54 protein-coding genes (1 of these 54 cut by a window edge) are annotated in these 57196 nt (G+C 64.8%); 31 read left to right on the forward strand and 23 right to left on the reverse strand.

Annotation, left to right across the window (positions count from 1 at the left end; translation table 11 throughout):
• The first annotated feature begins 143 nt into the window (after positions 1–143).
• The 10 genes from ku to SMA01S_RS16815 all read left to right on the forward strand — a co-directional run bounded on the left by ku (position 144) and on the right by SMA01S_RS16815 (position 12016).
• Positions 144–1037, forward strand: a complete 894-nt coding sequence (gene ku, locus SMA01S_RS16770; protein ID WP_066824982.1) for a non-homologous end joining protein Ku — start codon at positions 144–146, stop codon at positions 1035–1037.
• 104 nt (positions 1038–1141) lie between these two features.
• On the forward strand, positions 1142–3685 hold the full coding sequence (gene ligD / locus SMA01S_RS16775; protein WP_066824984.1) for a DNA ligase D: 2544 nt from the start codon (positions 1142–1144) through the stop codon (positions 3683–3685).
• Between the two features lie 200 nt (positions 3686–3885).
• A complete protein-coding gene (locus tag SMA01S_RS16780; protein ID WP_066824987.1) occupies positions 3886–6372 on the forward strand; it encodes a circularly permuted type 2 ATP-grasp protein in 2487 nt (828 codons plus the stop codon).
• The gene (locus SMA01S_RS16785; RefSeq protein ID WP_066824989.1) at positions 6369–7247 is read left to right on the forward strand and encodes a transglutaminase family protein; all 879 of its coding nucleotides are present in this window, start codon (positions 6369–6371) and stop codon (positions 7245–7247) included. The genes SMA01S_RS16780 and SMA01S_RS16785 overlap by 4 nt, the downstream gene beginning before the upstream one ends.
• Positions 7248–7317: 70 nt before the next feature.
• The gene (locus SMA01S_RS16790; RefSeq protein ID WP_066824991.1) at positions 7318–8247 is read left to right on the forward strand and encodes a DnaJ C-terminal domain-containing protein; all 930 of its coding nucleotides are present in this window, start codon (positions 7318–7320) and stop codon (positions 8245–8247) included.
• An 18-nt stretch (positions 8248–8265) separates the two neighbouring features.
• Positions 8266–9210 carry a YihY/virulence factor BrkB family protein gene (locus tag SMA01S_RS16795; protein WP_066824993.1) on the forward strand — a complete coding sequence of 315 codons (945 nt, stop codon included), beginning with the start codon at positions 8266–8268 and terminating at the stop codon, positions 9208–9210.
• Complete coding sequence (gene fabI / locus SMA01S_RS16800; protein WP_066824995.1) at positions 9207–10010, forward strand: enoyl-ACP reductase FabI; 804 nt, start codon at positions 9207–9209, stop codon at positions 10008–10010. Before SMA01S_RS16795 ends, fabI begins: the two co-directional genes overlap by 4 nt.
• Positions 10011–10081: 71 nt before the next feature.
• Positions 10082–10495: an endonuclease domain-containing protein gene (locus SMA01S_RS16805; RefSeq protein WP_066824998.1), complete on the forward strand. Its 414-nt coding sequence runs from the start codon at positions 10082–10084 to the stop codon at positions 10493–10495.
• Entirely contained in the window at positions 10492–11568 is a 1077-nt protein-coding gene (aroC, locus tag SMA01S_RS16810; RefSeq protein ID WP_066825000.1) for a chorismate synthase, read from the forward strand. The genes SMA01S_RS16805 and aroC overlap by 4 nt, the downstream gene beginning before the upstream one ends.
• 139 nt (positions 11569–11707) lie before the next feature.
• Positions 11708–12016 (forward strand): hypothetical protein, encoded by a 309-nt coding sequence (locus tag SMA01S_RS16815; RefSeq protein ID WP_066825002.1) that lies wholly within the window; start codon positions 11708–11710, stop codon positions 12014–12016.
• Positions 12017–12173: 157 nt separating this feature from the next.
• On the opposite strand, the gene SMA01S_RS16820 is transcribed toward SMA01S_RS16815, so the two are convergent.
• The 5 genes from SMA01S_RS16820 to SMA01S_RS16840 all read right to left on the reverse strand — a co-directional run bounded on the left by SMA01S_RS16820 (position 12174) and on the right by SMA01S_RS16840 (position 17993).
• A complete protein-coding gene (locus SMA01S_RS16820) occupies positions 12174–13475 on the reverse strand; it encodes an adenylosuccinate synthase (RefSeq protein ID WP_066825003.1) in 1302 nt (433 codons plus the stop codon).
• Between the two features lie 116 nt (positions 13476–13591).
• Positions 13592–14704 (reverse strand): ATP phosphoribosyltransferase regulatory subunit, encoded by a 1113-nt coding sequence (locus tag SMA01S_RS16825; protein ID WP_066825004.1) that lies wholly within the window; start codon positions 14702–14704, stop codon positions 13592–13594.
• Complete coding sequence (locus tag SMA01S_RS16830; protein ID WP_084250383.1) at positions 14701–15096, reverse strand: endonuclease domain-containing protein; 396 nt, start codon at positions 15094–15096, stop codon at positions 14701–14703. Before SMA01S_RS16830 ends, SMA01S_RS16825 begins: the two co-directional genes overlap by 4 nt.
• 49 nt (positions 15097–15145) lie before the next feature.
• Positions 15146–16723 carry a phosphoglycerate dehydrogenase gene (gene serA / locus SMA01S_RS16835; protein ID WP_066825006.1) on the reverse strand — a complete coding sequence of 526 codons (1578 nt, stop codon included), beginning with the start codon at positions 16721–16723 and terminating at the stop codon, positions 15146–15148.
• 106 nt (positions 16724–16829) lie between these two features.
• A complete protein-coding gene (locus tag SMA01S_RS16840; RefSeq protein WP_066825007.1) occupies positions 16830–17993 on the reverse strand; it encodes a phosphoserine transaminase in 1164 nt (387 codons plus the stop codon).
• A 149-nt stretch (positions 17994–18142) separates the two neighbouring features.
• On the opposite strand from SMA01S_RS16840, the gene SMA01S_RS16845 reads away from it, so the two are divergent.
• From SMA01S_RS16845 to SMA01S_RS16855, 3 genes are all read left to right on the forward strand, one after another.
• The gene (locus tag SMA01S_RS16845) at positions 18143–18784 is read left to right on the forward strand and encodes a DUF4328 domain-containing protein (protein ID WP_084250384.1); all 642 of its coding nucleotides are present in this window, start codon (positions 18143–18145) and stop codon (positions 18782–18784) included.
• 57 nt (positions 18785–18841) lie between these two features.
• Entirely contained in the window at positions 18842–19510 is a 669-nt protein-coding gene (locus tag SMA01S_RS16850) for an extensin family protein (RefSeq protein WP_066825009.1), read from the forward strand.
• A gap of 87 nt (positions 19511–19597) precedes the next feature.
• The gene (locus SMA01S_RS16855) at positions 19598–20533 is read left to right on the forward strand and encodes an LOG family protein (protein WP_066825012.1); all 936 of its coding nucleotides are present in this window, start codon (positions 19598–19600) and stop codon (positions 20531–20533) included.
• Between the two features lie 145 nt (positions 20534–20678).
• On the opposite strand, the gene SMA01S_RS16860 is transcribed toward SMA01S_RS16855, so the two are convergent.
• Positions 20679–21350, reverse strand: coding sequence for a c-type cytochrome (locus SMA01S_RS16860; RefSeq protein WP_066825014.1), 672 nt, complete (start codon positions 21348–21350; stop codon positions 20679–20681).
• Positions 21351–21598: 248 nt separating this feature from the next.
• On the opposite strand from SMA01S_RS16860, the gene SMA01S_RS16865 reads away from it, so the two are divergent.
• The 7 genes from SMA01S_RS16865 to SMA01S_RS16895 all read left to right on the forward strand — a co-directional run bounded on the left by SMA01S_RS16865 (position 21599) and on the right by SMA01S_RS16895 (position 28442).
• The gene (locus SMA01S_RS16865; protein ID WP_066825016.1) at positions 21599–22489 is read left to right on the forward strand and encodes a prephenate dehydratase; all 891 of its coding nucleotides are present in this window, start codon (positions 21599–21601) and stop codon (positions 22487–22489) included.
• Positions 22490–22586: 97 nt separating this feature from the next.
• Positions 22587–23744 (forward strand): bifunctional hydroxymethylpyrimidine kinase/phosphomethylpyrimidine kinase, encoded by a 1158-nt coding sequence (gene thiD, locus SMA01S_RS16870; RefSeq protein ID WP_066825018.1) that lies wholly within the window; start codon positions 22587–22589, stop codon positions 23742–23744.
• Positions 23744–24361: a ribonuclease HII gene (rnhB, locus tag SMA01S_RS16875; RefSeq protein WP_066825020.1), complete on the forward strand. Its 618-nt coding sequence runs from the start codon at positions 23744–23746 to the stop codon at positions 24359–24361. Before thiD ends, rnhB begins: the two co-directional genes overlap by 1 nt.
• 185 nt (positions 24362–24546) lie before the next feature.
• Positions 24547–25677, forward strand: coding sequence for a site-specific DNA-methyltransferase (locus SMA01S_RS16880; RefSeq protein WP_066825022.1), 1131 nt, complete (start codon positions 24547–24549; stop codon positions 25675–25677).
• Positions 25678–25802: 125 nt separating this feature from the next.
• Positions 25803–26858 (forward strand): dihydropteroate synthase, encoded by a 1056-nt coding sequence (gene folP, locus SMA01S_RS16885; RefSeq protein ID WP_066825025.1) that lies wholly within the window; start codon positions 25803–25805, stop codon positions 26856–26858.
• 67 nt (positions 26859–26925) lie between these two features.
• The gene (locus SMA01S_RS16890; protein WP_066825027.1) at positions 26926–27324 is read left to right on the forward strand and encodes a (R)-mandelonitrile lyase; all 399 of its coding nucleotides are present in this window, start codon (positions 26926–26928) and stop codon (positions 27322–27324) included.
• Between the two features lie 98 nt (positions 27325–27422).
• Positions 27423–28442, forward strand: a complete 1020-nt coding sequence (locus SMA01S_RS16895; RefSeq protein ID WP_066825029.1) for a C13 family peptidase — start codon at positions 27423–27425, stop codon at positions 28440–28442.
• On the opposite strand, the gene SMA01S_RS16900 is transcribed toward SMA01S_RS16895, so the two are convergent.
• The 4 genes from SMA01S_RS16900 to SMA01S_RS16915 form a co-directional block, all read right to left on the reverse strand.
• Positions 28423–30144 (reverse strand): long-chain-fatty-acid--CoA ligase, encoded by a 1722-nt coding sequence (locus SMA01S_RS16900; RefSeq protein ID WP_066825084.1) that lies wholly within the window; start codon positions 30142–30144, stop codon positions 28423–28425. The two genes, SMA01S_RS16895 and SMA01S_RS16900, sit on opposite strands and share 20 nt — an antisense overlap.
• 57 nt (positions 30145–30201) lie before the next feature.
• Complete coding sequence (locus SMA01S_RS16905; RefSeq protein ID WP_066825030.1) at positions 30202–30405, reverse strand: hypothetical protein; 204 nt, start codon at positions 30403–30405, stop codon at positions 30202–30204.
• Positions 30406–30502: 97 nt separating this feature from the next.
• Positions 30503–32215 (reverse strand): sensor domain-containing diguanylate cyclase, encoded by a 1713-nt coding sequence (locus SMA01S_RS16910; protein ID WP_245649312.1) that lies wholly within the window; start codon positions 32213–32215, stop codon positions 30503–30505.
• Positions 32216–32268: 53 nt separating this feature from the next.
• The gene (locus SMA01S_RS16915) at positions 32269–33477 is read right to left on the reverse strand and encodes a hypothetical protein (protein ID WP_245649313.1); all 1209 of its coding nucleotides are present in this window, start codon (positions 33475–33477) and stop codon (positions 32269–32271) included.
• A gap of 147 nt (positions 33478–33624) precedes the next feature.
• On the opposite strand from SMA01S_RS16915, the gene SMA01S_RS16920 reads away from it, so the two are divergent.
• Positions 33625–34176: a UrcA family protein gene (locus tag SMA01S_RS16920; RefSeq protein WP_066825033.1), complete on the forward strand. Its 552-nt coding sequence runs from the start codon at positions 33625–33627 to the stop codon at positions 34174–34176.
• Positions 34177–34468: 292 nt separating this feature from the next.
• Here the strand turns inward: SMA01S_RS16920 and arsA are convergent, their stop codons facing one another.
• From arsA to SMA01S_RS16955, 7 genes are all read right to left on the reverse strand, one after another.
• Entirely contained in the window at positions 34469–36301 is a 1833-nt protein-coding gene (arsA, locus tag SMA01S_RS16925) for an arsenical pump-driving ATPase (protein WP_066825034.1), read from the reverse strand.
• 302 nt (positions 36302–36603) lie between these two features.
• The gene (locus SMA01S_RS16930) at positions 36604–37725 is read right to left on the reverse strand and encodes a cytochrome-c peroxidase (protein ID WP_218016916.1); all 1122 of its coding nucleotides are present in this window, start codon (positions 37723–37725) and stop codon (positions 36604–36606) included.
• A gap of 203 nt (positions 37726–37928) precedes the next feature.
• Positions 37929–38711 carry a sulfite exporter TauE/SafE family protein gene (locus SMA01S_RS16935; protein ID WP_066825036.1) on the reverse strand — a complete coding sequence of 261 codons (783 nt, stop codon included), beginning with the start codon at positions 38709–38711 and terminating at the stop codon, positions 37929–37931.
• 1 nt (position 38712) lies between these two features.
• Positions 38713–39147 carry a protein tyrosine phosphatase family protein gene (locus SMA01S_RS16940; RefSeq protein WP_066825038.1) on the reverse strand — a complete coding sequence of 145 codons (435 nt, stop codon included), beginning with the start codon at positions 39145–39147 and terminating at the stop codon, positions 38713–38715.
• 27 nt (positions 39148–39174) lie between these two features.
• On the reverse strand, positions 39175–40146 hold the full coding sequence (locus SMA01S_RS16945; RefSeq protein WP_084250385.1) for an MBL fold metallo-hydrolase: 972 nt from the start codon (positions 40144–40146) through the stop codon (positions 39175–39177).
• A 207-nt stretch (positions 40147–40353) separates the two neighbouring features.
• Positions 40354–40794, reverse strand: coding sequence for a pyridoxamine 5'-phosphate oxidase family protein (locus SMA01S_RS16950; RefSeq protein WP_218016917.1), 441 nt, complete (start codon positions 40792–40794; stop codon positions 40354–40356).
• 263 nt (positions 40795–41057) lie between these two features.
• On the reverse strand, positions 41058–42053 hold the full coding sequence (locus tag SMA01S_RS16955; RefSeq protein WP_066825093.1) for a zinc-dependent alcohol dehydrogenase family protein: 996 nt from the start codon (positions 42051–42053) through the stop codon (positions 41058–41060).
• A gap of 86 nt (positions 42054–42139) precedes the next feature.
• Between SMA01S_RS16955 and SMA01S_RS16960 the strand changes: the two genes are divergently transcribed.
• Positions 42140–42991, forward strand: coding sequence for a LysR family transcriptional regulator (locus tag SMA01S_RS16960; protein WP_066825043.1), 852 nt, complete (start codon positions 42140–42142; stop codon positions 42989–42991).
• Positions 42992–43351: 360 nt separating this feature from the next.
• On the opposite strand, the gene SMA01S_RS16965 is transcribed toward SMA01S_RS16960, so the two are convergent.
• On the reverse strand, positions 43352–44122 hold the full coding sequence (locus SMA01S_RS16965) for an alpha/beta fold hydrolase (protein WP_066825045.1): 771 nt from the start codon (positions 44120–44122) through the stop codon (positions 43352–43354).
• Between the two features lie 135 nt (positions 44123–44257).
• Here SMA01S_RS16965 and SMA01S_RS16970 point away from each other — a divergent pair, with 135 nt between their 5' ends.
• Positions 44258–45193, forward strand: a complete 936-nt coding sequence (locus tag SMA01S_RS16970) for an AraC family transcriptional regulator (protein WP_066825047.1) — start codon at positions 44258–44260, stop codon at positions 45191–45193.
• A gap of 40 nt (positions 45194–45233) precedes the next feature.
• Here the strand turns inward: SMA01S_RS16970 and SMA01S_RS16975 are convergent, their stop codons facing one another.
• The 4 genes from SMA01S_RS16975 to SMA01S_RS16990 form a co-directional block, all read right to left on the reverse strand.
• The gene (locus SMA01S_RS16975) at positions 45234–45728 is read right to left on the reverse strand and encodes a DUF302 domain-containing protein (protein WP_066825055.1); all 495 of its coding nucleotides are present in this window, start codon (positions 45726–45728) and stop codon (positions 45234–45236) included.
• A gap of 265 nt (positions 45729–45993) precedes the next feature.
• The gene (locus SMA01S_RS16980; RefSeq protein ID WP_218016919.1) at positions 45994–47121 is read right to left on the reverse strand and encodes an alpha/beta fold hydrolase; all 1128 of its coding nucleotides are present in this window, start codon (positions 47119–47121) and stop codon (positions 45994–45996) included.
• Positions 47122–47223: 102 nt separating this feature from the next.
• A complete protein-coding gene (gene clpA, locus SMA01S_RS16985; protein ID WP_066825057.1) occupies positions 47224–49539 on the reverse strand; it encodes an ATP-dependent Clp protease ATP-binding subunit ClpA in 2316 nt (771 codons plus the stop codon).
• A gap of 153 nt (positions 49540–49692) precedes the next feature.
• Positions 49693–49887: a DUF1192 domain-containing protein gene (locus SMA01S_RS16990; protein WP_066825058.1), complete on the reverse strand. Its 195-nt coding sequence runs from the start codon at positions 49885–49887 to the stop codon at positions 49693–49695.
• A 69-nt stretch (positions 49888–49956) separates the two neighbouring features.
• Between SMA01S_RS16990 and SMA01S_RS16995 the strand changes: the two genes are divergently transcribed.
• From SMA01S_RS16995 to SMA01S_RS17015, 5 genes are all read left to right on the forward strand, one after another.
• Complete coding sequence (locus SMA01S_RS16995; protein WP_174543162.1) at positions 49957–50958, forward strand: NAD(P)H-quinone oxidoreductase; 1002 nt, start codon at positions 49957–49959, stop codon at positions 50956–50958.
• Between the two features lie 104 nt (positions 50959–51062).
• Positions 51063–51680 (forward strand): glutathione S-transferase family protein, encoded by a 618-nt coding sequence (locus tag SMA01S_RS17000; protein ID WP_066825059.1) that lies wholly within the window; start codon positions 51063–51065, stop codon positions 51678–51680.
• Between the two features lie 90 nt (positions 51681–51770).
• On the forward strand, positions 51771–52652 hold the full coding sequence (locus SMA01S_RS17005) for a UDP-2,3-diacylglucosamine diphosphatase (RefSeq protein ID WP_066825061.1): 882 nt from the start codon (positions 51771–51773) through the stop codon (positions 52650–52652).
• 5 nt (positions 52653–52657) lie between these two features.
• Positions 52658–53692 (forward strand): glycosyltransferase family 4 protein, encoded by a 1035-nt coding sequence (locus tag SMA01S_RS17010; RefSeq protein ID WP_066825064.1) that lies wholly within the window; start codon positions 52658–52660, stop codon positions 53690–53692.
• A 92-nt stretch (positions 53693–53784) separates the two neighbouring features.
• Positions 53785–54471, forward strand: coding sequence for a DUF1013 domain-containing protein (locus tag SMA01S_RS17015; protein WP_066825066.1), 687 nt, complete (start codon positions 53785–53787; stop codon positions 54469–54471).
• A gap of 79 nt (positions 54472–54550) precedes the next feature.
• Here the strand turns inward: SMA01S_RS17015 and SMA01S_RS17020 are convergent, their stop codons facing one another.
• On the reverse strand, positions 54551–54880 hold the full coding sequence (locus SMA01S_RS17020) for an SMR family transporter (RefSeq protein ID WP_066825068.1): 330 nt from the start codon (positions 54878–54880) through the stop codon (positions 54551–54553).
• A 191-nt stretch (positions 54881–55071) separates the two neighbouring features.
• On the opposite strand from SMA01S_RS17020, the gene SMA01S_RS17025 reads away from it, so the two are divergent.
• The 3 genes from SMA01S_RS17025 to SMA01S_RS17035 form a co-directional block, all read left to right on the forward strand.
• Positions 55072–56178 carry an MBL fold metallo-hydrolase gene (locus tag SMA01S_RS17025; RefSeq protein WP_066825070.1) on the forward strand — a complete coding sequence of 369 codons (1107 nt, stop codon included), beginning with the start codon at positions 55072–55074 and terminating at the stop codon, positions 56176–56178.
• 76 nt (positions 56179–56254) lie between these two features.
• The gene (locus SMA01S_RS17030) at positions 56255–57127 is read left to right on the forward strand and encodes a dienelactone hydrolase family protein (protein ID WP_066825072.1); all 873 of its coding nucleotides are present in this window, start codon (positions 56255–56257) and stop codon (positions 57125–57127) included.
• 36 nt (positions 57128–57163) lie between these two features.
• A protein-coding gene (locus SMA01S_RS17035) for a glutathione S-transferase family protein (RefSeq protein WP_066825075.1) crosses the window boundary here: on the forward strand, positions 57164–57196 show its 5' portion. Its footprint extends 594 nt past the window's final position; 33 of the gene's 627 nt are visible here — the first part of the coding sequence; the start codon lies at positions 57164–57166; its stop codon lies beyond the right edge, outside the window.

The raw sequence follows: 57196 nt of genomic DNA on the forward strand, positions 1-57196 counted from the left end.
GGGCCGTGAATGATGATATATATGGCCCGCCCCCTCCACCACCGGCTGCGCCGGCGGTTCCCCTCCCCGCAAGCGGGGAGGATTTGATGGCGGAACGACTCTTCTCCCCAGGAATTGAATCGGTTTCGCAACGGAGGTGACTCATGGCCGCACGGGCCTATTGGCAGGGACAGATCAGGCTGGCGCTCGTCTCGATCCCGGTCGAGATCTACACCGCGACCAAATCGGGCGCCCAGGTCGCGTTCCATCAGATCCACGAACCCTCGGGCAAAAGGATCAAATATGAGAAGACCGTCCCCGGCATCGGCGAGGTCGACCCCGATGAGATCGTCAAGGGATTCGAGTTCGAGAAGGGCGAATATGTCCTGCTCGACCAGGACGAGATCGACGCGGTGAAGCTCGAATCGAAAAAGACGCTCGAGCTCACCCAGTTCGTCGACATGGATGAGATCGACGTCCTCTATTACGAACGGCCCTATTTCGTCGTGCCGGCCGATGACCTGGCCGAAGAGGCGTTCATCGTCCTGCGCGAGGCGTTGCGGCGATCGAAGAAGGTCGGGATTGGCCAACTCGCGATGCGGGGGCGCGAATATGTCGTCAGCCTGAAACCATGCGGGCGCGGCATGGTGCTCGAAACGTTGCGCTACGCCGCCGAGGTCAACCGAGCCCAGGGCTATTTCCGCGACATCCCGGATGACGAGCCCGATGAGGATCTGCTCGACCTGGCGACCACGCTGATCGACAAGAAATCCGCCAAGTTCGATCCGGCCAAGTTCCACGACCATTATGTCGATGCGTTGAAGGATCTGATCGCACGCAAGGCCAAGCAGAAATCGCGCCGCAAGATCATCGAGGACAAGGATGACGAGGGCACCGGCCGCTCAGGCTCCAACGTCATCGACCTGATGGCCGCGCTCAAGAAATCGATCGAGAAACCGACCGCGAAACCCGCGCAGAAGGAGAGCGTCACCACCACCAAGAAAACCGCGCACAAGAAAGCTCCGGCGCGCGCTGCCGCGGCGAAGAAGCGTGCCTAAAGCTAATCCGTCACCCCAGCGAAAGCTGGGGTCTCAAGAGGCTCCTGTCCTGCTCTCGCGGCAAGAGATCCCAGCTTTCGCTGGGATGACGATGGGGGCTGCCCATGGCTGACCGCGACCCTCTCGCCAAATATAACGCCAAGCGCGACTTCTCGAAGACCGCCGAACCCAAAGGCGAACGCGCCGCCGATACTGGTCATCGCTTCATGGTTCAGAAGCACGACGCGACGCGCCTGCACTGGGATTTGCGGCTCGAAGTCGATGGCGTGATGAAGAGCTGGGCCGTGACGCGCGGCCCCAGCCTCAACCCCGACGACAAGCGCCTCGCGGTCCAAACCGAGGATCATCCGATCAGCTATGCCGATTTCGAGGGGACGATCCCCGAAGGCGAATATGGCGGCGGCACGGTGATGCTGTGGGACGACGGCTGGTGGGAGCCGATCCCCGGAAAATCGGCCAAGGATTTGAAAGAAGGCCATCTCCATTTCATCCTCCACGGCGAGCGGATGAAGGGCGAATGGCTGCTGATCCGGCTCAAACCGCGCGGCAAGGAACGCAATACCAACTGGCTGCTGCGCAAGATCGACGATGATTATGCCGGCGGCTCGGACGATCTGGTCGAGAACGAGGTAACCAGCGTGAAGACCGGCCGCTCGATGGCCGAGATTGCCAGCGCCAAGAAGGCCAAGGAACTGGCGAGCTGGAAAAAACTAAAATCCTCCCCGGCACGGGGAGGGGCACCGACGCGAAGCGGCGGTGAAGGGGGCCCGGCCAAGAGCGGTTCAAGTGCGACGGGCCCTCTCCACCACGCCGCTACGCGGCGCGGTCCCCCTCCCCGTGCCGGGAAGGAATTGCCGAAGTTCCGCGACCCGCAGCTCTGCACCCTGGTCGACAGTGTCCCCACCGGCACCGGGTGGATTCACGAAGTCAAATATGACGGCTATCGTGCGCTGATCGCGATCGGTGGCGGCAAGGCCAAGGTCTATACGCGCAATGGCCTCGACTGGACCGACAAGTTCCACGCGATCGCCGACGCGGCGGCCGAGTTGCCAGTGGGATCGGCGCTGATCGATGGCGAGATCGTCGCGTTCAAGGACGGCAAACCCGATTTCTCGACGCTCAAGGACGCCATCTCGAACGACGGCGAGATGACCTTGTTCGCCTTCGACCTGCTCGAGCTCGACGGGGAAAACCTCGCCAAATTGCCCCAGGTTCAGCGCAAGGAACGGTTGCGTCCGCTGCTCGAGGGCGCCGATGCCCGCCTGCAATATGCCGAGCATATCGTCGGCGAAGGCGAGAAATTGTTCGAGACGATGTGCCGCGAGGGCTATGAGGGGATCGTCTGCAAGCGCGCCGACGCACCTTATGCCGGCCGCCGCACCCAGGCCTGGCTCAAGGTGAAATGCCTGCAGCGCCAGGAATTCGTGATCGTCGGCTGGACCGAGAGCGACAAGTCGCGCGGGTTTCGCGCGCTGCTGCTCGGGGTCAACGAAGACGGCAAGCTGCGTTATGCGGGCAAGGTCGGCACCGGCTTTTCGGTCGAGACGATGAACGATCTCCGGGGCAGGCTCGATCGCCTCGCTCGCAAGACGCCGACGGTCGAGGCGCCGCGCGCGGCGACCCGGCGCGTCCATTGGGTGACGCCCAAGCTCGTCGCGGAGATTGCCTATACCGAGACGACGCCAGACAAGGTCCTGCGGCATCCGAGCTTCCTGGGGCTGCGCGGCGACAAGGAGGCCGAAGAGGTGGTCGAGGAAACAGCCAAGCCGGCACCCAAGCCGAAAACATCGAGCGTCAACATCACGCATCCCGATCGGCTGATCTTCCCCGATTCGACGGTGACCAAGGGCGATCTCGCCGCATTTTACGAAGCGATGGCGCCGGTCGCTCTGCAATGGATCGCCAACCGGCCGATCAGCCTGGTGCGCTGCCCCCAGGGGCGCGGCAAACATTGTTTCTTCCAGAAACACGATGCCGGCTCGTTCGGCGAGCATGTCAAGCATGTGAAGATCAAGGAGAAGGACGGGTCGGTCGAGCCCTATCTCTATGTCGACGATGCCGATGGACTGCTGCAATGCGTCCAGATGGGCACGATCGAGTTTCACGGCTGGGGATCGTCGGTCGCCGATGTCGAAAAGCCCGATCGCCTGGTGTTCGACCTCGACCCCGACGAGGGACTTGGCTTCGACGAGGTGAAGAAATCGGCGGCCGAGATCAAGGCGCATCTCGCCGAGATCGGGCTGGTCAGCTTCGCGATGGTCTCTGGCGGCAAGGGCGTCCATGTCGTCGTCCCGCTGACACCCCAGGCCGAATGGCCGGCGGTCAAGGATTTCGCCGACCGTTTCGTCCGGGCGATGGCCCAGGCCGAACCCGACCGCTTCACCGCGACCATGTCCAAGGCCAAGCGCAAGGGGAAGATCTTCCTCGACTGGCTGCGCAACCAGCGCGGCGCGACGGCGGTGATGCCATACACGGCGCGGGCACGCGCCAAGGCCCCGGTCGCGGTGCCGGTCACCTGGGCGGAACTTGGCGATCTCGACACCCCGGCGAAATGGCATGTCGGCGACCAGGACGAACTGCTGAAGCGCGCCTCGTCAAAGGGCCTGGCAGGCTGGGGAGTAGCGCGGCAGGTGCTGCCGAACCTCTGACCCATCCCACCGTCACCCCGGCCTTGTGCCGGGGTCCAACGGGCGGCAGGCGCAGGACAAGAGGCTCGAGCTTCTCGCTTAACCTGCACGTTGGATGCCGGGACGGGCCCGGCATGACGAATTAGATGTTTGTCCGACCCCAATAATGTTGCCACGCAGCATGGTTTGTGGTGGTTAGCCTTTCCCAAGGGGAGGCCCGATTGGCCAGTCACGCACTCAGCGAAGGTTTGTTCGACGCCACGGCGCATGCCGCGCGCTGGCTGGCGAACTATCGCGGGCGGGTCGGCGATGGCACAGGCGACGTCGTCGCCAGCGGAGACCAGGCCGCCTGGACTGCCGCGTTCGAGGAACTCGCGGTCGCCGCGGGCGACGACCTCGCGCACGCCCAGGAACGCGTCCAGCGTCACGCCGAGGACATCGGTACCGGGTTTCGCGTCGCCGGCGATTCGGACGAGCGCCCCTGGCCGGTCTCTCCGGTCCCGCTGCTGATCGCCGAAAGCGAATGGCGTGCGATCGCCGAAGGCGTCGCGCAGCGCGCCGGGCTGATCGAAACCATCCTCGCCGACATTTATGGCGACGGCAGCCTGATCGCCGACGGCGCGATCCCCGCGGCGCTGATCAACGGCAGCCCGCTATTCCTGCGCCCGATGGTCGGGCTGACCTTGCCCGGCGGCTATCAGTTGCAATTCGCCGCGTTCGATCTCGGCCGCGGGCCCGATGGCGAGTGGCGCGTGCTCGCCGATCATCTGCGCGCGCCGGCGGGCGCGGGCTATGCGCTCGAAAACCGCCTCGCCACCTCGCGCACCCTGGGCGGATTGCAGGGACGGCTCAACATCCTGCGCCACGCGCCCTTCTTCACCGCGTTCCGCGACGGTCTCGCCGCTTTGTGCAAGCGCGCCGAGCCGCGCATCGGCCTGCTCACGCCCGGCCGGTGGAACGCCAGCTATGCCGAACAGGCGCACCTCGCGCGCTATCTCGGCTTCCTGCTGGTCGAAGGCGCCGACCTCGCGGTCGCCGAAGACCGGCTCTATGTCCGCACCATCGCCGGCCTCAAGCGCGTCGATGCGCTGTGGCAGCGCGCCGACCCGCGCATGCTCGATCCGCTCGCGTTCGATTCGCATTCGACGATTGGTGTCGCCGGGCTGATCGACGCGTTCGCCGCGCACAATGTGCTGATCTCCAACGCGCCGGGGGCCGGCGTGCTCGAGGCCCCCGCGCTGCAGGCATTCCTGCCCGCGCTGGCCGAACGGATCATCGGCGAGAAACTCAAGCTGCCCAATATCGCGACCTGGTGGTGTGGCGACGATGCGGCGCGCGCTACGGTGAAAGCACGGCTCGACACATTGATGATCGCGCCGGCGTTCGGCGTGAACCCGCTCGGTCTGCCCGATGGCGCGGTGCAGGGATCCGAATTGTCGGCCGAGGCGCGCCAGGCGCTGCTCGACGACATGGCGCGGCGGCCGCAGGATTATGTCGGGCAGGAACTGGTCCGGTTGTCGACCATGCCGGTGGTGGCCGATCACGAGCTCGCGGCACGGCCCTTCACGTTGCGCGTGTTCGCCGCGCGTGGGGTCGACGGCGACTGGACGGTGATGCCGGGCGGCTTCGCGCGGATCGGCGAGCATCCCGACATCCGCGCCGCGGTGATGGGCGAGGGGATTTGGTCGGCCGACGTTGCCATCTACAGCCCCGACCCGGTGCCTCCGGCGTCGCTGCTGCCGGCAGCGGACAGCACGCAGATCCGGCGCAATCCGGGGACGTTGCCCAGCCGAGTGGCGGACAATTTCTACTGGCTCGGCCGCTATCTCGAACGCGGCGAGGCATTGCTGGCGATCGTGCGCGCGATGCTCGGCAATTCGATCGATGCCGATGCCGGCGCCGCGCTCGACCATGACACGGTCGGGCGGATGGCGGGATTGGTAGTCGCGGCGGGCGCTGCGGCGCATCCCGCGCATCTCAAACGCCCCGACCTCGTCCAACTCGCGCGGACCGCGCTCGACGCGCTCGACGGCTGGAACAACATTCCGGCGATCAACCGCATGGCGCGGACCATCGCCCAGGTATCGCGCGACCGGCTGTCCGCCGATGTCGTGCGCCTGCTCGACGCGCCGCATCCGACCAAGGGATCGATGCTCGACCGCTGCGGTTCACTGCAGCGGCGCTATGCCGCGTTGTCGGGCCTGTCGGCGGAGCATATGGGCCGCACCGCGGCATGGCGCTTCCACGATCTCGGCCGCCGGGTCGAACGCGGGCTGGCGGTGGCGCGGCTGGTCCGCACCTTCGGCATGACCGGGGCGTCGAGCGATGACCTCACGACGCTGCTTGATCTGGCCGACAGCCAGATCGGCTATCGCCAGCGCTATTTGACCGGGATCGCGCGCGTACCCGTAGTCGACCTCGTCGCGCTCGACCCGGGCAATCCGCGCAGCCTCGCCTATCAGGCCGACCGCATTGCCGAGCATCTCGCCGAACTTCCGGTGCTCAACGACGACGGGCTGCCCGAAGAACAACAGGCAGAGGCCCGCGCGCTGTGCGCCTTGCTGTCGACGGCGAGCGCCGCGCGTCTCGACGTGCGCTTGCTCGACGATGCCGAACGCCAGCTCGCGCATTTGTCCGACGCGATCGCGCGCCGCTATTTCCTGCAAGGCGCGGAACCGTTGCGCGCGGGCGGGCTTACGCTCGCGTGATCTACGATATCCGGCACGTCACACGGTTCGATTATGGTCGGCCGGTCGCTTTTGCGCGCTGTAACCTGCGGCTCAAACCCATCCTGTGGTCGGGGCAACAGGTCGAGCGTTACGAGCTGGCGGTAACACCAGCCGGAGAGACGCGCCCGGCGTTGGCCGAAGCCGGACTGGCCAACGTGATGCGGCTGGTCGTCACCGAACGCGTCCGCAACCTGACGATCGAAAGCATTTCGCGCGTTATGGTCGACCGCATGGTACCGGTGTCGCAGCCCGACGATCCGACGCTGGCCCAGGTCGCGGCCCTGGCGCGGGCGAACCGCGATCTGTCCGCTGCCGGTCCCTCGGCTTATCTCTACCCGTCGCCGCTGATCCCGCTCGATGCTGACATCGCTGCGTGGTGTGCGCAGGATCTCGATCCTGATCGCAATGCGCTTGAAGCGGGAATCGCCTTGGCGCGCCGCATTCAACGAGATTTCGCGTTCGATCCCGCCGCGACGTTGGTCGATACCCCTCCGCGCGAGGCGTTCCTCAAGCGTCGTGGTGTTTGCCAGGATCTGACCCAGATCATGATCACCGGCCTGCGTGCCGCCGGCCTGCCCGCAGCCTATGTCAGCGGCTATATCCGGACGATCCCGCCGCCAGGGCAGGAGCGGCTGATCGGCGCCGATGCGACCCATGCCTGGGTAATGTTGTGGTGCGGCCCGGCGCGCGGCTGGGTCGGCGTGGATCCGACCAACGGCATCTGGATGGCGAGCGACCATGTCATCATGGCGATCGGCCGCGACTATGCGGAGATCGCACCGATCGACGGCATCGTGCTGGGATCGGGCGCGCAGAAGATGGACGTGTCGGTCGACGTCGCGCCGGTCGGCTGAGGCGGTGATGGCATCTTCGGTAAAGCCCGCGTTGCGCTCTGCCGCGCAATCCCCCAAATAGCGGCCCAACATGGCAGCCGATCCCTATACTTTGCTGGGCGTGTCCCGGACCGCGACCGAAGCGGATATCAAGAAAGCCTATCGCAAGCTCGCGAAGGAACTGCATCCCGACCGCAATACCGACAATCCCAAGGCGGCGGAGAAGTTCAGCCAGGTAACGTCGGCCTATGACCTGCTGAGCGATAAGGACAAGCGCGCGCGCTTCGATCGCGGCGAGATCGACGGTGACGGCAACCCGGCCGCGCCGTTCGGATACGGCGCTGGAGGCGGCGGACCGCAAGGCGGTTTCCGTGCCGATTTCGGCGGCGAGCAGGCGGGGGACTTCAGTGATTTATTCGAAGGGCTGTTCGGCGGCCGTGGCCGAGCCGGTGGTGCTGGCGGCGGCTTTGCCGGTGGGTTCGGGCGCCGTCCGCAGCCGAAGGGCGCCAATGTCGCCTATCGCCTGACCGTCCCGTTCACCGACGCCGCGACGCTGGCGCCGCAGCGGATAACGCTGGCCGACGGCAAGACGATCGACCTCAAGCTGCCGGCCGGAGTCGAATCCGGTACCCAGATGCGGCTGAGCGGCAAGGGCCAGCCCGGGCCGGGCGGCAATGGCGATGCGATCGTCACGATCGAGGTGCAGCCGCACCGTTTCTTCACGCGCGACGGCGACGATATCCGGATCGACTTGCCGATCAGCCTGTCCGAAGCCGTGCTCGGCGCGAGCGTCCGCGTGCCGACCGCCGATGGCGCAGTGATGCTGACCGTCCCCAAGGGATCGACCTCCGGCAAGACGCTGCGGTTGAAGGGCAGGGGGTTCCACAAGAAAGGCGGCGGGCGGGGCGATCAACTGGTGACCCTGATGGTCGATCTGCCGGTCGATGACGACGCGCTGGTCGAGTTCGTCCAGGGCTGGAAGGACAAGGACAGGAATCCGCGCGGCAACCTCGGCGTCTGACGTCGGTTACGATCCTGTATGTCGCATCTTTCCCCTCTTTCGCCCGAAGCACGCGGGCTTCGCGGTTATCGCGAGCGAGAGGGAAAACCGCTACCGGTTCGTGCCTGGATCGTCACCAAGCGCGTGTTCGTCGGCATCTTCGCCAACGGGTTCATGTATGCCGGCAATATCGCTTATCTGGCGCTGCTGACGGTCTTCCCGTTCTTCATCCTGGCGGCCGCGATCGCGTCGATCTTCGGGCAGAGCACGGAGGCATTGCGCGCGGTCGATTCGTTCCTTTTCACGCTGCCGCCCACCGTCGCCGGTCTGTTGCGCAAGCCGATCGCCGATGTGCTGGCGGCGCGGACGGGCTCGCTGCTCATTCTCGGCGGGTTGGTGGCGCTCTGGTCGGTGGGGAGTTTCGTCGAGACGATCCGCGACATCTTCCGCCGTGCCTATGGCGTGACCTTCGAAAAGCCGTTCTGGCATTATCGGCTGGGATCGATGGCGGTGATCATCGGATCGGTCGTGCTGGCGTTGCTGGCCTTCCTGATCCAGGGCGTGCTGACCGCAACCGAGCAGTTCATCTATCGAATGGTTCCCTGGGCGGCCGAGTTGGGCCAATGGGTGGGCTGGTCGCGGATCATTCCCGCACTCGTCATGTACGCCGCGCTCTACATGCTGTTTCTGTCGGTCACGCCGGGCAAATATCGAGCAAAGGGTTGTCCGCGCTGGCCGGGCGCCGCCTTCACCACGATCTGGTGGATCAGCGCCACGCTGCTGTTGCCGGTGTTCCTGTCCAACCTGAGCAATTACGACCTCACTTATGGCAGCCTGGCCGGGGTCATCGTCACCTTGCTGTTCTTCTGGATCGTCGGCCTCGGCATTTCGATCGGCGCGCACCTCAACGCGGCACTAGCCGAAACGCCGTTGAAGGACGTAAGGGAAGAGCCGACAACAGAAACGGAGTTTGAAGCGGCATGACCGGACTAATGCAGGGCAAGCGCGGGCTCATCATGGGCCTCGCCAATGATCGCTCGCTGGCCTGGGGTATCGCCAAGAAGCTGCGCGAAGCGGGCGCCGAGATGGCGTTCAGCTATCAGGGTGAGGCGCTCGAGAAGCGCGTCCGCCCACTCGCGGCCGAACTCGGCTCCGACTTCCTGATCGACTGCGACGTCAGCGACATGGCGGCGCTCGACCAGACCTTCGCGACGCTCAAGGAACGTTGGCCGACGATCGACTTCGTCGTCCACGCGATCGGGTTTTCCGACAAGAACGAGCTGCGCGGGCGGTACGCCGACACCACGCTCGACAATTTCCTGATGACGATGAACATCAGCGTCTATTCGTTCACCGCGGTGGCGCAGCGCGCTTCGGCGATGATGCCGAACGGCGGCTCGTTGCTGACGCTCAGCTATTACGGCGCCGAGAAGGTCGTGCCGCATTACAATGTGATGGGCATCGCCAAGTCGGCGCTGGAGACCAGCGTCCAATATCTCGCGGTCGACCTCGGGCGCGACAATATCCGCGTCAATGCGATTTCGGCCGGACCGATCAAGACGCTGGCGGCAAGCGGGATCGGCGATTTTCGCCTGATCCTGAAGTGGAACGAGCTCAACTCGCCGCTCAAGCGCAACGTCACGATCGAAGATGTCGGCGGCTCGGCGCTCTATTTCCTCAGCGACCTGTCGTCGGGCGTGACCGGCGAGACCCACCATGTCGATGCCGGCTATCACGTCATCGGCATGAAGGCCGAAGACGCACCGGATATCGCGTTGGCGTGAGGTGAGAAATCCCTCTCCCTTTAGGGGAGAGGGAGGGGCCCATCGCGTAGCGATGGGAGGGTGAGGGGGAGATGAAGCGACCACCTGGCGAGGAGCCGCTCGAATTCCAGCGCCGGGTCAGGCACGAGCCGACCGAGCCGGAAAAGAGACTATGGTCTGCGGTACGTAACCGACAGGTCTCTCATGCCAAGTTCCGCAAGCAGACATGGTTGTGCGGCTATCTGGTCGACTTCTACTGTGCTGAGATCGGGCTAGTCATCGAGGTTGACGGAGACACGCATGCGCATCAGCAAGTTTATGACGAACAGCGCACCGCGCGGCTCGAAAGTGAAGGGTTTCGCGTGATCCGGTTTTCAAATGACGATGTGATGCGGAACCTGGAGGGGGTGGTGGCGCGCATTTGCGAAGCACTCGACCCCTCACCCTCCCACTCGGCTGCGCCGAGCGGGCCCCTCCCTCTCCCCCAAGGGGAGAGGGGATTATGAGCTACAATACCTTCGGTCACGTTTTCCGTTTCTCGACCTGGGGCGAGAGTCACGGTCCCGCGATCGGCGCGGTCGTCGATGGTTGCCCGCCCGGGCTGAGTCTGAGCGAGGACGACATCCAGCCGTTCCTCGACCGCCGCCGCCCGGGCCAGTCGCGTTTCACCACGCAGCGCCAGGAGCCGGATCGTGTCCGCATCCTGTCGGGCACGTTCGAAGGTCACACCACCGGCACGCCGATCAGCCTGATGATCGAGAATGTCGACCAGCGAACGAAGGATTATTCGGAAGTCGCCCAGGCCTATCGCCCTGGCCATGCCGATTACGCCTATGACGCCAAATACGGTTTCCGCGATTATCGCGGTGGCGGCCGCTCCTCGGCGCGCGAGACCGCCAGCCGGGTGGCGGCGGGCGCGGTGGCGCGGCTGGTCATTCCGGAAGTGTCGATCCTCGCCTGGGTCGAAGCGATCGGCGGCGATGCGATCGATTATGCGCGCTTCGATCCGGCCGAGATCGGCAATAACCCGTTCTTCTGTCCCGACGCCCAGGCCGCTACGCGCTGGGAGCAATTGGTCGACGACGCGCGCAAGGCTGGATCGTCATTGGGCGCGGTGATCGCCTGCGAGGCGACGGGCGTTCCGCCCGGCTGGGGAGCGCCGCTCTACGCCAAGCTCGATGCCGAGCTCGCGCATGCCTGTATGGGGATCAACGCGGTCAAGGGCGTCGAGATCGGCGACGGCTTCGCTGCCGCGACATTGACCGGCGAGGAAAATGCCGACGCCATGCGCCCGGGCAGCAACCAGACCGGCGGCCCGCATTTCTTGTCCAACCATGCCGGTGGCATCGCTGGAGGCATTTCCACCGGCCAGCCGGTCCGCGTCCGCGTCGCGTTCAAGCCGACCAGCTCGATCCTGACCCCGGTCGAGACGATCACGCGCGATGGAGAGGCGACCGACATCCGCACCAAGGGCCGCCACGATCCGTGCGTCGGTATTCGCGGTGTGCCGGTGGTCGAAGCGATGGTGGCGCTGGTTCTGGCCGACCAAAAGCTGTTGCATCGCGCACAAAACGGCTGAGTTTCCGTCAGTTAATCTCGCGATAGGCTCAATCTCCGGTAAGCCGTTCGATTCCGTGGACGTGACGATCCATTGCCATGGAGCCTTTTGGTTACTGAGCCTTTTCCTCTTCGGTCCATTCAGGACAGGAGAGTATCGAATGAAGCTTGTCATGCTTGCGGGCGCCTTGATCATCGGCGTCTCGGGAGTTGCGGTGGCGCAAACCACCCCGGCGACCCCCGCAACGCCGGCTACGCCGGCAACGCCTGGCTCCATGGGCACCCCGGCGGAACCTGCAACGCCGGCCACCCCTGCCACCCCGGCAACGCCCGACGCGGCGGCGCCGAGCTCGACCCCCGATGCCGCCACCACTCCGTCGACTACGACGGATTCGACGGCGACGTCCGATACGTCAGGTTCGACCGACTCGTCGGCGGATACGGGCAAGAAGAAGAAAAAGAAGCACTGATAGCCCCAGCCCACCCCATGCAATCGGCTCGCGTCTGACCAGGCGCGATCCGTTGGGGCTAATGGGCCTGTCCTCGCGGCCGGTGCTGGCGTGCACTGGCTGCGGGGGCAGGCCCTAATTGTGTCAGGGCTGGTTGGCGGCTTTGCTGAACCGAAGGTCAGTCCGCGAACGGGTCACGTACCAGGATCGTGTCGTTGCGCTCGGGGCTGGTCGATACCAGCGCGACCGGGCACCGAATCAGTTCTTCGATCCGGCGAATATATTTGATCGCCGCGGCCGGCAGTTCCGCCCAGCTGCGCGCCCCGGCGGTCGATTCGGACCAGCCGGGCACCGTCTCGTAGATCGGCTCGACTGCTGCCTGATCGAGCGGATGCGGGGGCAGATAGTCGTAGGTCTTGTCGCCCAGCCGATAGCCGGTGCAGATCTTGATCTCGTCGAGCCCGTCGAGAATGTCGAGCTTGGTCAGCGCGATGCCCGTGATACCGCTGACCGCCGCGGACTGCCGCACCAGCACGGCGTCGAACCAGCCACAGCGCCGCTTACGCCCGGTATTCACCCCGAACTCGCGCCCGCGCGTGCCGAGATATTCGCCGATCTCGTTGTCCTGCTCGGTCGGGAAGGGCCCCGATCCGACCCGCGTCGTATAGGCTTTGACGATCCCCAGCACGAACCCGACCCGCGACGGACCCAGGCCGGATCCCGCCGAGGCCGTGCCGGCCACGGTGTTCGACGAGGTGACGAACGGGTACGTGCCATGGTCGACGTCGAGCAGTACGCCCTGCGCACCTTCGAACAGGATGCGCTTGCCGCGCTCGCCCGCCGCGTTGAGCGTGACCCAGACCGGCTTGGCATAAGGCAGTACGAAGTCGGCGATCTCCCTGAGCTCGGCCAGCAAGGCCTCGCGATCGACCGGCGGCTTGCCGAAACCCGCGAGCAGCGCGTCGTGATGCGCGCAGAGGCGATCGATTTGCGGCCCCAATTGATCGAGATGCGCGAGATCGCAGATCCGGATCGCACGGCGGCCGACCTTGTCCTCATAAGCAGGGCCGATGCCGCGGCGCGTCGTGCCGATCTTCTGCCCCGAATTGCCCGCATCGAGCGCGTCCTCGCGCAAGGCGTCGAGGTCGCGGTGGAGTGGCAGGATCAGCGGCGCGGTCTCGGCGACATGGAGCAGTTCGGGGGTGACCTTGACGCCCTGTTCGGCGATCCGCGTCACTTCGTCGCGGAAATGCCAGGGATCGAACACCACGCCGTTGCCGATTACGCTCAGCGTGCCGCGCACTACGCCCGAGGGGAGCAAGGCGAGCTTGTAGGTCTTGCCGTCGATGACGAGCGTGTGGCCGGCATTGTGTCCACCCTGAAAGCGCACGACGACGTCGGCGCGCTCCGACAGCCAGTCGACGATCTTGCCCTTGCCTTCGTCACCCCATTGGGCGCCGATCACGGCTACGTTGGCCACTTGCTATTCCTTCGCTTCAGTTCGTCATGCCGGACTTGCTCCGGCATCCAACCATCCGCGGGCGACACCGCCTGAGGCTCGTTGGACCCCGGAACAAGTCCGGGGTGACGATTGGGTTATGTGGTGATCGTGCGAACCTCACCACCTGATAAAACATGGGTACAAAGCTGCGCCTCGGGCGTGTCTCCCGCCTCGAGCGCCGCGACCGTCACCCAGCCTTCGCCGCGCAACTTGGCCGCGATCGCGGGGTCGGTGCCCAACGGCACGAACAGCCGTCGCCTTTCGTCCTGCGCCAGGCCGGCGCCGACGATCGCGTCGATATACAGCGTGAAGCCGATCGCGGTCTCTTCGCCGCCGTCCTCATGGACGATCGTATAGCTGCCGCCGCGCCCGATCTCGCCGCGCGCGCCGTCGGCGAACAGCGAGAAACCGAGCCAGGTCTGATATTCGAAACCATGCCGCTCAGTCGGATCCAGCGTCAGCGCGACGCGGCCTTTCACCGCCTCGGCGACCTTCCACAACCCATCGAGCCGCGACCGCAACGCGCCGCCGACGTCGAACCGGCAGAGACGGTCATGCGCCGCCTCGAACGGTCCGGCTGCCTCGATCATCGGCAGATAGCTCGGCGCCAGCGCCGCGACTGCCCCGGCATCCTTGGCGTCGAGCCGGTCGGCGAGTTCATCGAGCGACACGCCGTCGAGCGGCAGCGGGCCGGCAGCAAGCGTCGCCAGCAGATCGGGCAGGGTGAAGTCGATCGAAATGCCGGTCACCCCGGCCGCCTCGAGCGCTTCGACCGCCACGGTCACGACTTCCTGCGCGGCGGCGATCGTATCGAGCCCGATCAGTTCGCACCCGGCCTGGCGCCGCTCGCGCTCGGGCGATAGTTCCGACGCGCGCAGTCGCAGCACCGACCCGGCGTAACTCAGCCGCAGCGGCCGCGGATGATGCCCCATCCGCGTCGCGGCGATGCGCCCGACTTGCGCCGTGATGTCCGGCCGAATCGCGAGGGTACGCTGGCTGATCGGATCGACGAAGCGCACTGCATCCTGCGCGCGCGCCGCTTTCAGCCGATGCGCCAGCGCATCCTCGAATTCGGCAAGCGGCGGATCGACGCGCTCATAGCCATGGGCATGCGCCGCATCGAGCACGCGCCGCTCCAACCGCGCCGCCGCATCGGCGTCGGGCGGCAGCCGATCGTGAAAGCCGGAAGGGAGCAGTGCGTGAGTCATTCCTGCGCCCTCTCCCCTCCGGGGAGAGGGCTGGGGAGAGGGGCAGTCGCCGCAAGCGCATCGATGATCGCCTGCAGCACCGCCGCTTCATTCGTCATCACGTCGGAATTCGTGAAACGGATCACCCGATATCCTTGCTCTTCGAGCCATGTGGTTCGCCGCGCGTCATAGCGTTCCTGGCCGGCATGGCTATCCCCGTCGAGTTCAATCACGAGCTTTCGCGATCTCGCCGCGAAATCGACCGTGTATGGGCCGATCAACACCTGGTTCGAGAACTTCACGCCGTTCAGCCGTTTGGCGCGGAGATGGTACCATAGGCGCGCCTCGGGGCCGGTTGGCTCGCTGCGCATGGCTTTGGCGTGCTCTAGCTGGCCTTTGTCCTTCTTAGGCACTGCCCCTCTCCCCGACCCTCTCCCCAGAGGGGAGAGGGAGTTAGATAGGCTAGAAGCTCAGCCCCATCACCGTCTTCACGCCCGCCAATTGGCGCACGCGGGCGATGAGGTCGGCGTCGACTGCCTCGTCGACCGACAGCAGCAGTACCGCTTCACCGCCCGCCGAGCGGCGGCCGAGATGGAAGGTGCCGATATTGACGTCCGATTCGCCGAGCAACGTGCCGAGGCGGCCGATAAAGCCCGGCGCATCCTCATTGACGACGTAGAGCATGTGGCCCGCCAGGTCGGCCTCGACCTTGATGCCGAACAATTCGACCAGGCGGGGCGCCTGATCGCCGAACAGGGTCCCGGCGACCGAGCGCTCGCCTGCTTCGGTCTTCACCGAGACGCGGATCAGTGTGTGGTAATCGGCCTCGCGCTCGGTGCGCACTTCGCGCACTTCGATCCCGCGCTCCTTGGCGAGCAGCGGCGCATTGACCATGTTCACCGTGTCGGTCTGGGTGCGCAGAAACCCGGCCAGCACCGCCGAGACGATCGGCTTCTGGTTGAGTTCGGCCGCAGCACCCTCGCTATGGATCGAGATGCGCCCGATCGCGCCGTGGGTCAGCTGCCCGACCAGCGAGCCGAGCTTCTCGGCCAGCGCCATATACGGCTTGAGCCGTGGCGCTTCCTCGGCCGACAGCGACGGCATGTTGAGCGCGTTGGTGACGCCGCCCGACACCAGATAGTCGGCCATCTGCTCGGCGACCTGGATCGCGACATTGACCTGCGCTTCGGTCGTGGACGCGCCGAGGTGCGGGGTCGAGATGAAATTGGGCGTGCCGAACAGTGGGCTGTCCTTCGCCGGCTCCTCGACGAACACGTCGAGCGCGGCGCCGGCGATGTGACCCGAATCGAGTCCTTCCTTGAGCGCCGCCTCGTCGATCAGCCCGCCGCGCGCGCAATTGATGATGCGCACACCCTTCTTGGTGCGGAGCAGATTGTCGCGGCTGAGGATGTTACGCGTCTGATCGGTCAGCGGGGTGTGGAGCGTGATGAAGTCGGCGCGCGCGAGCAGGTCGTCGAGATCGACCTTCTCCACGCCCAGCTCGACCGCGCGTTCGGGGCTGAGGAACGGATCGAACGCGATCACCTTCATGCGCAGGCCATGCGCGCGGTCGGCGACGATCGAGCCGATATTGCCCGCGCCGATCAGGCCGAGCGTCTTCGAGGTTAGCTCGACGCCCATGAAGCGGTTCTTCTCCCACTTGCCGGCCTGGGTCGACAGATCCGCCTCTGGCAGCTGGCGGGCGAGCGCGAACATCAGCGCGATGGCGTGTTCGGCGGTGGTGATCGAATTGCCGAACGGCGTGTTCATCACCACCACGCCCTTGGCGCTGGCGGCGGGGATGTCGACATTGTCGACGCCGATCCCGGCGCGACCGACGACCTTGAGATTGGTCGCGGCGTCGAGGATGTCCTTGGTCACCTTGGTCGAGCTACGGATGGCGAGGCCATCATACTCGCCAATGATTGCCTTCAATTCCTCGGGCGTCTTGCCGGTGATCTCGTCCACCTCGACCCCGCGTTCGCGGAAAATCTGGGCGGCCTTGGGGTCCATTTTGTCGCTGATCAGTACCTTGGGCATGACGTTTGCCTTTCTGCAAACGTCATCCTGACGAAAGTCAGGATCTCGGGCGGCAGGCGGTCGCTCGCGGCACGAGATCCCAGCTTTCGCTGGGATGACGGGAAAATTAGTTGGAAGCTTTCGCGGTCGCGTAGGCCCAGTCGAGCCAGGGGCCGAGCGCCTCGATATCGGCGGTGTCGACGGTCGCGCCACACCAAATGCGCAAGCCCGGAGGCGCGTCGCGATAGCCGGCGACGTCGAACGCGGCGCCTTCCTTCTCAAGAGCGCTTGCCATCGCCTTGATCAGCGCCTCGTCGGCACCCGCGACCGTCAGGCAGACGCTGGTCTTCGACCGCGACGCCTCGTCCACCGCGAGATGGCCGAGCCAGTCACGCTCCGCCACGATCTTGTCGAGCGCGGCGGCATTGGCATCCGAGCGCGCGATCAGGCCTTGCGCACCGCCAACCGACTTCGCCCATTCGAGCGCGAAGATGGCGTCCTCGACTGCAAGCATCGACGGCGTATTGATCGTCTCGCCCTTGAACACGCCTTCGGTCAGCGCGCCCTTCGACACCAGGCGGAACACCTTGGGCAGCGGCCAGGCCGGGGTATATTCGGTCAGACGTTCGACCGCGCGCGGGCCGAGGATCAGGACGCCATGGCCGCCTTCGCCGCCCAGCACCTTCTGCCACGAGAAGGTCGCGACATCGATCTTGTCCCAGGGCAAGTCATAGGCGAACACCGCGCTGGTCGCGTCGGCGAAGCTCAGCCCCTCGCGGTCGGCCGGGATCCAGTCGCCGTTGGGGACGCGCACGCCGCTGGTGGTGCCGTTCCAGGTGAACAGCACGTCGTTCGACCAGTCGACTTGGGTCAGGTCAGGCAGCTGGCCGTAATCGGCACGCACCACGGTCGGTTCGATCTTGAGCTGCTTGACCGCGTCGGTGACCCAGCCCTCGCCGAAGCTTTCCCAGGCGAGGGCGGTGACCTCACGCGCGCCAAGCATGGTCCACATCGCCATCTCGAACGCGCCGGTGTCGGAGCCCGGGACGATGCCGATGCGATGCGAGTCGGGGAGCTTGAGCAGTTCGCGCATCAGGTCGATGGCATATTGCAGCCGTGCCTTGCCGAGCTTCGAGCGGTGCGACCGGCCGAGCACCTCGACCGCGAGCTTGGAGGCGTCCCAGCCCGGAGGCTTGGCGCAGGGACCGGAAGAAAAATGGGGGCGAGCCGGCTTGGTGGCGGGCTTGGCAATGGACGCAATGGTGGCGTCGGCAACGGTAGTTTCAGTCATGTAGTCTCTCCTCGCAGAGAGCGCGCGCGGCGTTGGGACCGCGTGGCCCGTCGGCCGCCCTAAAGATATTGTGCGCTGCGTCAAGCGACATGCGCTGGACGGCAAAGCGAACGTGCGGCAAGTTGCGTCGGGGCAGGGGGAGCGGGCGAATGTATGAATTTCGCGATCCGAACGGGCGTGGGCGCGCGGCGATCATTGCCGTTCTTGTTTGGCTGGCGGCGGATTTTGCCTTTATGATCAGCAGCGGCCTGACGATAGCGGCGCTGAACGCGCTGGGGTCGGGAGCGGGACCTGCACCCGAAACCGCCGATACCGTCGCGGGCATCACCAGCACCGCCGTGCTGGTGACAATGCTGATTTCGATCGTCTTCGTTTCCCGCTGGATCATGCGCGTCAATGCAAATGCGCATTCGCTGTCCGATTCGATGACCATAACGCCCGGATGGAATGTCGGCTGGTTCTTCGTTCCCGTGGCGACCCTGTGGAAGCCGTTCCAGGGGTTGCGCGAGACGTGGCAAACGAGCGTCAGTCCTCATGAGCCGGAGTCGGTCCCCGTACCCGCAGTGATGCGCTGGTGGTGGGGATTGTGGCTGGCGACCAGCATAATCGGCAACATTTCCTTCCGGCTCTCGCTCAACGTCAGCGACGTCGGGGCACTGATTGCAGCGAGTTGGCTGGACGTGGCATCGTTCTTCATCGATGTACCGCTGACCGTCGCATTGATCATGATGATCCGCCGCTTCAACGAGCTCCAGAAGCACGGGCCGGACTACGCCGAAACCTTCGCCTGACCGGCGGCACGTGCCGTCGCGCGATTAACGATTCGTTAACCATGTTCGCGCACATCAATGCGCGTGAAGCGTCTCGTTCCCTTGCTCGGCTTCGTGCTGTCGGGTTGCCTGTTCGGCGGAGGGGGTAATGACCATATGCCGCCGCGCCGCCCTGCCGGGGCGCCGCCCGTCACGCTCAATCTGCCGACCAGTCGTGAAACGCAGATGTGCTACGCCGATCTGTCGCGTGAGGACGTGCGCTATTCGCCGCTTCCGGACCGCGACTATGGCGGCGGCTGCAATGTCATCGGGGCGGTGCAGCTGATCGATATCGGCGTTCCCGTCACCGGGCTGAAGGCGATGCGCTGCGGCCTCGCGGAAGAGTTCATCGGCTGGACGCGCAACGCGGTCGCCCCCGCCGCTTACCAGATCCTCGGCAGCCGCCTGATGAAGGTCGAGACGTTCGGCACCTATGCCTGTCGCAACACGATCGGTGCTCCGACGACGCGATTGTCGGGCCATGCGCTGGCGAACGCGGTCGACGTCTCTGCGTTCATCCTGGCAGATGGACGCCGGGTGTCGATCCAGGACGGCTGGCGATCGGACGATGCGGAGGTGCGACGCTTTCTCGACGTCATCCACGCGTCCGCCTGCAAGCGCTTCGGCACCGTGCTCAGCCCCGATTACAATGTCGCGCACCACGATCATCTGCATCTCGAAGACGACCACAAGAGCTTCTGTCGCTGATTCCCTTTCCCGCGCGCGGGAAAGGGCTCAGGGGGCCTCGCCCAAGCCCCCCTTCAATCCGTCACAACTTTGCTCTAACGCGCTGGGATGACTGATACCCGAGTACCGTCGCGCGTCTTTCCGCGCGCGAAACAGGAAGCCGACCGCGCCAAGGGCGGTGTCTCCACCCCGCAGACCCAGGATCCGGCCTACCGGCTCGCCTTTCAGGACATGGACTTCCTGCTGCGCGAGGATCTGCGTCCGGTCCGGTTCCAGCTCGAGCTCCTCAAGCCCGAACTGGTGATCGATGAGGCGGGGATTGCTTCCACCTTCGTGATGTATGGATCGGCCCGCATCCCCGCGCCGGACAGGGCGCAGGCTTTGTTAGCGGCGGCGACCGATGACGCGTCCCGCAAGATTGCCGAACGGCTGGTCGCCAAGTCCAAATATTACGAAGTCGCACGCGAACTCGGTCGGCTGGCGTCGGGCTTCGCGGTCGACACCGACGGGCGTCGCCACTTCGTCGTCTGTTCGGGCGGTGGCCCGTCGATCATGGAGGCGGCCAATCGCGGTGCGGCGGATGTCGGGGCCGAATCGATCGGACTCAACATCGTGCTGCCGCACGAACAGGCGCCCAATCCTTACGTGACGCCGCGGCTGAGCCTGCAATTCCACTATTTCGCGCTTCGCAAGATGCACTTCCTGCTCCACGCGCGCGCTCTCGCGGCATTTCCGGGCGGCTTTGGCACGTTCGACGAATTGTTCGAGCTGCTGACGCTGATCCAGACCGGGAAGATCCAGCCGATCCCGGTGCTGCTCTATGGCAAGGAATTCTGGCAGCGAGTGGTCAATTTCGAAGCGCTGGTCGAGGAAGGCGTGGTCAGCGCCAAGGATCTCGACATCTTCACCTATTGCGAGACGGCGGAAGAGGGCTGGGAATGCGTCCAGCGTTTTTACCAGGACCGGTCACTGGATACCGGTCTCGCCGAAGCGGAGCAGCATGCCGCCGACGAGATCGCGGCCCAGGCCAATACGTCGCGATAGCTTAAGGAAAAATCCTCCCCATCCAAGATGGGGAGGGGGACCAGCCGAAGGCTGCAGGAGGGGATTTTGGCGAGGGACAACGCCGCGCTGACGGGCGTCGTCCCCTCCCTCCCCATGCAAGCATGGGGAGGATTTATCTTCGAGCTTATTTCTTGGCGGCAGGCGCGGCGGTGTTAGCCGCAGCCGGTGCGGTGGCATTGCCGTCCGCCGGAGCGCTCGCATTGCCAGTAGCCGGCGCCGCGCTGTTACCGTCAGCAGCCTTGGCATCCTTGCCCGCCGGGGCAGCGGCTGGCGCGGCCGGCAGGGGCAGGTTCGAGCCCTGCTGGTTCAGATACAGGATCACGTCGGCGCGATCCTTGGGGTTCGACAGACCCGCGAAGGTCATCTTGGTACCCGGCGCGAACTTGCGCGGGCTGGTCAGCCAGGCGTTGAGCGAATCGAAGTCCCACTTGCCGCCCTTGGCCTTCAGCGCATCGGAGAAGGCGAAGCCGCCCTTGCCGGTCGCCACCGCTTCGCCGACCGTCGCATAGAGATTCGGGCCGATGCCGTTGGCGCCGCCCTGGTTGATCGTGTGGCAGGCCGCGCACTTCTTGAACACCTCGGCGCCCTTGGCGGCGTCGGCGGTGGGCAGCAAGGACGCGATCGGCACTTCGGCCGCCGCGCCGCTCTCGCCGCCCTCGTCCACCGCCTCGACGGGATAGCCTTCCTTCTTCGGCTCGCCGCTGTGGAACACCATGCCGCCAACGATCGTGGCGCCAAGCGCGACAAAGCACCCTGCGAGGGTCCAGCCAGCGATCGTGTTGGTCTTGTCGGACATGATTTTTCGCGTACGCCCCTGAATTGAGTAGCAGCCCTTTAGTAAGCGTATTCGCGGGGGGCAAGGTGGCTGTTGTTTGGCGACCTACGGTCGCGAGCGGCACCAGCCCGCTCCCCCACCCGTCCGCCCATAGCATATCCTGATTGGGCGGACGGGTGGGGGAGCAGGCTGGTGTCAGACACGCGCGCGAGCGCGTCAAACAAAGCTCGGGTTGATAGTCCCCGTGCGGACCTCTAATCGCCGCCGCCATGGAGAATTTCGCCGCCCCCGCCCAGTCCATCGTTGCCGCGATGACCGAAGCCGCTGCCCGCGAGCCCGAGCGCGCCGTGGCGTTTCAGGGCGCGCCGGGCGCCAACAGCCATGTTGCGGTGGAGGAAACGTTCCCCAATGGACTGCCGCTACCGTGCTTCAGCTTCGACGACGCGATCGACGCGGTGAAGGAAGGACGCGCCGATTGCGCGGTCATTCCGATCGAGAATTCGCTCCATGGCCGTGTCGCCGACATCCATTTCCTGCTGCCCGAATCGGGGCTGGTGATCACCGGCGAGCATTTCCTGCCGATCCGCTACGCCTTGATGGGCGTCGGCCCGCTCGACGGCGTCAAGGAAGCCATGAGCCATCCCCAGGCGCTCGGCCAATGCCGGCATTGGCTGAAGGCGCGCGGCATCAACCCGATCGCCTATCCCGACACCGCCGGCGCCGCAGCTTTGGTCGCCGAGATCAACGACCCCAAGATCGCCGCGCTCGCGCCGCCGCCATCGGCCAAGATCTACGGCCTTGAAACGCTGGCGAGCAACATCGCCGACGCCGAGCATAATACAACGCGTTTCGTGACCCTGGCGCGGGGCAGCCGCCCGCTGACGGGTGACGGTCCGTTCATGACGACGATCATTTTCGAGGTGAAGAACGTCCCCGCCGCTTTGTACAAGGCGATGGGTGGGTTCGCGACCAACGGCGTCAACATGACCAAGCTCGAAAGCTATCAGCGCGGCGGCAGCTTCGCGGCGACCGATTTCTACGCCGATGTCGAGGGACGGCCGGGCGACGAGAATCTCGATCGCGCGCTGGAGGAACTGGGCTTCCATTCGAAGTGGATGCGCGTGCTGGGCAGCTATCCGCAGGCGCGGAAGCGCGGATAGGCTATTCTCCCTCTCCCCGATGGGGAGAGGGAGTTAGGGCGCTGAGGTATGACTTTGTGAAGTTAGGTATCGCCATTCTCTTCTCGGTTCGCGTCGCATGACGCCGCGCGTCCTGATCATCGCCGGGTCTGATTCGGGCGGTGGCGCGGGAATCCAGGCCGATATCAAGACGGTGACGATGCTCGGGGGACACGCGATGACCGCGATCACCGCGATCACCGCGCAGAACACGCTCGGCGTCCAGGCGGTGCTGACGGTGCCGACCGAGATGGTGATCGCGCAGATCAATTCGGTGGTGACCGATATCGGCGTCGACGCGGTCAAGATCGGCATGATCGGGTCGGCGGCAACCGCGCATGCGGTGGCGGACGTGCTCGAGCATCTGTCGGTGCCGATCGTATTCGATCCGGTGATGGTCGCGACGAGCGGATCGGTCCTGGCGGATGACGAGACGATCGCTGCATTCGAGCGGCTCGGCCGCATAGCGTCGCTGGTGACGCCCAACCTCGTCGAACTCGCGGCCCTGTGCGGGCTCGACGCGTCTCTTCCCGACGATGTGCGAGAAGCAGCAACCGATTATGCGACGCGCCTCGGAACGCCGGTTCTCGCCAAAGGCGGGCATGGCGACGGCGACCAGGTCATCGATTGGCTGATCGACGGGGCCGGCCAGTGGACGCGGTGGCGAGGTGACCGGATCGCATCGGATCAAACGCATGGCACCGGCTGCACGCTTGCGTCTGCTATCGCGACCTATCTCGCCCGAGGATGCCCTTGGAAGTCTGCGATCGTTCGCGCGCGGCAGTTCGTGCGGATCGCGATCAAGGATGCGCCGGGACTCGGTAGCGGGCATGGGCCGATGGGGCAGCAATCCGTCCGACTCGATCTAGGATCGGGCGCGCGGCTCAATCAGGTCACGGTATCGACCAACGATTACACCGCTTCCTGCGCTTTTTACGCGACGCTCGGACTCAAGCAAATCGTGGACACGGACGATGCGCATTATGCTCGGTTCGAAGCTGCGGGCGGCGCCACGCTGTCGGTCGAGGTCGGGGCACGGCCCACCGTCTATTTCGAGTGCGAGAATTTGGATGCCGAGGTCGAACGGTTAGAGAATGCAGGCGTGACCTTCGACCAACCCCCTACCGACCAACCCTGGCTGTGGCGCGAAGCCCGGCTGACCGATCCGTCGGGCAATCCCGTGTGCCTGTACCAGGCTGGCGAGAACCGGCGCTATCCGCCCTGGCGGCTCGGCTGATGCCCGGCCTCAAACACGAAAAGCTCTGCCTCGCTCCGGTCGCCGGCGTCGACGAAGCCGGGCGCGGACCGCTCGCCGGACCGGTAGTCGCGGCGGCGGTGATCCTGCCGGCCAAGGGCATCCCGCGCGGGCTCGACGATTCGAAGAAGCTCAGCGCCGCCGAGCGCGCCCGGTTGCACGCCCGGCTGATGGACTGCGCGACCGTCGGCATCGGCATTTGCGAGGCGGACGAAATCGATACGCTCAATATCTATTGGGCGACGATGAAGGCGATGACACTCGCGGTCGAGGCGCTAGGCTGTCCGCCGGGCCATGTGCTGGTCGACGGCAACCGTGTGCCGCGCTGGACGTATCAGGCAACCGCGATCGTCGGCGGCGACGGCATCAGCATGTCGATCGCCGCCGCGTCGATCGTCGCCAAGCACACGCGCGACACGATCATGATCACCCATGCCGAATCATATCCGCATTACGGCTGGCATTCGAACAAGGGCTATAGCGCGCCTGAACATCTGCGCGCGCTGCGCGAGCACGGACCCTGTCCGCTGCATCGCCGGAGCTTCGCGCCGGTCGCCCGAGCGGCGCAGCCACAAGAAATTTCGGTTCTGCCGTTTTAAGAGTCTTTTGTGCCACACCCCATAGATTGGGGCTGTGGATAACTTCGGACTCAATATCCGGTAAGGGTCGTAAAATGTTCCGCTCCCTTAACCATTTGGCAACCGAACTCGTTAACTAAACTTCGCTTGACCGGAGTCCGCGCGCTCGGTTTTCGTGCGCGTGTCATTGCGGGGAGTGGTTGCCGATGGGGGTCATCGAGAAGGTTAGTGCGCGTATTGCGCCGTCGGTGCTCGTGCCCGGCGAACTCCCGCTCGATCGCATCGTCATGGGCGATTGCATCGAGACCATGCGTGCGCTGCCGGCCAAGTCGGTCGACCTGATCTTTGCCGATCCGCCCTACAACCTTCAGCTCGGCGGCGACCTGTCGCGTCCCGACGGCAGTCATGTCGACGCGGTCACCGACGATTGGGACAAGTTCGACAGCCTGGCGATCTATGACCGCTTCACCCGCGAATGGTTGGGCGAGGCGAAGCGCATTCTGAAGGATAACGGCTCGATCTGGGTGATCGGCAGCTATCACAACATCTTCAAGGTCGGGTCGGCGATCCAGGATCTGGGCTATTGGATCCTCAACGACATCGTCTGGCGCAAGGCCAACCCGATGCCCAATTTCAAGGGCACGCGCTTCACCAATGCGCATGAGACATTGATCTGGGCGTCAACCGGCGAGGGTGCGAAATACACCTTCAACTATCGGTCGATGAAGACGCTCAACGATGAGCTGCAGATGCGCTCCGACTGGGAATTCCCGATCTGCGGCGGGCCCGAGCGGCTCAAGAAGAACGGCGTCAAGGTTCATCCGACGCAGAAGCCCGAAGCATTGCTCTACCGCATCCTGCTCGCCTGCTCGAAGCCGGGCGACGTGGTGCTCGATCCGTTCTTCGGCACCGGCACGACCGGTGCGGTCGCCAAGCGGCTCGGCCGGCACTGGATCGGGATCGAGCGCGAGCCGGTCTATATCGAAGCGGCCGAGGAACGCATCGCCGCCGCGCTGCCGCTCGACGAATCGGCGCTGACCACGATGCAGAGCCCCAAGGCGGCGCCGCGCGTCGCGTTCGGTGCCTTGATCGAGAACGGCATGCTGTCGCCGGGCACGGTGTTGACCGACGGCAAGCGGCGCTGGAAGGCGACCGTCGGTGCCGATGGCTCGCTCAAGAGCAATTGCGGCCAGGCGGGATCAATCCACAAGCTCGGTGCGACTTTGCAGAACGCTCCCGCGTGCAACGGCTGGACCTTCTGGCATTATGAAGCGGTGGACGGGCTCAAGCCGATCGACGCGCTGCGCCAGAACTATCTGCTGGCGACGCAGCCTTAAGACCCAATTCCGGAAATGCGTCACCCCGGGCTTGTCCCGGGGTCCACCGTGCAGCAAACCCGAAACGCGCGGTTCCAGCCGCGCGGTGGATGCCGGGACGAGCCCGGCATGACGAAGGTGAATGAATGGCCAAACTCCACCTCCGCCCTGTTCAATTCGTCGACACCCCGATCGGCCGCGATGGCGAAGTTGCCCGGCTGGCCGGTGGGATGCAGTGGTTCGGGGCTTATGAAGTGATCGAGGGCGGCGCCAAGCGCACCGTCTCCATCGCCGAGTTCGATCGCACGCTCGGCGCCGATGACGAGCGCGCCGCCGAACTTCATGCCATGATTATCCGCCCGCGCGCGCCGCTGACCCTCGGCGAGCGGACCCTCCGCTTCGACCAGCCTTCGGTCGCAGGGATTCTCAACGTCACTCCCGACAGCTTTTCCGATGGCGGCGAACAAAACGATCCCGTCGCCGCGGGGGTCGCGATGGCTGCGGCCGGAGCCGCGCTGATCGACGTCGGCGGCGAATCGACCCGGCCCGGCGCCGATCTCGTATGGGAAGAGGATGAGAAGAAGCGCGTCGAGCCGGTCGTACGCGGCCTGGTGCGCGCCGGGACATTGGTGTCGGTCGACACGCGCAAGGCGATGGTGATGGAGGCGGCGCTCGCCGCCGGCGCCAGCATCGTCAACGACGTGGCGGCTTTGCTATGGGATGATCGCGCGCTCGACGTGGTGGCCAAGGCCGGGTGCCCCGTCATCCTCATGCACTCGCCCGATCCCGCCAAGGGCCCGCACGGCGGTAGCGGCTACGGCGACGTCCTGACCGAGGTCTATGACTGGCTGGACGCGCGGATCGCGGCGGTCGTCGCCGGCGGTGTCGATCGCGCCAAGATCATTGTCGATCCTGGCATCGGCTTCGGCAAATCGCTCCAGGACAATCTCTCGCTGATCAACGGCCTCGCCATGTTCCACGGCCTCGGCTGTCCGATCATGCTCGGCGCCAGCCGCAAGCGGATGATTGGCGCGCTGTCCAACGAGGCGGCCGCCGATCAGCGCCTCGGCGGCTCGATCGCGCTGGCGCTCAAGGGAGCGGAAGCCGGCGTCCAGTTGCTCCGCGTCCACGACGTGCCGGAAACCGTGCAAGCGCTGAAAGTCTGGCGCGGCCTGCGCGATCAGGCGCTGGTCGGCAACTGACCGGATATTGCCGTTGCGGCGTGCGTTGCAGACGGCAAGCTAGCGGTTGCGAAGAGGAACGGACGCCATGGACATCAAGCGGAGCGGCTCGCAGCCGTCGGGCAAGGGCCCGGCGGACGGGTTCACCGGCATGGTCAGGATCGATCCGCTGATCACCGCACCCGATCCCGCGCGCGTCGCCGGCGCCTGCGTGACGTTCGAGCCCGGCGCGCGCACCGCATGGCACACGCACCCGCTCGGCCAGACGCTGATCGTCACCGCCGGGCTTGGCTGGGTCCAGCGTGACGGCGGACCGGTCGAGGAAATCCGTCCCGGCGACGTGATCTGGTTCGAGCCCGGCGAGAAGCATTGGCACGGCGCGACGCCGACCAATGCGATGACGCATATCGCCATCCAGGAGCGGCTCGACGGCAAGGCGGTAGACTGGCTGGAGAAGGTCAGCGACGAGGAATATCGTCGCGATTGAACGTCGCTACGCGTCCTCGCATTGGGTTGTTCGCGCCGCCGCTTGACTTCGCTCCGCGCGACGCCACGTTTCGACATACGATAACGGGGGCCAGTCGCATGCGTCACCAGTTTGTCCGTCGCTTCGTCGTGCTTGCAGCGGCGCTTTCCGTCAGCCTGTCGCTCGCCGGCTCGGCAATTGGACAGGCGACGAATGCTTATGTCGCACCTCAGCATACCACCGGCTGGCCGGGCCTCGGCACTGGCGATGACCGGGGGGCGGCGGAAGCGTCGCTCGAACTCGGTCCTGAACTTGAGCGCGACCGATCGCCGGTCTGGATGCTGGCCGACCAGCGCCGGCTCGACAAGGCGCTTGCTGCCCTCCAGCCGCAGAAGAAGGGCGTGGTCGACGCCTATGTTCTGGTGGTCGGGCTCGACAGCGATCCGATCTTCGGACGCGAAGCGCGCGAGGCGGGCAGGGTGCTGTCGCGGCGCTACAATGCGGTCGGGCACACGATCGTGCTGGCCGGCACCGACGGGTCAGGCCCGAGCGACTTGCCCAACGGCACGCCCCGCGCGCTCGCGCTGACGCTCGCGCGGGTAGCCGAGTTGATGGACCGCAACGAGGACGTTCTGGTGCTCTACACTGCCGGGCATGGCGCGCCGGTTGGGCTGGCCTATCACGACGGCGACGAGGGGTTCGGAATCATCTCGCCGGTGCGGATGGCACGGATGTTCGAGGAATTGGGGATCAGGAACCGGCTGTTGATCCTGTCTGCCTGTTATTCGGGCGTGTTCGTGCCCGCGCTGGCCAGCGAGACGACCGCCTTGTTCACCGCGGCCTCGGCCGACCGCACCTCGTTCGGATGCGCGGCGGACCGCGACTGGACCTTCTTCGGCGACGCGATGATCAACCATGCGCTGCGCCAGCCGGTGCCGCTCGCCAAAGCCGGCGAGGACGGGCGCGCGCTGATCGCGCAATGGGAAAAGCAAGCCGATGTCTCCCCGTCGCAGCCCCAGATCTCGATCGGCAGCGGCGTCGGCAAATGGCTCGCCCCGCTCGAAGCCCGCATGCCGAAGACCGTGACGGCGATGGTCGGCCGCCCCGCGATCTCGATCCTCAACGATTCGGGGCAGTGATTTTCGGGTCGCGCATCTCCGCCTGAACCTCGGCGACCAATTCCTTGCGGCTGAGCTTGCCGACCAGCGTCTTGGGCAAGGCGAGGCGCACCACAACCCGATCGACGCGCTCGTGATGGCCGAGCTGCGGATTGAGCCACGCCTTGATCTCGTCGCCGGTGGCCGTCGCGCCATCGTTGAGCGTCACGTAGGCGCGCGGCTGCTCGCCGCGATAGGTGTCGGGGACACCGATCACCAACGCCTCCTTCACCGCAGCATTGCGGTAGAGCACGGCTTCGACCTGGCTCGGGAACACCTTGTATCCGCTGACCGCGATCATGTCCTTCAGGCGGTCGACGACGTGGATGAAGCCGTCCGCGTCGATCGTGCCGACATCGCCGGTGCGCAGCCAGACGCCGCCGGCATCGGGCACGAAGACCTCGGCATCGGCGTCGGGCCGGTTCCAATAGCCCTTCATGATCTGCGGCCCACGCACCAGGATTTCGCCGGGTTGCCCGTCGGGGGCGGGGCGCGACGCATCCTCTTTGTCGGCCAGCCGCACCTCGGTCGCCGGGATCGGCTGGCCGATCGTGCCCAATTTGCCCTCGCCCTCGTACGGGTTGCACGAGACGACGCCCGAACTCTCCGACAGGCCATAGCCTTCGATCACGCGCGCGCCGGTCGCCGCTTCGAACTTCGCCTTGACCTCGGCAGGGAGGGGAGCACCGCCCGAGATGCAATATTTCAGGCTGGAAAGGTCCGAAGACGCCAGCTTGGGATGATCGAGCAGCGCCTGGTACATCGTCGGTACGCCGGGCAGCGCGGTCGCCTTGGTCCGTTCGATCGCCGCCAGCACCTGCGCGCCGTCGAAGCGCGGCAGCAGTACGATCATCCCGCCGTTCGCGACGGTTCGATTCATCACGCAGGTATTGGCGAAGACGTGGAACAGCGGCAGCACGCCGATGATCCGGTCCTCTTCGCCGGGGTGCGGATCCAGCCCCTCGACCTGCCGGGCATTGGCCGACAAATTCTGATGCGTCAGCATCGCGCCCTTGGGCGTGCCCGTCGTGCCGCCGGTATATTGGATCAGCGCGAGATGCGTGGTCGGATCGATCGCCGGGAAATCGCGCTTGCCGTCATTGGCGATCAGCGCGGAGAAGGCGGTGATGCGGGCATCGTCGGGCCGCTTCGCTACTTCCTTGCCGCGGAACAGCCGATAGAGAAGCGACTTGGCCGCGGGCAGGGCACCCGCCACCGACCCAACCACCAGCCGTTCGAGTCCGCTCCGGTCCAGTACCTTGAGTGCGGTCGGCAGCAACGCGCTCGCGGAGAGCGTGAAGAGCAGCTTCGTTCCTGAATCCTCGACCTGGTGCGCCAGCTCGTCGACCGTGTAGAGCGGGGAGAAATTGACCACCGTCGCACCCAGCTTGAGCACGCCGTAATAAGCGGCGAGGTAATGCGGGACGTTGGGCAGGAACAGGCCGATCCGGTCGCCGGGCCCATAACCCATCCGTGCCAGTCCGGTGGCGACGCGCGCGGCGCCATCCATCACCTCGGCATAGGAATAGCGGCGGCCGAGAAAGTCGAGCAACGGCCGCTCTGGATACTCCCGCGCGGTGGTCTCGAACATGTCGACCAGCGACAATGGCGGGAAGTCGGTCGCCCAGGGTGTCGGGTGACGATAGGCGCTGCCGCGCCAGAGGCTCTCCGCATCTTGGGTCATCGGGGTCGATGTAAGCGCGCCGCCCATCCGGCGGCAAGCCGCTATCGGGTACGATCGTTAGCGATCGAGCGACGTCGTCTGGGTCCAGGTCAACAGGAACTTGACCGCTACCACGCCCAAATCGACGGCCGCCTGGATACGGTGCGGTGTCGGATCGCCGTCGCGATGCGTCAGGATTTCGATATCGGCGGTCGGATGGCGCGCGACCGCGACCAGTGCGAGCACTGCTGCCAACGCGACCATCGCATTACGCCTACGCATATCCCCGCGCCTCCAGCCGCTCGTAATAAAGCACCGAGGGACGAGCGACAAGCCAAAGCGGGGGCAATCCGTCGCGATTTCGCAGCCGAAACGAGCGTCAGGCGGCGCGGACGGCGACCGGCGGCGCGAACCGCGCGCGATCGCGGCCGCCCTGCTTGGCATCGAACAGCGCGCGGTCGGCGCGGCGGTACATCGCTTTCCAATCGGCTTCGGTGACGAGCGGCCCGGTGCACGCGCCGATACTGGCGGTCACGGTGAGGTCGAACGGCATCCGCGCCGACCGCAATTTGGCGAGCACGGCATCGGGCGTGACCGCCCGGTCGGCGGGGCACAGGATAGCGAATTCCTCGCCCCCCATCCGCGCGATCAATGCGCCCGGCGCGGCCTGACGCAGCACGCGGGCGAAGACGCGCAGCACCTCATCGCCACCGTCGTGACCCAAGGTCTCGTTGATCCGCTTGAAATGGTCGATGTCGGTCAGCATCAGCGCCTGGTTGGCCTCACGGCCGATCGACTGGCGCAGAAAGGCGCGGCGGTTGAGCAATCCGGTCAACGGATCGGTGTCTGCCAGTCGCGCGGCGATGATTTCGCGTTCGATCGCCTCGTCGCGTTCGAGCGAGAGCAGCCGGATGCGATAGGCGATCGCCAGGGTCGAGATGATCGCCTCGAACGCCATTGACAATATGGTCGAGTTGTCGAGCCAGAAGCTCCACGGAATCAGCGCCAGATTGCCCAACAGGCGCAGCGCCGCGAAGAGGATCGGCGCCGCCCAGGCGATCGCGAACAGCCAGAGATAGGGGCTGCGTTCGGCTCGGGCGCGGCGGATAATCGGAAAGACCACGACGATGATGGCTGCGAAGCTCAGTGAAAAAGCGGTGTCGAGCAGCTGGATGTGCCAAGGCGCAAATAGGGCGACGAATGCGGTCGCGACCACCGATGCGGCGATGATCGCGTTGACCGCCTTACCCACCCAGCCGGCGGTCACTGCGGGCACGAAGAAATAGCGCGCGAAGATCAGCGCTGTCGCTGCCCCCGCACAGAGCAAGACGTAATTGAGCCGCAAGCGATCGTTGTTGAGCATGGTCGGGTTGAGCCATGCGAGCGCTCCCGACGAACTCAGCGCGTAGAGCATCAGCGCCGCGACCATCGCGCAATAAGCAAGCTGGAAGGGATGGCGCAGCGCCCCCCACATTGCGAAATTGTATACCAACAAGGCCAGGCACAGCCCGCCGAATCCGGCATAGATCGCGGTCATCGCCAGATTCGCCTGGCCCGATTCATGTGGCGTGGCGATCGTCGGTGAGATCAGGATGCCGCGCAGATTGGCCGATCCCCGAACGTGCCACATCAGTCGAACCGGCGGACCGATATCGGCCGGCAGCGGCCATTCGATCATCGCCCCCAATTGCAAGTGGCGGCTCGCCTCGCGCCCATCGAACCGCCAGCCGCGGATCTTGCCGCCGGGATAGAGGGCGTAGAGCGTCACGCTGTCCTGCCACAGGCTGCCGATGCGGACGCGCGATCGGCTCTGTACCCCGGGCACGCCGTCCAACGGTTGCGAGATCACCCAGTAATCGCCCGACCCGAACCATGTCTGGCGATGACCGCAATCATAGCGCGCGGCGGCGGCGAACATGGTGGCCGGCCGGTCGCCCGCGTGTGCGCGCGCGACGCAAGTGGACAGCGGCACGCCGACGACGGCGCTACGCGCCTGAGCAGGGAAAGCGCATAAGGAGGAGATGGCCAGCAACAGGGCCGTGATCAGCAAGGCGGGTAGGCCGGCGAAGCGCATGCCGTCGACTAACCCCACGACCGCAAATTATTGGTAAATCATGGACAAAGTATCTCGATCTGGCGTGTCCCTCAGCAGGGCTTGAATCCGCCCAACGTGATCCGCGGCTTGCACTTCTTCTTCGGCGGCTCGTTGCCGCCATTGCCGTTGGCGGCACCGCTTTCATTGTCCCCCATGTCCTCCATTCCAGGCATGCCGAGCATGACCGTGGTATTCGAGCGATAGCGGACCTTGGCGGTCCAGTCGGGCTTCCAGAGCAACCGCGGATTGGCCGGGCGCGGCGGATAGGCGTAATTGCGCTCGGGGCCATAGGCATAGAGCTGGGTCATCATGAACCCGCCCGCCGCGCGTTTCACTTCGGTCGGGATCTGGCAGCTTGTCTGGCTGGGGGGCATCACGATCTTTCGGCCGATCAGCCCGGTGACCACGTCCGGCGCGATCCAGTCGGCCAGGCCGCCGCCGAACTGCTTGCCGCTGGCGGATGTCCACCACACCATGTCCGCAGTGTCGCCACCCGAACCCTGTGCGCCGATCAGCCAGGCATAATAGCCGGTCGCCAGCGGCACCGAATTCCAGCTCAGCATCTGCGATCCGTCGGATTGCTCGCGGCCGCGCGCGTTCAACGGCGCCATGAAATCCTGATCGAGGGCGAACTTGATCTCGGGCGAATAATTGCCCGCGACGCGATGGTCCCCGAGCAGCGAGGAGCCCGGCTTGGCCGACTTGCCCGATTGGGCATTGGGCCATTCGCCATAGGTGCGCGACGTGCTCGCGGTCGGCCCGCGATCGACCGGCACGTCCGCGGTGAACAGGCCCGGCGGGAATTGCTGCTGGCCCAATTTGGAGAAGTCGACGACCACCGGCTGGCCTGGGCCGACATGTGCGCCGCAGCCCCAGAACAACAACAGGCGACCCTTGGGCCGGCGCATCTCGCCCGGCATCTCTTCGGATGTCGTCGGCCGTGGCGAGGTCAGCGGGACCGACGGACCCAGCTGCATTCCCGCGGGCATGAAATGATCGGCCTGCGGCGCGCCGCCGGCGGGCGCCAGCGTCGAGCCCAGCCGCAAGATCAGCGTGTGCGCGACCGAACCGCCGCCACGACCGCCGCCGAACATCATCTTCATCGGATTGGCGCCGCCCGCCCCGAACCCGGATGTAGTCGCGACATCCATTTGATAGCGCGCCTTTGGCGGTGCCGCCGGCGGCGCGGAATAGCCAATGCTCACGATCGTCGCGATTGCCGCGGCACCGGCCGCTAACGGAATCAAATGGCGTCGCATGGATATACCCCCCGCTCTGGTTACGCAGCTGGATAGCATAAGGGCCGAGTCCCCAGATTGGACGAACGCGACGGGCAGCTTGCTTGACTCGCGGAACCATCGGGGTCGTTATGCGATCGGAACGTGGTTAACGGATGAGGGCGCGTGATGACCCGATCGCTTATTCTCGTTGCCTTGCCGGCCGTCATGTCGGCCGCCGCCCTGATCGCGCCGGCGGCTGCCGCCTCCGATTATGACGATCGCAATGTCCAGACGACCGTGATCGGCGTCGCCGATCTCGACCTCACGACCGGCTGGGGGATGGATCGCCTGATCAAACGGCTGCGCGGGCGGATCGACGACATGTGCGGCTGGGATGAGGATTGCCGCGATGAGGCGTGGCTGAGCGCGGATTGGCAAGTCGCCCGCGCGGTTACCCGCGACCAGTGGCGTCGCCGCATCGCGTTCGAGCGCGAAGCCGATCGGCGCTATTACCGGATGCGGCGTTTCGCGCCGCCGCCGCCTCCGCCGCCGGTCATGGTCCAGCCGCTGCCCCGGATCGCTTATCTGCCGATTCCCGCGCCGCCCGCGCAACTGGTGTCGAAGACGACCAAGGTCACCACGACCGTCACCAAGACGACGACGATCACACTGACCTATCGGACGCCGCCGGCCACCTTCCGCCCGGCGTGGAAGCCACGCTGCGCCTGCGTGGAATAGGGGGTAGGGGATCCGGTAGCGGGTGGTGGGTCGGCGGCGGTTTTGCCTGCCATAGCGGTCGTTGCCTGCGGGTTCTTGCTTGCCGAAACCTGCCACGCGCATCGCACAGGGTACTGCATTCTTGGTAAGGCCGAGGTCGTGAGTTCAATCCTCATCGGCAGCACCATTTCTCGATAGAGAAGTCAGATGGTTGGAGATGAGCCTTGCCTTCGGACGGCTGTGCTCCCGGCGAGCCAAAGCTCGGTGCCGGCCGGCTTCCTCTGTCTGGCCGACATCGAATAGAGTTCCTCCGCTAAACAGCCTCGGAAATTGTCGATGGCTGATCGTTGTGGGTGGGGCGGTCATGGGCGAGCCCTTGGAGTGCGGTGACGCCGATCGGGGGCGTGGCCTGCCACGGCACGAAGAAGAGCCGCTTCGCCATTGCTCCACATATGCGGTCGATCTGCTTTCGCTCCCCCACGAGCCGCTGGCGCAGCAGCGTGTCGTTCGAGCCGGCCGCCAGCAGGCTTTTGTTGATGATCCAGGCATAGGGTTCGATTTGCGCGCGCCGCAGATCGTCCTGCAGCGCGCCGGCCTGCGACACCGGCGTGGTTTCGGCGAGGGTGACCAACAGGATTCGCGTATGGTCGGGATCCTGGAGCCGCATCAGCGGTGTGGTGATGCGACCGGCAGGAGCGTGCAAAGCCGATTGGCGCGTCATCTGTCGGTGATAGGCACCGGTCGCGTCCATCAGCAGCAGACTGTGTCCGGTGGGTGCCGTGTCCAGCACGACGAACGCGCTGCGCGCCTCAGCAACAATGTGCGAAAAGGCGTGGAATACGGCGACTTCCTCGGTGCAGGGCGAGGCGAGGTCCTCACGCAGCAGCGCTTTCCCCTGAGCATCTAGCGTGCTGCCGCGCTGTTCCATGATCCTGGCGATGTAGCGTTCGGTTTCGGCCTTGGGATCGATGCGGTCGACAAGGAGGCCGTGGACATCCCCGGCTATCGTCATCTCCAGGTGAGCGGCGGGATCGGTGGTACTGAGATGAACGTCGTGGCCACGCTCGACCAAGCCGAGCGCAATTGCGGCGGCGATGGTGGTCTTGCCCACGCCGCCCTTTCCCATGACCATGATCAGTCCTTTGCCGTCCGCTGCGAGCAGATCGATAAGGCGATCTAGGCCGGGCAGATCGTCGGCCCAGGGCGCCGCAACAGCTGGTCCGGCATAACTCGCGGACGATGGGCCAGGCCGCAGCAGCGAACGCAGCGCATCCACGCCCATCATTTCGAAGGGCCGTAGCGGGATATCGTCGCGCGGCAGCGCCCTTAGCGCAGCCGGCATTTCGGCCAGCGCCTGTTGTCCCTGCGCCTCCAACGACGTGGCCGTTGCATCTGACGGGTCGCCGGCGTGGAACACGCCGTTCACAACCAGGTGCTGATTGCCGAGACCGAGCGCGCGCAATTCGTTCGAGGTCCGGCCCGCCTCGGCAATCGCTCCGCGTTCCGGCCGAGTCACGAGGATGACGGTTGTGGCCGCCGGATCGCACAGAGCCGCCATTGCCAATCTGAAGCGCTGCTCCTGCGTCTTGAGCCCCGAATGTGGCCCCAGGCACGACGCGCCCTGATCGTTGTCCGCCAGGAAACCGCTCCATGCCTTGGGCAGGCTGAGCAGCCGCAGGGTATGCCCCGTCGGCGCGGTGTCGAAGACGATGTGATCATAGGCGCCATCGCGGTCGGCGAGGCGTCCGACGAATTCGTCGAACGCGGCGATCTCGGTGGTGCACGCCCCGGAAAGTTGTTCGCGAACGGTGTCGATTTCCCGCGCGCTTGCCTTGGCGTCCATCTGCGCCAGTACCCGAGCGCGATAAGCCTCCGCTGCGGCAGTCGGATCGATGCTAAGGACATCCAGACGGGCAGCGTTGGGCACCGCGACAGGGTGATTCGACAGCGGCACGTCCAGTATCTCGTCGAGATTGGATGCCGGATCGGTGCTGACCAGCAGGACCGACTTGCCGCGCTCGGCCAGCGACAGGGCGGCCGCGCAGGCGACTGAAGTCTTGCCCACGCCCCCCTTGCCCGTGAAGAACAGAAAGCGAGTGGGCCGGATCATGAATCGGGGCAGATCAATCGCAAGAGTGTCATTCATCGCCTGACCCAGTCTTTCATCACATCCAGAATGGTTTCTACCCGTCACAACGGTGCGATCGCCGAGCCATGGAGCGCTCCGAAACCCCGGACCGTTCGCTATTCGATCGTCTACAATCGCGCCGTCACGCCGGAGATACGTAGTCTCACGGTGCCTCGAGCAGGCGGACAGGCACGAAGAGTTCGATGGCGTAGAGGTAGCACCAGGCGGCGCTGGTCATGGGCTCGACAGTCAGCCGAGGTCGGACCCTCAAGGCGGCCCGGAGGCCAGCGAGGGCGCGGGCGACACTCTGATCGACGCGGCTATTTATCGGGCGGCGGCGACTTGGCGTCGCTTGCAGGCAGTTGCGGTGCTTCGATCCGGGGTTGATCCCCGGTCAGCGCGTTAAGGAAGGCGACGAGCTGATCGGTCTCGATCTTCGTCAAATTCTGCCCCAGTTGGACCTTCGCCATGACATCGACCACCTTCGCCAGGTCCTGCTCCGATCCGGTATGATAATAGGGCGCGGTCAGCGCGATGTTGCGCAGGGTCGGCACCTTGAAGAAATACTCGTCGGCCGCGTTGCCGGTGATCGCGCTTCGCCCCTTGTCGGCGACGGGGCGATATTTGACGTCGGGCGCGGCGACCAGGCCGAACTTCGCGTACATCGATCCGCCGAGATTGACGCCGGCGTGACAGGCGGTGCAGCCCTTGTCCATGAACAGGCTCAGACCGGCCTTCTGGCTGGCATCGAGCGCCGTGATATCGCCGCGCAAATACCGATCGAACGGCGCGTTCGGCGTGATGAGGGTCGCCTCGAACACCGCAATCGCCTTTTGCGCATTGGCGAGTGATACGGGGTTCGGATCGCCCGGAAAGGCCAGGGCGAAAGCGTCGTGATATCGGGGCAACGCCGCCAGCTGTTCGGCGACATGCTGCTTGGGCGAGGCCATTTCCACCGGGTTGACGAGCGGCCCGCCAGCCTGTTCCTCAAGGTCCTTCGCCCGGCCATCCCAAAACTGCGCGAAATTGAAAACGGCGTTGAACACGGTGGGCGAGTTGCGCCCGCCGCGCTCGCCGTGGAAACCCGCCGATGTGGGCGAATTGTCCGCGCCGCCAAGGCCGAGATTGTGGCACGAGGCGCAGCTGATCGAATGCGTGACCGACAGGCGGGGATCGAAATATAACATCTTCCCGAGCGCGACCTTCGCCGCGCTGGCGGGGTTGCCGGGCAGTTCGGGCGCGTTGATCGGGATCGGCTTGAAGAGTTCGCGCGCCTGGATCAGCAGCGGATCCGAAGATGGTTTGAGCGCGGGCTCGGCCGAGGTTGCGGCCTCGTTAGAGGCCTCCGCCTTGTCCGGCGATCGGTTGCACGCAGCGGCGACCAGCAGGCCGAGGCTCGTTGCCATCAGGAAAGAACTGCGACCGACATGAAGACGCATCATGAGGCGACATCCTTTCGCAGGCCATCGCGTGACGATCGGCCAGCCGGAACAGGAAACCTCCCACCCGATAAGCGCTTCGCCCCCGCCGCGCTTTACGTAAAATCCCCTGGCGCACGCGTGCGCTGAACCGCGCTCGATCGGCCGGCTCAGGCCAGGCCCTGGTCGCGGCGGCGGCACCCGCTCCGACTATTACGATCGCGATGTCATCCGAGAAGCGCCGACGCGCTCCGCCAGAGCATATAGCCCGCAACCGCGAAAATGAGCGTCGCGAAGACCTTGGTCAGCTTGCCGGAATCGGCAAGGCGCTGGGCTGCGAGGGTGCCGACCATCCCGCCGGCGATTCCCCCGGCGATGAAGACCGCCGCGAGCGGCCAGTCGATCATACCGGAAATGGCATAATTGAGCGCGGTGGTCAGCCCGAACGCTGCGACCGCCATCAGTGACGTACCCACGGCATTGATCATCGGCATGCCGGTGGACGCAATCAGACCCGGCACGATCAGGAATCCCCCACCGATCCCGAAAAAGCCGGAGAAGGCACCGGTACCCAGGCCGAATCCAAGCACCTTGGGCGCATTGGTCCGGTTGCACTTTACGTCCGGCAGGTCCTCGGAGCGTCGCTTGCGCAGCATCAGCGCCCCGACGACGATCATCAGCAGCGCGAACAGCAGCAGCAACTTCTGCCCGTCGACAGCCTTTCCCAGCGTCGAGCCGGCTAGCGCACCGAGCACGCCGGCTGCGGCGTACATGCCGCCGCAGCGCCATTTGACGGTACCGGCTCGGGCATGGCTCACGAGCCCGGTCGCGGCGTTCGCGGCGACCGCGAGCGCGCTCGTCCCGATGGCGACGTGCGCGCTTGAGACGCCGACCAGATAGACCATCAGCGGGACAGCCAGGATCGACCCGCCGCCGCCGACCAACCCCAGCGTGAATCCGACCAGCCCGCCCGAGAAGGCGGCGAGCAGATACTGGAGCGGCTCGAGCATCTCAGCCTTGGGCGCCCCTGGCGCGCGCTTCGATGCGTGGGACGAGCGGGGTGAGATCGTAACCGCATGCGTCCGCCTTGCGCAAAATCTCGTCGGTAGCGAGCTTGCCGGCCTGCGACAGCGCCCATAGCGACGTCGCGCGCATGCCGGACTTGCAGAAGGCGAGCGCCGGCTTGTCGCAACCGCCCATCGCGTCGCAAAAGGCACCGATCTGGGCGTCGCTGAACGCGCCGGGCACCACGGGTATATGGCGGTATTCGAGCCCGGCGGCCTTGGCTGCGGCTTCCAGCTCGGCGCTGGAAGGTTGGCCCGGCTCCTCGCCATCCGGGCGGTTGTTGATGATTGCACGGAAGCCTGCCGCCTTGGCCGCGGCAATCGCGGCAGGCGTGACCTGGGTGGTGACGCTGATGTCCGGCGCGAGAGGTTTGGGATTCATCGGGACCGCCCTTCTTCGTTGTAGCGCTCAGAGCGCATCGATGGGGATCTTGAGGTAGCGCACGCCGTTCCCTTCGGGCTCGGGGAAGTGTCCGCCGCGCATGTTCACCTGAATCGATGGAAGGATCAGCCGAGGCATGCCGAGCGTGCGATCGCGAGCGCTACGCATGGCAACGAACTCGGCTTCCGTTACGCCGTCATGCATATGGACGTTGGAGTCACGTTGCGCGCCGATTGTGGTTTCCCACGCGAAGGTGTCGCGCCCCGGCGCCTTGTAATCGTGGCAGAGGAAGAGCCGCGTCTGGCGCGGCAGCTCGAGCAGCCGACGGATCGAGCGGTAGAGCATCGCGGCGTCGCCGCCCGGGAAGTCGGCGCGCGCCGTGCCATAATCGGGCATGAACAAGGTGTCGCCGGCGAAGACCGCGTCGCCTATCACATAGGCAAGGTCGGCGGGCGTATGCCCCGGTACATGGAGGACTGCAGCCTGCAGGTCGCCGATTGCGAAGGAATCGCCATCGTCGAACAGCCGATCGAACTGTGACCCGTCGCGCTTGAAGCCGGTTCCGACGTTGAAGACCTTGCCGAACGTCTCCTGCACTGTCGTGATCGCGCGGCCGATCGCGAGCGTGCCACCAACCCGCGCCTGGAGCCAGGGTGCAGCTGATAGATGATCAGCATGAACATGGGTCTCCAGTAGCCAGTCGACGCTCAGACGCTCGCTTTCCACAAAGGATACGATCGCCTCGGCGGAGGAATGGGAGGTGCGGCCCGAGGCGGCGTCATAGTCGAGTACCGAGTCGATGATCGCCGCGCGCCGTGTGGCAGGATCCTGGACGACATAGCTCGCAGTGAAGGTCGCCTCGTCAAAGAAGGCGCGTACCTTCGGCCGCGCGGCGGTGTGATCGAGCGCTGCGGCGACGACCAGGCCCGATTGGTCGAGCGCGCGGTCGCGGATCGGGCACGCCGGGGTCTGGATAATCAGGGGGTCAGGGGATGGCATGGCCGAACCTCAAGCCGAGCACCTTAAGGGTAGGGCGCCCGGTACTCATCCCTAAAAGCAGCCGCGATACCGTTGAATACGCAAGATCACTTACGCCCCGCAGTAGTTGCAGCTGAGAAGATGGTGCCGTGTCGTCTCCCGATCGCCTGCCATCACATCGGAAGGGCAGGCAGGCGGGAATCCGGGAAAACCGCTAGCTTCACGTAGCTAGCACGTAACAAGGTCTGTGTGGCCAAACCCCTTCGTGTAATCCAGCACGGATATCACCACGGGCATGACCTCAAATATGCACACGTCGTCAGGGCCGGGCATTGGCATCGGCAACGTCGGTTGCTCGGGATATTTTGACGGAAGCTTCTGCAGGACGGCGACGGCTTCCTTTCGGTCGGTGACACGTCTCGCACGTGCAGCCATCGACAATCCGGCAATTTCCATGAGCTCTGCAGTATCATGGTCGATGGTCAGCGAGACGCGGTCGTCAAATGCGATGTTCTTCGCCTTCTGGCTGTCCAAGCCGCAAAGAAAATAGATTTTCAACCCGTCGTTGACATACCCCACCGTGGTCGCCTGGGGCCAGCCATCGGGTCGCAACGTCGCGATCGTCATGATGCGATGCTGATCCAGCAAGGACTGGATCTTGTCATTCATTGCAGCGTCCATAGCGGTGCCGAAGATACGCCAGCATCCTTAGGCGGCGCATTACGTAGAAACCCTACCGGGCACCCGCTGAGGTGCGGTTGCCGACCGGTAGGATGCGGCCAAAAACCGGTCGTTTCTTGATAACCCTGCCGGTCCCTGAAGCCGTCATTAGCTTAGCTCGGCTACCAATGGCCCTAATGCGCGGAATGCCGCCTGGTGGATCTTGGGCAATGCCGAAGAGGGCGCTCAGGCGTTCGGCGACCGCCGGTCACTCACCATGTGTCGATCACGATCTTCCCCGCCGCTTGCCTGCCGGTAACCATGGCATGCGCATCGCCGACGGTTTCCAGCGTAAAGGTGTGGGGGTCCAGATTGGGCATCAGCTTGCCGGCCTCGACCAACGCTGCCGCAGCCCGCAATATCTCGCCATGATGGTCGCGACCGATGCCGGTCAGCAGCGGAAGCAGCGTAAAGACGCCGGAATACGTCCCGCCCTTGAACGACAACGGCGCCAGGGCATGTGTTCCCCAGCCTAGCGCACTGACGACATGTCCAAAGCGCCGGACCGCGAGGAACGACGCATCGAGCGTCGCACCGCCGACAGTGTCGTAAACGATGTCGAACCCCTCGCCGCCGGTGTGCCGAGCGACATAGTCCGGCACGTCTTCCGATCGAAAGTCGATCGCCGTCGCGCCGTAGCTGGCGATGATTTCCGCATCATCGGCCGACCCGGTTGCGAACACCTTCGCACCGTAAGCGTGTGCCAGCTGGACGACGATATGACCGACGCCTCCGGCGCCACCCTGCACGAGAACATGCTGACCCGCGCTGACCCGCGCGCGATCGACCAGGCCTTCCCAAGCGGTGATCACGGCCAACGGCAAAGCGGCCGCCTGACGCATGCTGAGATGGGCGGGCTTGTGCGCGATCAGGCGCGTATCGACTGCGGCATATTCGGCGAGGGAGCCCTGGATACCGCCAACTCCTCCGGTCATTCCGAACACGTCATCGCCCACGCTGAAACCGGTCACGCCCTCGCCGATCTCGACCACCGTACCGGCGAGATCGATGCCGAGGATCGCCGGGAGGTCGTGCCGCGCATGGGCCGCTTGCCCCGCGCGTATCTTTGTGTCGAGCGGGTTCACGCCACTCGCATGAACATGCACCAGCACTTCACCCGCGCCAGCTGCCGGCCGCGGCTGCCTGACCAACTCGAACGGGCCATGCGCCGCGCTCACCACCGCCGCAATCATTTCGGAACCCGACATCTGACCATCTCCAATTGTGTCGAACAGGAGATGCGGCAAGCAGGATCGTTTTGCGATCAACGATATCGCATGATATCCATGCAATTATGCATGCAGAATGGAGCGACGTCCGAATTTTCCTCGCGATTGCCCGCGCCGGATCGCTTGGCGCCGCGGCTCGATCCTGCGGGCTGACCCAGCCAACCATGGGGCGCCGGTTGAAGGCGCTTGAGGCCGTTATCGGACAGACGCTTTTCCAGCGCACGGCGCATGGTTTTGTCCTGACGGATGAAGGCAGCGCCATGCTGCCGCACGCGGAACGGATGGAGGAGGAATTTCTGTCGCTCGAACGCGCGGTCGCCGGCAGCGACTATCGATTCCAGGGCGGGCTGCGGGTGACCTCGTCGGACTGGTTCGGCGTCCATGTGTTGACGCCGGTGTTTGCGCGCTTTGCCGAAATGCATCCTGACGTGACCATTGAACTGGTCACTGACAGCCGGATCTACTCTCTCGCGCGCCGCGAGACTGACCTGGCCTTCCGGATTACCCGGTTCGAGGAAGTCGACGTCGTCCAGCGCAAGGTGATGCGCGTCGACTATGCTGCCTACCGTAAGCGGGGCATGGAGGGCGATCCGCGGCTCATTACGATGGACGCCGCGTTGAGCCATCTTCCCGACGCGATCTGGCTCGCCGAGCGGCTGCCCGGCGCGCCGGTCGCGTTCCGTAGCAACGACCGCCAGGCACAGGCTCGTGCGTGCGCCGAAGGTCTCGGCATTGCCGTCTTGCCGATTCCGCTTGGTGATCTTCAACCGCAGATAGAGCGGCTCGACCTCGGCGCCGCTCCGCCTGCCCGCGACGTCTGGATGGGGTACCACCGCGACTTGCGGCGACTGCCGCGCCTGCGGGCATTGATAGACCACATTGTCGAGGGATTGGCTGCCGACGCCGCTCAATTTTGAGCGAAGGGTTGGCCTGCTGCCTGCTGGTCGCGACATGTCCTCATATCCGAAGCTCAGATGACGGTGGCAAAGCGCCCCAAAACCGGCATCCGACGAATTGTTCAGAACCGGTGAGCGCGGGTGGTCGAAACACCTTAAGCGATGCCCCACGAGTGTTGTGGATCGATCGGGTTTGTCGCACGGCAGCTAGGCGCCCAGATTAAGCCATTCAGGGGAGGCAGCAGCGAACCCGAAAGGGGACATTTCTTAGGATTTTGAGTCAACGGCCGCACGTGATGACGTTCGACCAGGACTTTTGGAGTGGCGGCAGGGAGCACTTCTTCTGCGCTCCCCACTGCCTTCCGTTGGCTCGTGCAATAGTTAAACCGTGGCGTTCTTGATCGCCTGCACCATGCCGTCGACGTCCGTCAGGAACGGCAGGTGCCCAGTCTCCAGCGTGATTGTCTTCCGCACCGGTGTGCCGGCGACCATCCTCGCCTGAAAGCCCGCGCTGATGACCTGATCGAGGCTGGTGTGGACATAAATCTTGTCGACCTGGCCAAAACGCTCGTCGGTTACATGGACGGGGGTGACCAGCGGCTTCACCGGCTCGTCGAGGATCAGGTCCGGGAGCTTGGCCTTCAGCGGTTCTGGACCGTCATTGGCGAAGAGCTCGGCACGCGCCGCATATTCAACGACGGCAATGCCGCGCTCCTGATCGATGTTCAGATGGGCGCCAATCTTCGCGTCGGGGTCCTGCTGCGCCAGCGACAGCAGCGAGTCGCCGTCGTGCGGCAGATAGGCCGCGACGAACATGAGGGTCCTGATCATCTCGGGCGCCTTCTCCGCAGCGGCCGCGACCACGATCCCCGCGAAGCTATGGCCGACGACGATCGCCGGGGCGGACGCGTCCGCGAGCGCCTCGATGACGATATCCCGGTAGAGGTCCAGGCTTACCGCGTCCGGGGCGATAGCGGAACCGGTGCGGCCCGGCAGATCGACGGTGAAGACGGCATGGCCGGCGGCCTTCAGTTTGCCGGCCACATACCCCCAGACATGGCCATCCGAGAACGCGCCGTGGACGAGGACGATCGGCGGCTTTTCTGCTGCAACGCCGCTGTCGTTCGCTGCAACCTGGATGGTGCTATTCATGTTAAAAATCCTCTGTTTTCTCAGAGCACCGGAGCTCGATGCCGTGAGAAAAAACTAGTCGAGGAGGGTAGGCGGGGATATGTTACGGCCTCCGATTTACATGATGGATCGTCCGGATTGACCAGTGATTTTGGGATGTCGGCGGCCCGCGTCGACGTGCTGTCGCAAGTGCTCACATTGATCAGGCTCCGCGGGGATCTGGTCTACACGATGCGGATGGGCCCACCTTGGGGCCTCCGCTTCCAGCCCGGACCGGCGCATTTCCATTTCGTCGAAGCAGGCGGCGCCTGGGTGACGCCTGCGGGGCAACCGCCCACATGGATCGATGAAGGGGATCTTGTTCTCCTGCCGCTTGGCAAGGGACACACGATCGCCGATGCGACTGACTCACCGATCGAGGATATCGACATCGTTGCGCCCGATCATTTCGACCGGGATCAACTCGTCCTGCGCCATGGCGGAGAGGAGCCCAAAGGTCAGATCGTCAGCGGCTTTTTCAGCTTCGAGGGTAGCCCGCTTCCCGCGGTAATGTCGGCGCTGCCCGCCCTGATCCACATTCCCAGAGGAGACGCTGGCGCGCCGGGATGGCTCGCCGCGATTTCCCACTTCCTGGTCGACGAAGCGCAACAGCCCGATCCGGGATCGTCACTCATGATCTCCCGGCTGATCGATCTGCTGGTTATTCGGACGCTGCGTAGCTGGGCCGCAAGCGAAGCAAATCGCATGGGCTGGCTCGGCGGGTTGGGCGAGGAGCGGATCGGGCGCGTTCTCGCGGCAATGCATGCCGATCCCTTCAAACGCTGGACCGTTGAGACCCTCGCCGGTGTCGCTTCCATGTCCCGTTCGATATTCGCCGAGCGTTTCACGGCCGCCGTCGGCGAACCGCCGCTTCGCTATCTTTCTCGCTGGCGTCTGACGATTGCCGCCGACATGCTGCGGAGTGGCGGGATGAAGGTGACGGAGGCCGCATACAAGGCCGGTTACAGTTCCGATGCCGCGTTCAGTCGTGCGTTCAAGAGCCACTTCGGGTACGCGCCGAGCGAAGCCGGGAACCAGCAAGTGCCGATCTAGCGGTATCGCGCCGGTGTCCACCGACGCGATGCCTCCGTACCTATTCGCCTGCTGCCTTCAGCAAGACGGCTTCCAATTCGTGGTCGAGGTAGAGCCCTACCCGAGTGATCTCGTCGTTGCCGATCTGGCCGAACAACGTCGAGGGCTTGTCATACTCGAACACGGCCCGACCATCGTCGGCTTCGAAGAGGACGATGCGCAATGGAGCGTAAAGCGCCGCCATCAGGTTGTGACGGGTCATCTTCGAGGCGATGATCGGGTTCCCGATCTCATACTGGACGGCGTTACGTCGCCCTCCGGTGATCGCCAGGAGCGCGCCGTGGTCGCGCTGCAGGAAGATGAAGAGCGTGGGGCCGTGCTGCTCGTGATGCGCGATGGCGTCGTGGTCGCCGTTGCTCAACTGCACCATGATGTTGGTGTCGAGCGGCGGAACATTGGTTTCGAGCGCCGCTCGTACTTCGGAAAAGGGGCGCTTCGACGTTATTGTGACGTGATCCACGGAAATCGGCTGAGATGACATGGCAATGCCGGGCATTGTCGAATCCTTTCGACGAATAGGGGGGCGATGGTCGACCGGGGGCGGAGAACGCGGCTCGCCGCACCCGGGCGGGGCTCAGCGGAGGAAGGTGAGGATCTGCCCCACGAACACCGGATAATATTGGAAGATCCCGCCATGGCTCGCATCGGGGAAGATGCTGAGCTCGGCGTTTTCGGTTAAGCCGCATCTCGTGCGGCGGGGCAGGCACCGGGGCGGCCGACAAGCCGCCCCGTCCTCGCTGGAGATCGCTCCTGCTGGTCCCTTACTTGGCCGCTTCTTCGATCGCCTTGGCCAGGCCATCAGGGTCGGTGAGGAACGGCGTGTGGCCGGTCTGGAGGGTGTATTGGACGCGCACTGGGGTGCTGGCGACCATCCGCGCCTGGAAGGCGGGGCTGATAACCTGGTCGAAGGCGGTGTGGATATAGGCCTTGTCGACCTTGCCGAAGTTAGCGGCGGTCAGCTTCACCGGCGTCGCTAACGGGGCGAGCGGCTCATCGAGGATCAGATCCGGGATAGCCTTGCGCAGCCCATCGGGACCGCCATTGGCGAACAAGTCGGCGCGCGCCGAATATTCGATCGAAGCGATGCCCTTGTCCTTATCAATCTGAAGGTGGGGGCCGACTTTGGCGTCAGCATCGCGTTGCGCCATCGATACGAGCGAGTCGCCATTCTGTGGCAGGTAAGCCGCGAGGTACACCAGGGTCTTTATCTTCTTCGGCGCCGTTTCGGCCGCGGCCGAGATGACGATGCCGCCGAAGCTGTGGCCAACCACAACCGCACGGCCCTTGGTGGTGCCGAGCGCCTTGACCACCGTGTCGCGGTAGAGATCGAGGCTGACCTTGTCGGGGGTCGCCGGGTTGCCGGGGCGGCCCGGCAGGTCGACGGTCACGACCTTGTAGCCGTCCGCTTCCAGCTTCTTCGTGACTTGGCCCCATACCTGGCCGTTCTCAAACGCGCCATGGACCAGCACGATCGGCGGCTTTTCTGCAGCCATTGCGGTAGTGCTGACGGCAGCGGTGGAGGCGAGAATTGCGGCGAGAAAGAGTTTCATTTCACAGTTCCTTCTTCGAGTTGGGCATCGACCGATGCCGTGCATCTCAAATACGGAACGAGCCGCTCCGACGGCCATGCCGCGCCCTCCGGTTCTCATGATCGATCGTCCGGCGTTGATGGGTGCTGTGCCGCCGGCGGCTTCACTGGCGCGGGAGCTGGAGAAAATCCCGAGGCGAGCCGTACTCCGCGAAACCCCTGGCGAGGCGCGGTGGCTGTTATCGAAGAAGTTGAAGCGTGGGTGTCCGCTCTCGGCTCGTTTGCTGTGTTCGATCGAGTTGCCGGCAACGGCCGCTAACGGGGTCCTGCCGCCAAAGCCGCCGTTCTGCAATCGGCCCAAGAGCCGCCATCCCGCCCGACAGCCTGAACCGACCACCCTCCAACACAAAACGGGCCGGGGATCGCTCCCCGGCCCGCTCGTGTTTCCGGCTGGTGCCGCTTCTTACTTGGCTTCGGCCTTGGCGGTCTTGCCGCCCTTCTTGCCCGGTTTCTTGGGCGCGGCCGGCGTGATCTCGAACGACAGTGCGCCGTCCTTCATCTTCACCACCACTTCGCCGCCATGGACCAGCTTGCCGAACAGCAATTCCTCGGCGAGCGGCTGCTTGATCTTTTCTTGGATCAGGCGGCCCATCGGGCGGGCACCGTAGAGCTTGTCATAGCCCTTGGTGGTCAGCCACTTCTTCGATTCGTCATCCAAGCTGATATGGACGTTGCGGTCCGCCAGCTGCAACTCGAGCTGCAGGATGAACTTCTCGACCACGCGCGCGACGACCTCGGGCGGGAGGTAGCCGAACGGCACGATCGCATCGAGGCGGTTGCGGAATTCGGGCGTGAACATCCGCTGGACCGCCTGTTCGTCCTCACCCTCGCGAGTCAGGTTGCCGAAGCCCACCGTCTCGCGCGCCATGTCGGACGCGCCGGCATTGGTCGTCATGATCAGGATGGTGTTGCGGAAATCGACCGTCTTGCCGTGATGATCGGTCAGCTTGCCGTTATCCATCACCTGCAACAGGATGTTGAACAGGTCGGGATGCGCCTTCTCGATCTCATCGAGCAACAGCACCGAATGCGGCTGCTGGTCGACCGCGTCGGTCAGCAGGCCGCCCTGATCGTAACCGACATAGCCCGGAGGAGCACCGATCAGCCGGCTGACCGAGTGGCGCTCCATATATTCGGACATGTCGAACCGCTGCAGCGGAATGCCCATGATCGACGCCAGCTGACGTGCGACCTCGGTCTTGCCGACACCGGTCGGGCCGGTGAACAGATAGTTGCCGATCGGCTTGTCGGGATCGCGGAGACCAGCGCGGCTGAGCTTGATCGCCGAAGCGAGCTTCTCGATCGCGTCATTCTGCCCGAATACGACGCGCTTCAGGTCGGTCTCGAGCGTCTCGAGCGCCTTCTTGTCGTCGGTCGACACCGATTTCGGCGGGATGCGCGCCATCGTCGCGATCACCTGCTCGATTTCGCGGGTGGTGATCGTCTTCTTGCGGCGGCTCGGCGGCACCAGCATCTGCATCGCGCCGACTTCGTCGATCACGTCGATCGCCTTGTCGGGCAGCTTGCGGTCGTTGATGTACCGCGCCGACAGCTCGACCGCCGATTTGATCGCGTCCGGCGTGTACCTGACCTGGTGATGCTCCTCGAACGCCGAGCGCAGTCCGGCCAGGATCTTCACCGTGTCCTCGATCGTCGGCTCGTTGACGTCGATTTTCTGGAACCGGCGCAGCAACGCGCGGTCTTTTTCGAAATGGTTGCGGAATTCCTTGTAGGTGGTCGAGCCGATGCAGCGGATCGTGCCGCCGGACAGGGCCGGTTTCAGCAGGTTCGATGCGTCCATCGCGCCGCCGCTGGTTGCGCCGGCACCGATCACCGTGTGGATCTCGTCGATGAACAGGATCGCGTCCGGCATCTTCTCGAGCTCGGTGACGACTTGCTTCAGCCGCTCCTCGAAATCGCCGCGATAGCGCGTGCCGGCGAGCAACGCGCCCATGTCGAGCGAATAGATCACCGCGGGCTTGAGCACGTCTGGCACGTCGCCCTCGACGATCTTGCGCGCCAGGCCCTCCGCGATCGCCGTCTTGCCGACGCCGGGATCGCCGACATAGAGCGGGTTGTTCTTCGACCGGCGGCACAGGATCTGGACCGTACGGTCGACCTCGGCCATGCGGCCGATCAGCGGGTCGACCTTGCCGTTCTTGGCCTTCTCGTTGAGGTCGACGGTGAATTGCTTGAGCGCGCTTTCGTTCTTGCCCTTGTCGCTCTTGGTCGACTTCTCTTCCTCGGCGCCCTTGGGAGTCGAGGTCTCTACCGGCGCGCCGCCCTTGCCGACGCCGTGCGAGATGAAGCTGACCGCATCCAGGCGGCTCATATCCTGCTGCTGCAGGAAATAGACCGCATAGGATTCGCGCTCGCTGAACAAGGCGACCAGCACGTTGGCGCCGGTCACTTCGTCGCGGCCCGACGACTGGACGTGCAGGATCGCGCGCTGGACGACGCGCTGGAACCCGCTGGTCGGCGACGGATCGGTCGCCTTGTCGACCTTGAGAGCATCGAGCTCGGTGTCGAGATATTGCGCGACGGTCATCTTGAGCTCGTCGAGATCGACGCCGCACGATGCCATCACCTTGGAGGCATGTTCGTCATCGACCAGCGCAAGCAGCAAATGCTCGAGCGTCGCATATTCGTGGCGGCGCGACGAAGCGGCTTCGAGCGCCTTGTGGAGGGTGGTTTCGAGCGCGGAGGCGAAACTCGGCATTAGACTGTTACTCCTGACGGGCCGCATGGACGCACGGCCCTTTTCCCTAATGTCGGGACGGGAGGGCCCCGCATCAAGCGCCGGCCATTCTTCGCATCGTCAGGTCGGCCAATTCCCGAAAAAGCCTGGCCGGCGCGAAGATGCGATTCGCGCTCATCGCTTGAATAGCGAGTCAGCGCTTGCGCGATGGTTAACGGCGCGTTGCATATGATTTTTAACGCGTGAGATTTCGCCTTCGAGGAGAGCGATACGTTCCTCGAGCTCGGCCACGGACAGTGGATCGAGATCCTGTTTGACCAGGAGCGCGATCGGGTCGCCTGGGCGCGGAAGATTCTCTTCGGAATCCATGGGTGGGAACGTTGACCCTGGGCCGGGCGATGTCAATAACCCGAGCCGGTTTCCGACGAAGGGGTACGAATGGACGCGATACCGACCGTGATGCGTGCGATCGACCCGGAACAGCCGGGCGGGCCCGAGGTGCTTCGCATCGTCGACCGGCCGGTGCCGACGCCGGGCGAGGGCGAAGTGCTGATCCGCGTCGCCGCCGCCGGGATCAACCGTCCCGAAGTGCTGCAACGGATGGGGGCCTATCCACCGCCGCCGGGCGCGCCGTCCATTCCGGGGCTGGAAGTCTCCGGCACGATCGTCGCGACCGGCGCCGGCGTCGAGCGAGACCTGATCGGCCAGCCGGTCTGTGCGCTGATCGCCGGCGGCGGCTATGCCGAATATGCCGTGGCGCCATACGGCCAATGCTTGCCCGTGCCCGAAGCGCTGACGATGGTCGAAGCGGCGGCGATGCCCGAAACGCTGTTCACCGTGTGGACCAATCTGTTCGAGCGCGGCTTCGCGGCCGAGGGCGACACGGTGCTCGTCCATGGCGGTACCAGCGGCATCGGCACGATGGCGATCGCCCTGTGCAATCTGTTCGGTGTGGAGGTGATCGTCACCGCCGGGTCGGACGAGAAATGCGCCGCGGCCAAGTCCGCCGGCGCCGACCATGCGATCAACTATAAGACGCACGATTTCGTCGAAGAGGTGAAGGCGATCACCGGCGGCAAGGGCGTGGCGGTGGTGCTCGACATGGTCGGGGGCGACTATGTTCCCCGCAACATGCAATGCCTGGCGGATGACGGCCGCCATGTTTCGATCGCAGTGCAGGGCGGGGGGCAGGCGACGATCCCGATCTTCGAGATCATGCGCCGTCGGCTGACGCTGACCGGATCGACGCTGCGCCCGCGCTCGGTCGCCTTCAAGACCGCGGTCGCCGACGAGCTCGCCCGCACGGTCTGGCCGCAGGTCGCGGAAGGCAAGTTGAAGCCGGTGATCGACACCGTCTTCGCCTTCGATCAGGCGCCCGACGCGCACCGGCTGATGGAATCAGGCAACCATGTCGGCAAGATCGTGCTGAAGATCGAGTAGCGGGTGGCTGCCATAAGCCGGGTTGATCAACGGTCGGGCGAAATTGGTTGGACGATCGGCACGCCCTGCGCTTTTGCTCGCGCCGCACCTGAAGGGGGAGTTCGATGGCCAATCTGATCCTGCACGAATATTCGGCGTCCGGAAATTGCTACAAGATCCGGCTGACCGCGGCGCATCTGGGACTGAAGCTCGACCGGCGCGAATATGACATCATGCAGGGTGAAACGCGCTCGGACGCGTTCCTGACGGGGGTCAATGCCAATGGCCGCATCCCGGTGCTCCAGGTCGGCGACGATTTTCTGCCAGAAAGCAGCGCGGCGTGCTTCTATCTCGCCGACGGCTCGCCCCTGATCCCGGCCGACCGTTTCGACCGCGCCGATATGCTCCGCTGGATGTTCTGGGAGCAATATAATCATGAGCCCAACATCGCGACGATCCGGTTCTGGATGGGCTGGATCGGCGAGGATAATCTGACCGAGCTCCAGCGCGCGCAGCTGCCGGTCAAGCGCGCCGCGGGGGATGCGGCATTGACCCTGATGGACGAGCATTTGGCGCAGACGCCGTTCTTCGTCGGCGGGCGCTTCAGCCTCGCCGATATCGCGCTCTATGCCTATACCCATGTCTGCGAGGACGGCGGGTTCGAGCTCCACCGCTATCCGGCGGTCCAGGCCTGGATCGAACGGGTCGCCGCATTACCCGGTCATATCGCCATCACCGATTGATTAGTCAGCATATTTCAAGTTGCTGCGATTCTGTTTGTAACAAAACTTCGTCATAGGCCGGGCAACGTCATCCGTCGGGGCTCGTGACGCATGAATGAAATGACGAAATTGTTACAGGACGGTACTATCGCCGACCTGACGGACTTCGCGAATTCGAAGCCCGCTATTCCGGAACGGGCGACGCATAGCCGTCGTCAGTACCGAACCATCTGGATCAGCGACGTCCATTTGGGGACGAAGGGCTGTAATGCCGAAATGCTGATCGACTTTCTCGATCATGTCGACAGCGAGAAAATGTATCTCGTCGGCGACATCATCGATGGCTGGCGCCTCAAGAAGAAATTCTACTGGCCGGCCGCGCATAACGACGTGGTGTGGCGATTGCTCAAGCGCGCCAAGCGCGGCGCCGAGGTGATCTATATCCCCGGCAATCATGACGAGGTCGTGCGGCAATTCTGCGGGCTGGATTTCGGCGGCATCGCGATTCGCCGCAACGCGATCCATGAAACCGCCGACGGACGTCGGTTGTTGGTGCTGCATGGCGACGAATTCGACGCGATCACGCTCTCGCACCGCTGGCTCGCCCATGTCGGCGACGCCGCATACGAGGCGATGATGGCGCTCAACCGGCTGGTCAATCGCTGGCGGCGTTTCTGGAACATGCCCTATTGGTCCCTGTCGAAGCACGCCAAGGCCAAGGTCAAGAACGCGGTCGAGTTCATCTCCAATTACGAAGACGTCGTTGCCCAAGCAGCGGCGCATCGCGGCGTCGACGGCGTGGTGTGCGGCCATATCCACACTGCGGAATATCGTGAAATCCACGGCGTTCGCTATTATAACGACGGCGATTGGGTCGAAGGCTGCACCGCATTGGTCGAGCATTTCGATGGTCGGATGGAGGTGTTGCACTGGGCCGACGAAATCGAAGGAAGACGGGCTCAACTCCCCTGCTTGACGCTAGCGGCGGCCTGACGAACGTGCGGATCGCGATCGTCACCGATGCCTGGAGCCCGCAGGTCAATGGCGTCGTGCGCACCTTGCAATCGGTCCGCGACGAATTGGTGCGCCAGGGCCACGAGGTGCTGATCGTGTCGCCCGATCTGTTCTATTCGATGCCGTGCCCGACCTATCCCGAAATCCGGCTGGCCTTCGCCTCGACCGGATCCGTCGGCCGCATGCTCGAGGAGTTCAGCCCGCAGGCGATCCATCTCGCGACCGAGGGGCCGGTGTGCCTCGCCGCGCGGCGCTGGTGCCTGGCACGCGATTTCCCCTTCACTACCGCCTATCACACCCAATTCCCCGATTATGTCGCGGCGCGCACCGGCGTGAATCCCGAATGGGTGTGGCGCTATATCCGCTGGTTCCATTCGCCCGCGCAATCGATCCTCGCCTCGACGGCATCGATCGCCGATACGCTCAAGGCGCACGGCCTGACCCAGATCCGCCATTGGGGACGCGGTGTCGACCTGTCGACCTTCGGCGACCCCGAGCCCGACCCCGCGATCCGCGCGCTGGCCCAGGACGGCAAGGGGCCGATCCAGCTCTATGTCGGCCGTGTCGCGATCGAGAAGAATATCGAGGCGTTCCTGACCGCGACGCATCCGGGGACGAAAGTGATCGTCGGCGACGGGCCGGCGCTGGCCTCGCTCAAGGCCAAATATCCCGACGCGCATTTCCTCGGACCCAAATTCGGCGCCGAGCTCGCTGCCGCTTATGCTGCCGCCGACGTCTTCGTCTTCCCCAGCAAGACCGACACGTTCGGGCTGGTGATGATCGAGGCGCTCGCCTGCGGCACGCCGGTGGCCGCTTATCCGGTGACCGGCCCGATCGACGTGCTGACGCCCGAAACCGGCGCGATGCACGACGATCTCGACCAGGCGATCGCCGAGGCGCTGACCCGCGACCGCGCGGCGTGCCGTGCCTATGGCCAGGGCTTCACCTGGGCCAAGAGCGCGCATCAGTTCCTCCACGCGCTGGTGCCGGTCGGCGGCGACGAGGCGCTGGCGGCGTAAAGCTTGCCCCGCGCGGCCAATCGGATTAAGTCGAGCCCAACGACAGGCCGCTCCGCGAGGGGCGGCCCTATTTATTTCTGACGGAGAATTTCGTGGCTCAGCCGCTCATGCCCCATGCGACCGCTTCCTGGCTGGTCGACAATACCTCGCTCAGCTTCGAGCAGATCGCCGAATTCTGCGGCCTGCATATCCTGGAGATCCAGGCGATCGCCGACGACACCGCCGCGACCAAGCTGACCGGCCGCGATCCGGTGCGCGCGCATGAGCTGACCCAGGACGAGATCGAAAAGGGCCAGAAGGACCCGAACTACGTCCTCAAGATGTCGAAGGGCCCCGACCAGATCCGCCGCACCAAGGGACCGCGCTACACCCCGGTGTCGAAGCGCCAGGACAAACCCGACGGCATCGCCTGGATCATCCGCAACCACCCGGAAATCTCCGATGGCCAGATCTCGAACCTGATCGGCACCACGCGCACGACGATCGCAGCGATCCGCGATCGCACGCATTGGAACATCGCCAACATCACACCCAAGGATCCGGTGACGCTCGGCCTGACCACCCAGCGCGAGCTCGACGCCGCGGTGACCAAGGCGGCCAAGGCGCACGGCATCGAAGCGCCGGTCGACACAAGGCTCGAGGGCGACCGCGAGGCGCTGATCGAACAGCTCCGCGCCGAGCGCGACCAGGCCGCGCGCGACGCCGAAGCGGCGGCGACCGAAGGCGAGGGCGAGGCGGCACCGGTGGTGCATACCGCGGAGACGCTGTTCAAGCATTGAGACTGCGCGAAAGCGCATCCGACACCAAGGGGCGGCTGGCACATCGCGCAGCTCATCTTTTTGCGGACGACAGCCCAACTCAATGCGGGGGCGCACGCGAGAACAGGTTCATCACGATCACCCCGGCGATGATCAGTGCCATGCCGATCATCGCCGGCGCATCGAGCTTCTGGCCCTGGAATAACCAGGCGACCGAGGCGATCAACACGATACCAACGCCCGACCAGATCGCATAAGCGATCCCCGTCGGAATGGTGCGCAGCGTCAGTGACAGCGCGTAGAAGGCGATCGCATAGGCGACGATCGTGACGAGCGCCGGCCCTGCACGCGTGAATCCCGCCGAGGCCTTCATGAAGGACGTGCCGATCACTTCGGCGACGATCGCGACTGCGAGGTAGATATACGCCATCGCCGACCGGTAGGCGCGCCGATCCGGTTTGTCATTGCAGCCCTATTGCAAACCGCTATTCGAGATTTGCCCAGCGTTGCTTCACCCCGTTAAGGCGCCTGTTCGATATTTCGGTATCAAAGCCGCTCTGAGCAACGGCTCTGATTTCCTTTCACTGGTATCCTGTTCGCGCGCTTGCTACCGCCCCCGTCATGGCAACCAATCGCACGACCGACGCCGCGTTCGTCGCCGACGAGAGCTTCGTTCCCACCAGCCACAAAGGCCTGACCTATCCGTTCGGGGGCAGGGAACCGGAGGATGGCGGCACGATGCAGGTCGCGCCCGGCGTGCGCTGGGTGCGGCTCAACGTTCCCGGACCGCTCAAACACGTCAATTGCTGGCTGCTCGACGATCGCGACGACCGTGGTGACGGCGTTGCGCTGATCGATGCCGGCATGAACCGGACCGAGACGCGCGACGCCTGGAAATCGGTGTTCAACGGGCCGCTCGCCGGCGTCCGCGTGACGCGGATGATCGGCACGCATTTCCATCCCGACCATATCGGGCTTGCTGGCTGGATGTGCGATCATCACCAGGCGCCGCTATGGATGACGCGCGGCGAATGGCTGACCGCGCAGATGCTGGTCGCCGACGCCCGACCGGAAACGCCGCAAGAGGTCAACGACTTTCGCCGCGCCTGCGGCTGGAGCGACGAGCAGATCGAGCTGGCGGCGGCGCGCGGCTGGTCCAATTTCGGGCGGATCGTGCGGCCGATGCCGCTGTCGTACCGGCGGCTGGTCGATGGCGAGACAATCGCGATCGGTGGAACGGCGTGGCGGATCGTTGTCGGGTCGGGCCACAGTCCCGAACATGCCTGTCTGCTCGACGAGGCGAACGGGGTGTTCATCGCCGGCGACCAGGTGTTGCCGCGGATCAGTCCGAACGTTTCGCTGGGCATCACCGAGCCCGAATCGGATCCGCTCGGCGAATGGTTCGAGTCGATCGCGAAGCTGAAGCGCGAGGTGCCGGCCGACGTATTGACCTTGCCCGGCCATGGCGACCCGTTCCTCAATCTCCACATCCGGCTCGACGCGATGGACCGCGAACATCGCGGCCGGCTCGATGAACTCGAAGCCTTTCTCGACGAACCGCGCCGCGTGGTCGATTGCTTCGGCCGGCTGTTCCGGCGCGCCATCGGTCAGGAGGTGCTCGGCATGGCGACCGGCGAGGCCATGGCGCATTTGAAACGACTCGAAGTCGAAGGGCGCGCCGTGCGCGAAACCGATGGCGACGGGACGTGGCGCTGGCGCGCGATTTGAACCACGGCACGGCTCGCGCGGATCGTTACATCGTCATAGGATAAGGCCGAGTCGAGCCACCCCAGGGAGAGACCGTATGTGCGACGACCATACCGCTGAGGACAATGATCGCTTCCTGGGCATTGCCCATCCGTCGCGCCGCCAGTTCGGGATGATGACCGGTGTCGCGGGACTGATGGCCGTGCTGCCGGTTCCGGCCAATGCCGCGGCGATCAAGGGACGCGATGTCGTGATCGACACGCCAGAGGGGAGGGCCGACGCCTATTTCGTCGCGCCGGCGACCGGCAAGCATCCCGGCGTTCTGATCTGGCCCGACATCATGGGTCTGCGCCCGGCTTTCCGGCAAATGGCCGAGCGGCTGGCGCAGTCGGGTTATGCCGTTCTGGTAGTCAATCAATTCTACCGCTCGACCAAGGCGCCGTTCCTGAAAGCGGGCGAATCGTTCGACCAGCCCGATGTGCGCGCGAAGATCATGCCGTTCGTCGAGAAGCTCACTTCCGCCGGGACGGTCAGCGACGCCAAGGCGTTCACGACCTTCCTCGACGCGCAGAAGGAAGTCGATGCCAAGCGCGGTCTCGCCAGTACCGGCTATTGCATGGGCGGGCCGATGGTGTTCCGCACGGTCGCCGCGCGCGCCGACCGCTATCGCGCTGGCGCGACCTTTCATGGCGGCGGGCTGGTCGGCGACAAGCCGGACAGCCCCAACGCCTTGATCCCGCAGATGAAGGCGGACTTCCTGATCGCGATCGCCGAGAATGACGATCAGCGCGCCCCGACCGACAAGGACGTGCTGAGAAAGGCGTTCGCCGCCGCCAAGCTGCCCGCCGAGATCGAGGTCTATAAGGGCACGATGCACGGCTGGTGCCCGCCCGACAGTAGAGTGTACAATCAGGCACAGGCGGACCGCGCCTGGGAGCGCATGCTGGCGCTGTTCAAGACGGCGCTCTGATCCGGCGGACGCGTGACACGTATTCCTAGGGAGAGAATGATGAGCGACCTGATCTTGTACACCAACCCG

Origin of the sequence: Sphingomonas mali NBRC 15500, assembly GCF_001598415.1 — a bacterium.
Lineage (GTDB): Bacteria > Pseudomonadota > Alphaproteobacteria > Sphingomonadales > Sphingomonadaceae > Sphingomonas > Sphingomonas mali.

Bases quoted from the DNA above. Each gene is read 5' to 3' on its own strand.
- ku (WP_066824982.1), top strand. From the start codon at position 144: ATGGCCGCACGGGCCTATTGGCAGGGACAGATCAGGCTGGCGCTCGTC.
- ligD (WP_066824984.1), top strand. From the start codon at position 1,142: ATGGCTGACCGCGACCCTCTCGCCAAATATAACGCCAAGCGCGACTTC.
- SMA01S_RS16790 (WP_066824991.1), top strand. From the start codon at position 7,318: ATGGCAGCCGATCCCTATACTTTGCTGGGCGTGTCCCGGACCGCGACC.
- SMA01S_RS16795 (WP_066824993.1), top strand. From the start codon at position 8,266: ATGTCGCATCTTTCCCCTCTTTCGCCCGAAGCACGCGGGCTTCGCGGT.
- fabI (WP_066824995.1), top strand. From the start codon at position 9,207: ATGACCGGACTAATGCAGGGCAAGCGCGGGCTCATCATGGGCCTCGCC.
- SMA01S_RS16805 (WP_066824998.1), top strand. From the start codon at position 10,082: ATGAAGCGACCACCTGGCGAGGAGCCGCTCGAATTCCAGCGCCGGGTC.
- aroC (WP_066825000.1), top strand. From the start codon at position 10,492: ATGAGCTACAATACCTTCGGTCACGTTTTCCGTTTCTCGACCTGGGGC.
- SMA01S_RS16815 (WP_066825002.1), top strand. From the start codon at position 11,708: ATGAAGCTTGTCATGCTTGCGGGCGCCTTGATCATCGGCGTCTCGGGA.
- SMA01S_RS16825 (WP_066825004.1), bottom strand. From the start codon at position 14,704: ATGACTCACGCACTGCTCCCTTCCGGCTTTCACGATCGGCTGCCGCCC.
- serA (WP_066825006.1), bottom strand. From the start codon at position 16,723: ATGCCCAAGGTACTGATCAGCGACAAAATGGACCCCAAGGCCGCCCAG.
- SMA01S_RS16840 (WP_066825007.1), bottom strand. From the start codon at position 17,993: ATGACTGAAACTACCGTTGCCGACGCCACCATTGCGTCCATTGCCAAG.
- SMA01S_RS16845 (WP_084250384.1), top strand. From the start codon at position 18,143: ATGTATGAATTTCGCGATCCGAACGGGCGTGGGCGCGCGGCGATCATT.
- SMA01S_RS16850 (WP_066825009.1), top strand. From the start codon at position 18,842: ATGCGCGTGAAGCGTCTCGTTCCCTTGCTCGGCTTCGTGCTGTCGGGT.
- SMA01S_RS16855 (WP_066825012.1), top strand. From the start codon at position 19,598: ATGACTGATACCCGAGTACCGTCGCGCGTCTTTCCGCGCGCGAAACAG.
- SMA01S_RS16860 (WP_066825014.1), bottom strand. From the start codon at position 21,350: ATGTCCGACAAGACCAACACGATCGCTGGCTGGACCCTCGCAGGGTGC.
- SMA01S_RS16865 (WP_066825016.1), top strand. From the start codon at position 21,599: ATGGAGAATTTCGCCGCCCCCGCCCAGTCCATCGTTGCCGCGATGACC.
- thiD (WP_066825018.1), top strand. From the start codon at position 22,587: ATGACGCCGCGCGTCCTGATCATCGCCGGGTCTGATTCGGGCGGTGGC.
- rnhB (WP_066825020.1), top strand. From the start codon at position 23,744: ATGCCCGGCCTCAAACACGAAAAGCTCTGCCTCGCTCCGGTCGCCGGC.
- SMA01S_RS16880 (WP_066825022.1), top strand. From the start codon at position 24,547: ATGGGGGTCATCGAGAAGGTTAGTGCGCGTATTGCGCCGTCGGTGCTC.
- folP (WP_066825025.1), top strand. From the start codon at position 25,803: ATGGCCAAACTCCACCTCCGCCCTGTTCAATTCGTCGACACCCCGATC.
- SMA01S_RS16890 (WP_066825027.1), top strand. From the start codon at position 26,926: ATGGACATCAAGCGGAGCGGCTCGCAGCCGTCGGGCAAGGGCCCGGCG.
- SMA01S_RS16895 (WP_066825029.1), top strand. From the start codon at position 27,423: ATGCGTCACCAGTTTGTCCGTCGCTTCGTCGTGCTTGCAGCGGCGCTT.
- SMA01S_RS16900 (WP_066825084.1), bottom strand. From the start codon at position 30,144: ATGACCCAAGATGCGGAGAGCCTCTGGCGCGGCAGCGCCTATCGTCAC.
- SMA01S_RS16905 (WP_066825030.1), bottom strand. From the start codon at position 30,405: ATGCGTAGGCGTAATGCGATGGTCGCGTTGGCAGCAGTGCTCGCACTG.
- SMA01S_RS16915 (WP_245649313.1), bottom strand. From the start codon at position 33,477: ATGCGACGCCATTTGATTCCGTTAGCGGCCGGTGCCGCGGCAATCGCG.
- SMA01S_RS16920 (WP_066825033.1), top strand. From the start codon at position 33,625: ATGACCCGATCGCTTATTCTCGTTGCCTTGCCGGCCGTCATGTCGGCC.
- arsA (WP_066825034.1), bottom strand. From the start codon at position 36,301: ATGAATGACACTCTTGCGATTGATCTGCCCCGATTCATGATCCGGCCC.
- SMA01S_RS16930 (WP_218016916.1), bottom strand. From the start codon at position 37,725: ATGATGCGTCTTCATGTCGGTCGCAGTTCTTTCCTGATGGCAACGAGC.
- SMA01S_RS16935 (WP_066825036.1), bottom strand. From the start codon at position 38,711: ATGCTCGAGCCGCTCCAGTATCTGCTCGCCGCCTTCTCGGGCGGGCTG.
- SMA01S_RS16940 (WP_066825038.1), bottom strand. From the start codon at position 39,147: ATGAATCCCAAACCTCTCGCGCCGGACATCAGCGTCACCACCCAGGTC.
- SMA01S_RS16945 (WP_084250385.1), bottom strand. From the start codon at position 40,146: ATGCCATCCCCTGACCCCCTGATTATCCAGACCCCGGCGTGCCCGATC.
- SMA01S_RS16950 (WP_218016917.1), bottom strand. From the start codon at position 40,794: ATGAATGACAAGATCCAGTCCTTGCTGGATCAGCATCGCATCATGACG.
- SMA01S_RS16955 (WP_066825093.1), bottom strand. From the start codon at position 42,053: ATGTCGGGTTCCGAAATGATTGCGGCGGTGGTGAGCGCGGCGCATGGC.
- SMA01S_RS16960 (WP_066825043.1), top strand. From the start codon at position 42,140: ATGCATGCAGAATGGAGCGACGTCCGAATTTTCCTCGCGATTGCCCGC.
- SMA01S_RS16965 (WP_066825045.1), bottom strand. From the start codon at position 44,122: ATGAATAGCACCATCCAGGTTGCAGCGAACGACAGCGGCGTTGCAGCA.
- SMA01S_RS16970 (WP_066825047.1), top strand. From the start codon at position 44,258: ATGTCGGCGGCCCGCGTCGACGTGCTGTCGCAAGTGCTCACATTGATC.
- SMA01S_RS16975 (WP_066825055.1), bottom strand. From the start codon at position 45,728: ATGCCCGGCATTGCCATGTCATCTCAGCCGATTTCCGTGGATCACGTC.
- clpA (WP_066825057.1), bottom strand. From the start codon at position 49,539: ATGCCGAGTTTCGCCTCCGCGCTCGAAACCACCCTCCACAAGGCGCTC.
- SMA01S_RS16990 (WP_066825058.1), bottom strand. From the start codon at position 49,887: ATGGATTCCGAAGAGAATCTTCCGCGCCCAGGCGACCCGATCGCGCTC.
- SMA01S_RS16995 (WP_174543162.1), top strand. From the start codon at position 49,957: ATGGACGCGATACCGACCGTGATGCGTGCGATCGACCCGGAACAGCCG.
- SMA01S_RS17000 (WP_066825059.1), top strand. From the start codon at position 51,063: ATGGCCAATCTGATCCTGCACGAATATTCGGCGTCCGGAAATTGCTAC.
- SMA01S_RS17005 (WP_066825061.1), top strand. From the start codon at position 51,771: ATGAATGAAATGACGAAATTGTTACAGGACGGTACTATCGCCGACCTG.
- SMA01S_RS17020 (WP_066825068.1), bottom strand. From the start codon at position 54,880: ATGGCGTATATCTACCTCGCAGTCGCGATCGTCGCCGAAGTGATCGGC.
- SMA01S_RS17025 (WP_066825070.1), top strand. From the start codon at position 55,072: ATGGCAACCAATCGCACGACCGACGCCGCGTTCGTCGCCGACGAGAGC.
- SMA01S_RS17030 (WP_066825072.1), top strand. From the start codon at position 56,255: ATGTGCGACGACCATACCGCTGAGGACAATGATCGCTTCCTGGGCATT.